The sequence below is a fragment of the Brachybacterium sp. AOP3-A1-3 genome, assembly GCF_052378285.1.
Taxonomy (GTDB): domain Bacteria; phylum Actinomycetota; class Actinomycetes; order Actinomycetales; family Dermabacteraceae; genus Brachybacterium.
On the sequence record NZ_JBQSXM010000018.1, the window covers coordinates 1 to 54,078 of the forward strand.

Genomic DNA, 54,078 nt, shown 5'->3' on the forward strand with positions numbered 1-54,078 from the left:
CGGCATCCGCCCTCCTGCGCAGCCACCCACGCACCGTCGATATCCCCCTCCCACAGCAGGGAGGAGACCAGCGCAGTGCAATCCCCTCCGCGAGAGCACGTGCCCAGCTCCTTGAGCACGGAAAGCGCTCGGTCACGCCAGCGCGTGAAGTCTGCGCCGGTGCCGCTCTTGAGGCTTCTGTACGTGAAGGTCCCGGGTGCATCGGTGAAGTTCTTCCACAGCAGCTCGCCCGCGAGATCCACACGGCCCGCCTCTCGATGGATGCTGGCAGCAAGCTCCAGCAGGCTCACGTCGGAGCCACACGTCCCAAGACCACGGTCGATCCATTCCAGCGCCTCGTCCGCACGACCTTCCCGGTGCAGAAGTCCGGCGATGCGCAGGTAGTCATGGGACACCTCAGCGTGTTCCGTGAGCACCTCGATCAGCTGGTCCGTCCCGCCGAGCACCTCGGCGACCTGCTCCCGCAGGTACCGCACCGCGAACCGCCCGCCGTCCTCCTGCTCACCGCGAGCGGGCAGCCCTCTCCATCGCTCCGCCAGCAGGTCTCGATAGGTGTGCAGGCCACCTTCACCCAGGATCTCGGCGTACTCCGAAGCGGCATCGAAGAAGACTTCCGTCCAGCTGTCCACCGCCTGCTCGACGAGAGTGGCGGCGAGAGCGTCGGGATCAGGGGCCACCGACTTGCTCGCCCGCAGATGGATCTCCTCGATCTGCTGCAGAACCATCACGAGCCCGCCGTCGGAGTCATCAGCACACTGGCCGAACTCGCCGACCAGATCGAGAGCGAACAGCGTCAACCGGGCGGCTGAGGCTGCGAACCCTTCCTCGATGAGTTCCCCGACCTCGTCGAGCACCTCGCCGATGCCCCAGAAATAGTCTCCGGCGTCCCGGTAGTGCACGAAACCCTCGACAGAGAAGGCTTCGACCAGCGCCGATCTCAGCGGCGCCTCATCGAACGCCGTGGCCGCCGGTGCCCCGGCCTCGACGAGCAGTCGCGCGCGGAGCATCGCATCCACTCGAGTTGCCGCCAGCAGCTCGCCCACCAGCCTGCCCACCGGCAGCTGCGCGAGATGGGCACGAAGCAGCTCGTCCTCCTCGTCACCTGCTCGTGGCTCAACGTCTCGTGTGCCCTCCCCGGATGCGGAGCCGACGACGGTCACCTCGGGCTCCGGGGAACTGGATCCGGACACATCTGGGGTGTCCTCGGAGTCCACCTCCAGCCAGCGCAGCAGCACGGCGACCATGTGCTTGCAGACGTCCCAGTCCTCCGCGAAGGGACAGGTGCAGCTACCGAGGAATCCACGCTCCGCCAGTTCGATCTCCACCTCGTAGTCCTCGGATCCGGTGACGACCGCAGCGACATGCCTCGTGGTATGCCCGAGCAGGCGCACTCGCCCGTCGGCCGCGTAGCGACGGCCGCGTTCGAAGAGGACGTCACCCACCCGGTCGCTGAGCACATCCACAGAGATCTCCGACTTCCGCATACGGCAAGTCTGACGCACCCCTCTGCCCAGGGAGCCCCCCCGACCAGGACGTGGGCGATCAGCGGTGCACATCGCGTTCTACCAGCCCGACACCGCGCACCACCCCCGCTCGAGCATCAGTTCCAGACCGAACCGCTGCGAGGAGAGCGGAACCGCTGCGGAAGAGCTCCTCGACACCCTCAACACCTGGCTCGCACCTGCTGGTTCTCGGACAGGGCGTGGTGGACGAGTTCTCGGACAGAGCGTGGTGCACGGCGCGCTCAGGCCTTCGCCCAGCCTCCCCGCCTACGCTGACCGGAGTCGTCCAGCCCGCGGCCGCCTGCGCGCCGCCGCGCTGACCACCCAGAGCATCAGGAGGCATCCATGACGGGCAACGGGGCATTCGTCGAGGTCGACGTGGCAGCCGGCCGCGTGCGTGGCGCATGGCGAGGGGAGCCCGGCGCGGCGGGCGCGTCCGCCGCGTTCCTCGGCATCCCGTTCGCCGAGGCGCCCGTCGGCGAGCTGCGGTTCGCCGCCCCGGTGCCGAAGGCTCCATGGGCCGGGGTGCTCGACGCGCTCGAGCACGGGCCCACTCCGCAGCGCGGCGATCCCGGCATCACGCTGATCCCCGAGCCGAGCATCCCGGGCGACGCGACCCTGAACCTCAACGTGTTCACGCCCTCCCCCGACGCCGGGGAGGAGAGCCCCGCGCTGCCGGTGCTGGTGTGGATCCATGGCGGCGGCTTCGTCTCCGGGTCCGCGGCGAGCCCCTGGTACGACGGCCGCGCCTTCACCCGCGACGGGGTGGTCGTCGTGACCGTCTCGTACCGGCTCGGGTTCGACGGCTTCGGCTGGATCGAGGATGCGCCCTCGAACCGCGGGGTGCGCGACTGGCTGCTGGCGCTGGAGTGGGTGCGCGAGAACATCATCGCGTTCGGCGGCGATCCGGACCGCGTCACCCTCGCCGGGCAGTCCGCCGGGGGCGGCGCCGTGCAGACGCTGCTCGGCATGGGCGCGGCCCAGCATCTCTTCCACGGTGCCGTCTCGATCTCGGGCGCGACCGCGGATGTCACGCTCGAGCGCGGCGAGACGTTCGGGCGGGCGCTCGCCGCGGCCCTCGGCGTCGAGCCGACCCGCGTCGGGTTCAGCACGCTCAGCGAGGAGCGGATCCATGAGGCGGAGAAGGAGGCGACCGCGATGACCCCGGCGACGCTCCCGAGCCTGCTCGAGCACGGCCTGCCGCTCGGCCCGACCATCGACGGCGAGCTCATCCTCCGGCCGACGGACGAGTCGCTCGCCGCTGGCGTCGGCGCCGACAAACCGCTGGTGCTCGGCACGACCGACGACGAGTTCTCGATGGTCTTCGCCCAGAACGCGAGAAAGATGCGCATGATCCCGAAGTCGTTCCTGCTGCGCAAGCTGGGGATGCCGAAGCAGACGATGAAGCCCTACCTCGCCGCGAGCGCCGAGGTCGCCTCCCGCGGCACCGCCCGTATCGGCGGACGCTTCCTCACCGACCGCATGTTCCGCACGGCGCTGCTGCGCACGGTCTCTGCCCGCCAGGACGGCCAGCGCGTCGCGGCCGACGCTGCGCAGGCCGCCATGGACCGCGGGGTCTCAGCTGCAGCACGCAGCGAGGCTCCGACCTGGGTGTACCGGTTCTCGTGGCCGTCGGGGGTGTTCGGCTTCGCCCAGCACTGCCTCGACGTGCCGTTCTTCTTCGACTGCCTGGGCTCGCCCATCGGCATGGATGCGCTCACCGGCCCGAATCCTCCGCAGGAGCTCGCCGACGACGTCCACGCCGCAGCCGTCGCCTTCATCGCCGGCGGCGATCCGGGATGGGAGCAGTACACCGAGCCCGGACGCTCGACGCAGATCTTCGACACCCCGACCTCGCAGGTCGCCTACGGGTATCGGAGCGTGCGACCGTTGCTGTGACGGGACCTGCGGCCAACGCACGGGAGGGAGCTCACCACCCATGAGCATCAGACTGCTGCGCTTCCAGGCCGAATAGTTCCGACTCGCACCCGGCGGCGACGTCAGGGAGCTCTCAGCGCTCCCACCCCGTGACCAGGACCGGTCTGGCCGCGTAGGTGGCGACCGGATTCGCCAGCGGGCTGGGTTCGTGCTGCCCGGTCGAGACCAGCTGCAGGCCCGGAAGGCGCGTGACGAGGGCCCGGAAGGCTTCGTCGAGCTCGACCCGGGCGACCTGCTGCCCGATGCAGCCGTGCGGGCCGTGCCCGAAGGCGACGTGCCCCCGAGCATCGCGACGCACGTCGAAGGCGTCCGGGTCCTCGAACCGTCGCTCGTCGCGGTTCGCGGAGACCGTCGAGACCGAGACGGTCGTTCCGGCCGCGATGGTGCGATCCGCGATCTCCACGTCCTCGGTGGCGGTGCGGGGGAACACGGTGAGGAACATCGTGCAGAAGCGCACGATCTCCTCGACGGCCCCTGGCACGAGATCGGGGTCCGCGACGAGGGTCCGGTACTGCTCGGCACTGTCCAGGAGCGCGACCGTGCCGGTCGAGATCATGAAGGCGACCGTGTCCCGACCGGACATGCTCAGCATGTGCAGCAGCCCCTCGACCTCGGCGGCGGAGAGGTCGTCGTTCGCGAGCAGGTCGCTGATCACGTCCTCCCCCGGATCCGCTCGCCGCACCTCGATCGCCTCCCGCAGCAGGTCGTGCCGGTCCTGGGGCGGGGCGCCGTGGACGAAGCACTGCGCGTAGCGGTCCACCAGATCGTCGCTCACCCCGAGCACGAGCGCGTGGACCCGGATCGAGATCGGCTCGGCGAAATGCTCGAGCAGATCCGCGACGGGGCCGGCGGCGATCAGGTTCTCCAGCTCCTCGGCCACGATCTCCGCGATGCGCGGCCGGTGCGTCCGCCCTGCCCGCACGGAGAAGCGTCCCGTGACAGCCTTACGCAGCCGCCGGTGCTCCTCACCGTCGAGTCCGAGGATGTTCGTGCTGGCCACGGCGAGCGCGCCGGCATCGTCCAGCGGGCCGCCGGGGAACCCGTCGTCGAGCTGGGCGTCGCTGCGGGGCATGCGCTGGGGCTGCTGGCTGAAGCGCCGATCGGACAGCACCTCCTTCGCCTCGTCGTACCGGGTGACGAGCAGGCCCTCATGCCCGTCCCGGAAGTCCAGCGGCACGAGCGCGTCGGCGTCGCGCCACCGCGCGAACTGCGCCGACGGCTGCGTCGGCATCGAGTCCGCGGGGAGCACGCGCGCCCCGTGGCCCAGGGGGCATGCGGTCATCGTGGGGTCTCCTGGCTCGCTCCGTGTCTCCGGGACACGGGTCAGCCCGTGACCCTGATGGCGCGGGACGGACACAGGGCCTCGGCATCGCGCACCGCGGTGCCGCCCTCGGACTCCGGATCCTCTGCCGCGTTCGGATCCAGGAGCACGACGAGGCCGTCGTCATCCTGGTCGAAGACGTTTGGTGCGGTGAGCGCGCACTGCCCCGCCCCGACACACACTGCTCGGTCGACATCGATCTGCATCATGGCCTGCCTCCCCGTCCGGGTATCTCGGAGGAACCACGATATGCCGCCAACGGTCGCAGAACACGGAGTATCTTGGGCATCTCGCTGAGGATGTTGCTCCATCGATCCCCACGTCGCCACCACCGCTGCCATCGCCCCGCCGCCAGCACCAGCACCAGCACCAACACCAGCACCACTGTCATCGCCACCGTCACCGCGAATCGAGGCACCAGCCGACATGCCGAGCCCCGACCCCGCCGTGCGACTCCGTGACCGCTTCCCGACGCTGCGGCTCGCCGGCGTCGCCGCGGAGAGGTATCCGCGGTTCATCAACCCCGTCGTCGACCCCCATCACCTCGACGTCCTGCTCCTGACCTTCGTGCTCTCCGGGCAGGGGCACCACCTCATGGGGGCCACGACGCAGAAGATCGTCTCCCCGTCGGTCTCGGTCACGGCACCCGGGCAGACCCACAGCCTCGTCACCGACGACAACGGGCTCGAGGTTGTGAACGTCTTCCTCGACCCCGATCTCCACCCGCTGCCGAACCTGCAGCCCCCGCACGACGAGGCCCTGGCGGCCTTCCTCCCCCTGCCCTCGGCCCCGCAGGTGGTCACCACCGACCTCGCACAGGTCGAACTGGCACCGTCGGACACGATCGCACCGCTGCTCGATCTGCTCGTGCAGGAGACGGAGCATCCGCGGAGCCTCGACCTGCTGTCCTCGCTGCGCACCGCGCTGCTCGCCACCTGCGCACACGCCGTGATCGCCCGCGGGCTCATCAAGGCGACCACGTGGACCCACCCGTCGGACGACCGTGTGCTCGCCGTGCGCGACTGGCTCGACCGGCATTACCGCGAGCCGCACACCCTGGCCTCGCTCGCGCAGCGCGCCCAGCTCGAGCGCACCTACTTCTCCTCCCGCTTCACGAAGGTCGTCGGACTCCCCTCGAGCGAATACATCGCGCGTCTGCGCATCCGCTACGCCCTCAGCCTGCTCCAGGCGACCGACGAGCCGATCGCCGCCATCGCCCGGAGCAGCGGCTTCCACGACCTGTCGAACTTCGGCCGCACGTTCAGCCGGCTCATGGGGAGGCCGCCGCGGCAGTTCCGCGCGGAGACCCGGAGCGTCCGCCACGACGCGTCGGACGGCGGCGAGGGCGCCAGCTGACCGCCCACCGGCCATCCAGGCTCGCCGTGGCAGGATGCCCGCACTGCATGATGTGAGCATGGATGAGGGAGGTGGATCATGGCCTGGATCGTCGACGTGGTGATCGCGCTGATCCTGCTGGGCACCACGGCCTCCGGCCTGAGGTCGGGTTTCGCCGCAACCCTGGGAGCGCTGGCAGGTCTCGCCGCCGGGGCGTGCGCGGCCGTATGGGCCATGCCCTTCGTCTCCGACGCCATCGATCCTCCGTGGCGCCTCGTGGCGGTGATCGGCACGCTCATCGCGCTGCTCGTCGTGGGCAGCGGCATCGGCGGCCGGATCGGTCACGCGGTGCGGCGCGGAGCCGATCGCCTGCACCTGGGGGTCATCGACCGCCTCCTCGGCGGCGCTCTCGGGCTCGTGATCGGGCTGGTCGTGGTCTTCCTGGCCGGGAGCGTCGTCGCCGGATCCGACGTCTCCGGCTCCGACCTCCCCGCCCTCACGACCGCTGTGGACTCCTCCCGCGTGCTGCAGTTCGTGGACCAGGTGACGCCCTCGCTGTTCGACGGCGTGCTCGCTCGGCTCCGCTGACACCTGCGGGGTGACTCGCAGCGGTGCATGGTCCGTCGTGCGGCGCTGATTTCCCGCTGCCGGACATCCCATGGTGGTGCGTCACGAGGTGCTCGTACACCGCCGAGTGTCGCTGCCGCCTCCCGGGATGTGAAGTAGTGCAGCAGTGCCCCGTGTACCCCCGATACCCAGCTCGAAATGCTCAGGAGGAGCGCAGCACTGCGTTTGCGATCAGCAGGTCGAGGCGACGCACATCGATGTGCTTGCCGACATTGATCTTGATATGGCCGGCTCGCGTCCAGAGCTCGATCTCCGCATTCAGGTCCAGGGGGCCGGCGTTCTCCGAGGACCACATGTTGATCGCCGAGTACGGCAGGGAGTAGATCTCCACCTTCTTTCCCCGGAGCCCCTGGGCGTCCCTGACGATCAGCCTCTTCGTCGTGAAGACGGCAGAATCGCGGAACGTCTTGTACGCCGCGATCGCGCGCTCCTCCGGGACGAGCAGCGGCGTGACATCTCCTGGGACCGGGCACTCCTCAAGGAAGGTCCACGAGGTGATCGCAGCAACCGACGTGTCCATAACTGACTCCTTGACTTCGATGAACGACCTGTTCAGCAGGGATCGCTGGGTCTGTGACCTGCACTCAGCGAAGAGTAGCGGCGGGCACTGACACCCGGATAGTGCCTCACGCCCCTGTGTCGAGCACCGTTCTCGTCGCGAGATGGTCGCTGCTCCCGGCCCGGAACGAGGTCGAGGAGGCGACGTCGAGACCTCGGGTGAAGACGTGGTCGATCCGGGCGACGGGAGCGCTCGCGGGCCAGGTGAATCCCGGCGAGATCCCGGTGGGACGCACCCAGTCCGCAGCAGCGCGCAGCGGTCGCAGCGCGGGATCCGTGGAGGCGGCGTTGAAGTCGCCGACCACCAGGACCCGCTCCGAGCGATCTGCGGCGATCACGTCGGCGACCTGGGAGAGCATCTCGTCGCGCCCCTCCTGCTTGCCGAGACGCACGGAGGCCGCGTGCACCAGGTACAGGGAGACGTCCCCGGCAGGAGCCTGGACGGTCACGCGCGCCGCGCGCTTCCACCCCAGCCCCAGCGAGAGCGGTTCGCCCGCGCCGAGCGGGTACCGGCTCCAGATCCCCTCCGTCCCGACCTCGTACCGGTAGGGGTAGTCGGCATCGAGGACCGACTGCGCCGCCGCCCGGCTGTCGGCATCGAGCTCCGTGAGAGCGATGACGCCCGCGCCCTCATCGACCGCGGCCCGGGCGGAGTCCGCGGCGGTCCCGGATTCGGCCCTGACGTTCTGGGCGACGACGACCATCGGGTCGCCCTGTGCATCGGAGCCGACACCCGGCATCGCGGGGACCATCGCTGCGGCCCAGAGGAGTGTCGGCACCAGGAGCACGACGATGCTGCGGCGAGCCGACCACACCGCGAGGATCAGGCAGAGCACGAGCGGGATCGCCAGCCACGGAAGCAGGACAGCACCGATCGTTCCCGCCACTCCGGGGATCCAGCCGCAGACGATCAGCGCGACGAGCACCACCGCGAGGACGACCCCGATCCGTCCGCGCCGTACGAGGTGGCGGGCCGGCTCCGGCGTGGGCAGGGCATCCGACGAAGGCGCGTCCGACGGCGGGGCAGAAGACATGGCGAGCTCCTCACGAACGGACGGATCGTCGGCAACCGAGCGGCACCTGGGGCGCGGCGCGACGAACGCGAAGACGCTCCCCGCTGCCGGGCACCCCCGTGCCGAAGCCATACTGTATGGCGTCCTCACCTGGGAAGGCCGGATGGAACGTCCTCTCGCACCGACCCTCCACATCATTGCCACAGAACCCTGGTCGTGAGCTCGGATGTTCCCCACCCGCGACGTCCTGGACGCCACGGACCGCGTCCGCATGGAGCCACTCGAGAAGCGGTGGCTCTCCGCCGTCGAACGGTGCATTCCGACGGAGCAGCACCGCTAGACGTTTCGGTTATTTCGAATAAAATGGGGGTCAGAGCTCCAGGAGGACCGATGACTGCCGCCGCCCACCGCCGTACCCCCGAGACCTACGTACCCCGAGACGAAGAGCATGGCCAGCTTGTCGATCTCGTCGCGGCGCTCCGTGCACGAGGGACCGACGTGGCAGCGCAGCCTGCACTCGTCACTGCTGCCGGCGATCGCCTCGACCTGCCGTCGGACGTCGCAGACGCCTTCGAGCAGATCGTTCGCCACCTCGCCGAAGGCCACGGGGTCACAGTGGTCCCCCACCAGCGACTGCTCACCACTCAGGAAGCCGCTGACCTGCTCAACATCTCGCGCCCCACCTTCGTGAAGCTTCTCGAGCAGGGTGAGCTCCCGTTCGAGATGCGTGGCCGCCACCGTCGGGTGCGCCTCGAGGACGTCATCGAGTTCCAGGAATCGCTACGACAGGACCGTGCTGACACCTTGGACACGATGCAGCACGATGGCCAAGCCGACGGTCTCTATGACCTGCTGGACGGCCCGACACCCTCGACACGTTGAGCTGAGCGTTGTTCACCGTCACCCTCGATGCGTGCGTTCTCGTGCCGATCACGCTCTGCGACACGATCCTGCGTATCGCCGAGACGGGTGCCTTCGGAGTTCGATGGTCGGCTTCGATCCTCGGTGAGACCGAACGGACACTGGTGAACAAGCTCCATGTCCCACCAGCGTCTGCGGCGAAACGCGTCGGCATGATGCGTAGAGCATTCCGCTTCGCCGAGGTTGACGACTACTCAGCCATCGAGCCCTTGCTCACGAACGATCCGAAGAATCGACATGTCCTCGCGTGCGCGATCAGGGCACAGGTGCACACCATCGTCACCTTCAATCTCAAGGACTTCCCTGCTCCAGCGCTCGCACCGTGGGAGGTTGAGGTCGTCCATCCCGACACATTCCCCCTGAACCAGCTCGATCTCGCCCCGGCACACGTCACCACGGCCATCGAACACATGCTGTCCTCCTTCAAGAGCCCTCCGCGAACGATCGACGAGCTCCTCGGGTCGCTAGCGAGGTCCGGAGTGCCGGGCTTCGCCGACGAGCTACATCAGCACGTCACGGAGGGCTGACAGCAAAACGTCGCCCACCGCGAGCGTGCGCCCTCACCCCTTGAGCCCCGAGAACGCGAGCCCCTCGATCACCCGGCGCTGCATGAGGATGAACAGGATCAGGAGGGGGGCCATCGCCATGAGCGAGGCGGCCATCATCACGGGGTAGTCGATGACGTACTGCCCGTTCAGTGACGCGATGCCGACGGAGAGCGTGCGGCGCTCCGCGCGGCTGGTCACCACCAGCGGCCACAGCAGGTTATTCCAGGCGGCGAGCACGGTGACGATCGCCAGTGCGCTGATCGACGGGCGGGCCAGCGGGAGCATCACCTTCCAGAAGATCTGGAAGGGGTTCGCGCCGTCCAGCCGCGCCGCCTCCTCCAGCTCATCGGGAAGGTTCACGAAGAACTGCCGCATGAGGAACGTGCCGAAGGCGCTGAAGATCGTCGGCGCCACGATGCCCGGCACGGTATCGAGCCAGCCCAGGTTCTGGACGATCTGGTACGGCGGGATCAGGTACGCCTGGTTGGGGATCATGAGGATCATGAGGATCGAAGGGGATGGGCGGTTGCTCCTCGACACGCTGGCGGAGTCCTTGCACGTCACGGTCGTGACGGCCGCGGGCTCCTGACGCAGCGCGGTCTCGCACGCAGGGCCATCGACCGCCCGGTGGAGACTTGGCAACGCTCTCCACACCCTCCCGACCTGCGCCCCTACACTCGCGCCATGACTACGACGTCCCTGATCACCGGCGCCAGCTCCGGCCTCGGCACCGAATACGCCCGCCAGCTCGCTCGCCGCGGCGACCACCTCGTGCTCGTGGCCCGTGACAGCGGCCGGCTCGAGGCTCTGGTCGCTTTGCTCCAGCGCGCGGGGGCCGAGGATGTCGAGGTCCTGAGCGCGGACCTGTCCTCGATGGACGGCATCACCACCGTCACCGACCGCCTCATGGATACTGCGCGACCGGTGGACACGCTGATCAACAGCGCAGGCTTCGGCCTCCCGCTCGCTTTCGAGAAGAACGACATCGAGGACGAGGTGCGCCACCTCCGGCTCCACGACGAGGTGCCCATGCGGCTCATGCATGCCGTGCTGCCCGGCATGCTGGCACGGCGCTCCGGCGCGATCCTCACCATCTCCTCGGTCTCGGCTGTCACCCCACGGTCCACCTACGCCGCCTCCAAGGCCTGGCTGGTGATGTTCTCCCGCTGGGCGAACAGCTACTACGGCCCCCGCGGAGTCACCGTCACGGCCGTGTGCCCCGGATACACCCACACCGAGTTCCATGAGCGGCTGGGCCTCGCGAAGGGCGAGGAAGGCATCCCCGACTGGCTGTGGCTCGATGCCCCGCGGGTCGTCGAAGAGTCGCTGCGGGACGTGAGCCGAGGCAGGGCCGTCTCCGTGCCGAGCAAGCGCTACAAGGCGATCTACAACGCCGCGCGCTTCGCCCCCACCGGGCTCATGGCCAAGCTGGCTGCGCGGGGGCGCTGAGCGAGCCTCAGGAGGCGGTCGCCTCCGGGAGCCTCTTCGCGGTCCGTGCCCGCGCCGTCTCCCGCTCCACCTCGCGGTCCTTCGGCGGAGCCGAGGTCACCAGATCCGCCAGCAGATGCTCGGTGACGTGGGCGATTTCGGCGACGGCGCCCTCGAACACCACCGCGTTCGTCTGGGACGGCTTCGGCATCCCGCTGACTGTCAGCACGTACTACAGCGCGGCGTCATGCACCTCCTGGGAAGTCGCTTTCGGGGCGACATTGTGGAGCGGACTGATGTTCCGGCACCTGCCACAAGGCTGGCACGGGCCGACGGGAGCGGCACGGGCTGCCACGCAGGAGTCGTTCCGTCGGCCCCGTACTGGAGGGCCGAGGCCCCACGGGGACCGGCTCCGCAGCGCTCCCCTGCAGTCCACTGAGGACGCTCAGCGAGAGTCGGGCACGCTCGGCGCGCTGACGGCGACCGGGGCTGCGTCCTCCCCCGCGAGCTCCACCGTGACGCCCTCGCCGGGCCAGTCGTAGCCCGCCGGGAGGTCGGCGGCGCTGATCGTCAGCGGGCCCTGCGAGCCGCTGAGGAACACGAAGCACTGCCCGTCCTTCTCCACGGCTCGGGCCCAGGTCGTTCCCGGGATCTCCTGCTCGCCGAGCCCGCGCGAGCCGGCCAGGTGCGCCTTGTGCTCGGCCATGAACCCCCCGACTGCTTCGAGGGTCCTCACCTGGAGCTCGGGCAGCGTGCCGTCGGCCCGCGGGCCCACGTTCAGCATCACCCGGCCGTCCTTGGAGACCGCGTCGACTACGTGACGGATCGCCCGCGGACCGGACATGTACTGGGTCTCGTCCTCGACCTGGTTGTAGCCGAAGGACAGCCCGATCCCGCGGTTGTTCTCCCACGGCTGGTCCTCAGGGATCTCCCCGGCCTGGTACTCCGTGGTCACGAAGTCCTGGTGCGCGCCGGAGAAGCGGTCATTGATCAGACCCTCAGGACGCTGGTCGTAGAAGTGCTCGAGCAGCTCGCCGAGCCCGCCCCGGTCGAAGTGGAAGTTCTCGTCGGGCCAGCCGATGTCGTTCCAGAACACGTCGGGCTGGTACCGGTCGATGAGGTCGCGCATGTGCGCGCTGCAGTATTTCCCGTACTCATCGTCGCGTGGCCGCTTCCGATCTCCGACGTCCTGGCCGCTCACAAGCGGTTCCGTCGGCCGGACATGCCAGTCCAGCCCGCCGGAGTAGTAGACCCCGAACCGCAGTCCGGCATCCTTCGTGGCCTGCGCGATCGCCCCGACGAGGTCCTGGCGGGGCCCGCGCCGCACGGTGTTGCGCTCGCCGGTGCCCGGGGCGTCCCACAGCGTGATCCCGTCATGGTGCTTGGTGGTGGGGATGACGTAGTCCGCGCCGGCCCGGCGGAACAGATCAGCCCAGGCCGACGGATCGAAGTTCGTCGGCTCCCACTGGTCCAGGAAGTCGTCGTACGGGGCGTCGCCGTGAACCTCCCGATGATGCTCCGCGGCGGGCGAGCCCTCGATGCGGATGGTGTTGAAGTACCACTCCGCGTAGGGGTTGTGGGCGAACCAGCCGAGGTCATCGGCGATCGCTCCGAGCTCGGCGGTGGGCTCCGCCCAGGCGGGGACCGAGTACGCGCCCCAGTGGATGAAGATGCCCAGCGGGGCGTCACGGAACCAGTCGGGCAGTCGCTGCGGGAGGGCGTCCCAGGTCGAGGAGTCGGTCATGAAGGGCTCTCTTTCCAGAGGGTCGTGATGGTCATCGTGGCAACCTCCGGAGGGCGGTCGCCCTGCTCCTGCGCTGCAGGTGACGTTCCTGCGCTGCCGGTGACGTTCCTGAGCTGTGGTCGACGTCGTCGGCCCGACACCGCAACGGGGCGGGCGCCCCGCCCGGGACTCAGCCCCCGACGGGCCCGCCTCGCTGCGCGAGCTTGTCCTTGATCCCGCGCACCGCACGCCCGAGGCCGGTGGCCTCGGGCTCCTCCTCGGCAGGGGTCTCCACGAAGTCGACGATCGCGCGCATGGTCGCCACGTCGATGCTGGGCATGCCGCCCGCCAGCAGGGTCCCGATCCGCTGCCCCACTAATGTCTCGAGGTTGTCGGCCGCCTCGTCGCCACGCTTCTCACGGGCGGTCCGGAGCCTGTCGGCCAGCATGCGCGCCGCCACTGGGGATGCGGGGATGGGCTCGGGGTGGCCGGCGACGGTGATCTGTTCCAAGGGGCGTCCCAACGTGTCGTGGATCAGCGCGCCGTGCGATCCGGCGCGGGGCAGGTCGACTGCGACCTGCTTCACAGCACAGTACCGGGATCGGCAGGCAGGATGCTGGGCCTTCCACCCAGCGTCCAGGCTGCGCAGCCTCTCCTGCCGAGCCGATCCGGACGGACCGTGATTGTCAGCGCCGGCCGTTCTCCCGGCGTGCGCGCAGCAGCTGGGCCTTGCGGATTTCCGCGTCCTCTCGCCCACGCTTCCTCTCGACCATGGCCTTGTTGCTGAAGTACCCGGGATGACTCGCGGCGTGCTCCGCGGCACGCTGCTCCCTCACGGTGGCACGCCTCCGGTGCGCTCTCCACGCGGCAGCGCCGCCGGCCATCGCGGCGCGCGCTCCGGTGGCCGCGGCCTGCCCGGCCCGGCGAAGGTCCTCCGGCGCCGCAGACTCCCTCACGCCGCTCTTCCTCGGAGCTGCCTGCGAGCCATCACCAGGAGCCGTCGGCGCCCCATCTGCGACCGCGCCGTGGCCGGGCACGCCCACGCCTCCTCCCGGGACTCCACTGGGACGAGGTCGCACGACCATCAGCGCGACGGAGCCTGCGCCTCCCAGCAGGGCGCACACAACCATGAGGACCGCGCGGAGCAGCCCGGCCATGGTGGTTCCCGCGGTCGGCTGCGCAAAGGCCACGGCCACCGCGATCAGGGCGACGAACATCGCGATCCCGGCACTGGCGAAGCCCAGAGCGGGTGCCCACCGCACTCCGCGATATCCGAGAATGGCTGCCGCGCAGTAGGCGGGGACCAGCAGGAGCCCCGAAAAGAACGGAGAGGGGAGGCTGAGGGCTGCGGCGAGGCCCAGAACGGCCACAGCCACCAAGACGAGTGGGGCTGTCGGCTGCTCGTCGGATCCCGGGAAATGCGACATGTGCGCTCCTGCTGACGGGGGTTCTGGAAGGGCGTGCTGTACTGACATCGGTTCCGAAACACCAGACCTTCGTCCGCACCGACCCCATGTCACCGTACATGAACATAGGGGCACGCTGGTGCTCGACAGGAAGCCCGGACCGTCCGGCATGACGCACTTCGTTCCCCTCGCGCACCAAGGAGCTCACCGTGAGATCGACGTTCTCTCCCGACCTGACATCCTTCGCGGGGCGCCTACTCGCAGCCCCTCTTGTGAACGACTGGGTCTCGACGCGAGCGGTCACGGAACAGCTGGGCCTCACCCAGTCCCTGGCAGCCCAACTCATGGTCTCCGAGCTCGCCGGCGATCTGGCCGACGGACCCACGAAGAGCTCGGGCGACGGTCCGGCCCACGGCCCTGCTGCGCGTGGCGACGAACCTGAGCCGGCCTGGGTGATCCGGTCAAGGTCCAAGCTCCTCATGCCACAGTCCGGCCTGGACCTGCTGTCGAGCGTCTCGTGGGCGGATGCGGACCCCGGGCCATACATCAACGTGCGCCTCGGTCCGGGAACGCTGCCGGACCGTCCCGAGGATTCCCGCAGGTACCTCGGCTTCCACCGGATCCTCACGGCGCAGGAGCGGTACGACGCCGCGACGCGATGGTGGTTCTTCACGCGGCTGGAGAAGTGGGTCGGCCTTCCCTTCGTGGCATCGATCGCCGGGTTCGTGACCCTCGCAGGGCGGATCGAACGGGTGACCACCCATCCGTCCCGGGACGTCGTGGCGTTCGAGGTGGACGAGTCCGACGAGCACGTCCAGCAGGTGTTCGCGCGACGACGGATACCCGTGCATCCCGGAGGGCCCGCGCTGAAGATCCAGCACAGAGGCGCTTAGCCTGCGGGACCCGACTCCCTGTGCGAGGCCCGGCTGTCGGCGCTCCCGCCGCGCCGAGACCGCCTGCGCCAAGAGCCGGTTTCGTCGGGGCCCCGTTGGCGGAGCGATCACGTCCCCTGTCCCCGCTCCCACCGCCGCTTATAGGATCGAGGCGTACTCACCGCTTCCAGCGTCGGCAGCGATGCCTTGCCGACCTTCGCTGGAGCCCTCGTGACCTCGCTGTCCCCCTCGCCGACCGCCCCGCTGTCCCCAGGACGCCTGCGGCTGGTCATCCTTGCCATGTCGCTGGGCGCCTTCGCGATCGGCACCACCGAGTTCGCCAGCATGGGCCTGCTGCCGCAGATCGCCGAGTCGCTCGATGTGGGCATCCCCCAGGCCGGCATGCTCATCACCCTGTACGCCCTGGGCGTGGTGATCGGGGCACCGCTGGTGACGATCGCCGCGGTGAAGCTGCCCCGCGCGAAGCTCCTCGTGCTGCTGATCGCCCTGATCGGGGTGGGGAACCTGCTCTCGGCGCTGGCCACGGACTTCACGGTGCTGGCGTCGGCCCGATTCGTCGCCGGCCTCCCCCACGGCGCGTTCTTCGGCGTCGCCTCGCTGGTCGCCGCGCGCCTCTCCCCCGCCGGTCGTCGGGCCCGCTCCGTGTCGCTCGTGATGCTGGGCCTGACGATCGCCACGATGCTCGGGGTTCCGGCTTCCACCGCGCTCGGCCAGAGCATCGGCTGGCGCTGGGCGTACGTGATCGTCGTGGTGATCGCCGCGGCGAGCACCCTGGCGATCTGGCGCCTGGTCCCCGAACCGCCCAGCACCGGGGCCGACGGCGTCTCCGGCTCGATCCGCGGAGAGCTGCGCGCCCTGCGTCGCGTGCAGGTGTGGTTCGCGCTCGGCATCGGCTCCATCGGCTTCGGCGGCATGTTCGCCGTGTACAGCTACATCGGCGAGATCGTGCCCGGCGTGATGGGCCTCGGCGAGAGCGCCGTGCCGATCGCCCTGTTCGTGTTCGGTGTGGGCATGACAGCAGGCAACATCCTGGCCGGTCGGCTCGCGGACCGCAGCGTCTACGGCACCATCTTCCTCGGTCTGCTCGGCATGGCGCTCAGCCTCACGGTGTTCGCGCTCGTCGCCCATCAGGCGATCGCCGCGATGGTCCTGCTGCTCGCGATCGCCGTGACCTCCCAGCTGATGGGCCCCTCGCTGCAGCTGTTCCTGCTCGACGCCTCCCCCGACGCCCCCTCGCTCGCCGCCGCCCTGCACCACTCGGCGCTGAACATCGGCAACTCCCTCGGCGCGGCGCTCGGCGCGGGCGTGCTCGCCGCCGGCTGGGGCCTGCTGGCCCCCGCGTGGACCGGGGTGGTGCTGGCCGTGCTCGGCCTCGGCATCGCGAGCTGGTCCTACCTCGTGCACCGTCGCCAGCAGGTGCGGGCCGACGTGCTCGCGGCCGAGGCGGCCGAGGTGCCGGCCGCCTGCTGACGCCCGCGCGGCATCGTGCCCGATCTGCTCGATCCGCCCCGATTGCGCCGCCCCGCTGTCCACGCCGCTCACCCGTCCCACCCCTCCGCCCACCGTCGCGTTCGTCGGGTCCCTGGTGCAGGATGTGCAGATGAGAATCGCACTGACAGGTGGCTCGGGAAAGCTCGGACGAACGGTGCTCCGCCACCTTCGCGACCAGGGACACCTGGTGATCAACCTCGACCAGGCCGGCGAACGGGGCACGGGCTTCGTGCGGATCGATCTGCGCGACGCCGGGCAGGTGCTCGATGCGCTCACCGGCATCGACGAGCAGGCGCCCGACGGGTTCGACGCGGTGGTGCATCTCAGTGCGATCCCGGCCCCTGGGCTGTCCACGAACACAGCCACCTTCCAGAACAACATGATCAGCACGTACAACGTGTTCAACGCGGCGATCAAGGCGGGCATCACGAACATCGTGACCGCGTCGAGCGAGACGGTGCTCGGCCTGCCGTTCGACACCCCGCCCCCGTACATCCCGGTCGACGAGGACTACCCGGCGCGCCCGGAATCCACCTACTCCCTCTCCAAGCACCTCGAGGAGCAGATGGCGATCGAGCTGACCCGGTGGCATCCGGAGCTGAAGATCATCGCGCTGCGCTTCTCGAACGTCATGGACGAGGCGGACTACGCCGAGTTCGAGACCTTCGACGCTGACGCGAGCGCGCGCAAGTGGAACCTCTGGGGCTACATCGACGGGCGCGACGGCGCCGAGGCCGTGCGTCTCGCTCTCGAGCACCAGGCCACCGGCTTCGACCGCTTCATCATCGCTGCCGCGGACACGGTGATGTCCCGCGACAACGCCGAGCTCGTCGCCGAGGTGTTCCCGGACGTCCCGGTGCACGGCGACATCGCCGGTCACGGCACGCTGCTCTCGATCGACAAGGCGCGCAGAGTCCTCGGCTTCGATCCGAAGCACACCTGGCGCCGCTAGAGGCGTTCGAGGTCGGCGGCCAGTTCGGCACGCTGCACGGCACGGCGTTCTCGCAGCACAGCTACCGCGCCGCGCATCATCACGGGGGCTCGGAAGGTCATCAGCGATCGGTGATCCCGGTAGTCCCCGGGGTTTCCGTAGTTCCCGTCGTCCCAGCGGTCCCTGTAGTCCTCGTCGGGTGCGCGTCCGCTGTGCGACGGGGCGACCAGCAATCCCTTGCTGTCCAGCGCGCTCATGGCTCTGGAGACGTGGCCGAGCTCCCGCAGCTTCCCCTCGGCGACATGCCCCGTGGCACGGTCGATCGGCACGTGGTGGATGTGCGGTTGGCGGATCAGAGCCGCCAGGAAATCCACGGTCTCGGAGCAGTGGATGAGCCGGTCGTCCGGAGGGATCACCGGCAGCGTCAGGCCGTCTGTCCCGCTCGCCACCAGGAGAGCGTCGAAGCCGTCGTCGGGCGGGCTGCTCCCCCACCAGGAGGTCGCTCCCCCGACGTCGACCGTGTCGAGGACGGCGGCGAGCAGTTGACGAGCGTCGTCGAGGGCCTCCTCCGTGGCATCGTCGCGCTCGTCGCCGACCAGCACCTTGCCTGATGGGCGCACCCGCCCTTCCTCGCGCAGGAGCCACCCAAGGCGGGTCAGGACGTCCCACGCCAGTTCGACACCCGTGCCTCCTCCGTACGGACCCCATCGCCTTCCCGTCGGCTCTTCGGCGCACCGCTCCTCGACTCGTCGACGATCGACGGCGTACAGCTTCCCCTGCCTGGTGAGCCGCATCCCGTCCCCGATGGCGTCCAGCAGGTGACGCACCGTGCGGGTGAAGGGCAGGTGGGAGAAGTCCGCCCTCATCGCTGCCCGACCAGCCCGGTCCGTGGGTTCGTCGGCCGGAACACACGCATCGCCGAGATACCAGGGAGCCGACCGGGTACCCGGGTCAGCACGGTCGTCGGTGAGATCGCCGTCGTCGAAGAGGTCGGCGCTGGGCAGGTACGAGTCATCGGTGGTCATGCCTCGACAGTGGAGGAGACGCAATCCGTGCGCCACGGCAGGGCATCGGCTGTGGACGACGGGCCCCTGTGGAGGAGACGTCGTCCGCGACCGCGGTGTGAAGGCCCCGACCGGAAGAGGACTACCGTGGCAGGGCATGCGATCCCGCTCTCCCGGGATCGCCCAGATGTCACACGGCCGAGGAGGTCACAGGTGGGTTGCACGACGCTGCTGGTGGGCAGGAGGGCGAGCGCCGACGGGTCGCCTCTCGTCGCCCGCACCGAGGATTCCTCGAACGGCTCCTTCGATCCCAAGCGGGTCGTGGTGGTCCCTCCGGAGGATCAGCCCCGCGTCTACACGAGCGTCCTCGGCCGCCTGCAGATCGAGCTGCCGGAGAACCCGCTGCGCTACACCTCGGTGCCCAATGCCCTGCCCGACGAAGGACTCTGGGGCTCGGCCGGGATCAATGCGGTGAACGTCGGGATGAGCGCGACGGAGACCCTGACCAGCAATCCACGGGTGCTCGGCGCGGATCCGCTCGTCGAGCTCGTCCCCGAGTCGGGCACTCCCGGCACGCCGGACCATCGGCCTGAGCGGCCCGGCGGGATCGGCGAGGAGGACATGCTGACCCTGGTCCTGCCCTACATCCGCAGCGCACGGGAGGGCGTGGAGCGTCTGGGGGCGCTGCTCGCCGAGCACGGCACCTACGAGATGAACGGGATCGCGTTCTCCGACGTGGCGGACATCTGGTGGCTGGAGACCGTGGGCGGGCACCACTGGATCGCGAAGCGGATCCCGGAGGACCACTACGTGACGATGCCCAACCAGCTGGGCATCGACTCCTTCGATCTCGATGATGCGGAAGGAGAGGGCAGGGATCACCTCGCGAGCCCGGATCTGCGGGCGTTCCTCGAGGAGCATGATCTGGACCTCACGCTGCGCCCCGCCTCGAGCACCGGTTTCGGTGCGGCCCCGTCGAGCGCCGGCGGGAGCGTCATCAACCCGCGCGAGGCCTTCGGCTCCCACACGGATTCCGACCACGTCTACAACACGCCCCGCGCCTGGTACATGCAGCGCACCCTGAACCCCACGAGCGAGGACTGGGACGGCCCCGGACCGGGGAACCGGCCGGACTCCGATGACCTGGCGTGGAGCCGCAGGCCGGAGCGGAAGCTGACGATCGAGGACGTCAAGGACGTGCTCAGCTCGCATTACCAGGGCACGCCGTTCGATCCGTACTCCCCGCACGGCACCGACGCCCAGCGACGCGCGTTCCGCCCGATCGGCATCAACCGCCACAACGCCCTGGCGATCCTCCAGATCCGTCCCGACCGTCCGGAGTCCTCCCGGGCGCTGCAGTGGATCGCCTACGCGTCGAACCCGTTCACCACGCTGATCCCGATGTTCACGAACGTCGAGACGGCTCCGGAGTACCTGGCGACCACCACCGCCCAGGTCACCACCGACAGCTTCTACTGTACCTCGCGCCTGCTGGCGACGCTGGCCGACGCGCACTTCGCCGACGTCATCCCGCTCATCGAGCGCTACCAGCAGACGACTCTCGCGCTCGGGCATGCCGCGGTGCATGCGGCCGATGAGGCGGTCTCCCAGCCCTCGCACCCCTCAGTGCCCGACGGGTCCTCAGCGGCCGGCGGAGGCTCTGCAGGTGACGGGGCCGCGGGGCAGGCCGTCCCGGCGCTGCTCGCCGAGGCCAACACAGCCGTCGCCGAGCAGATCCGCGCAGAGACCGATCAGGTCCTCGCCGCGGTGCTGCACACGACGAGCAACCTCATGACGAACCGGTTCTCCCGCTCGGACGGCTGATCCGGCGCCCACCTGCGCACGGTGAAAGGGCACTGATCCGCCATGGCACTGTCAGTGAACGAGTTCCTCGCCCAGCACCCGGTCGACCGGGCACGCGTGGAAGAGCACAAGGAACGCATGCTCGGTGAGGTGCATGCCGACAAGCTGCGCGAACTACGGGAGGCGGCGATCCGCAGTACGGCCGATGCCGCGAGGTCTCCTCAAACAGGCCCGGCGCATCGGCCCGGTAGCGGTCGTCCGGGTCTGTCAGACCAGGAACCGCAGTAGCAGCAGCGGAAGGCGCACCACGAACTTCAGCACGACCCAGAACACGTCACCCAGCTCCAGTACCCACAGCGCGACGGTGCCGCTGCTGTTCCCATCCCCTCGTCGGCGTCGGCGGCTCATGGGGCCTCCCTTCCTCGTGACGGAGCAGCACCACCCTCAGCAGCAGCGCCTTATGACCGTCGACTCTACGCAGAGCGACCGCACCGTGCAGGGCTTCCCGCATCCCTGACCGAGAGCGGCCGGACCGTCACGCCGTCGTCACCAGGGGCTGGGCTTGTAGTCCTTCACGAAGCAGCCGTAGAGATCCTCGCCGGCCTCGCCGCGCACGATCGGGTCGTACACGCGCGCGGCGCCGTCCACGAGGTCCAGCGGCGCATGCCAGCCCTCCGCGGCGATGCGCAGCTTGTCCTGGTGGGGGCGCTCGTCGGTGATCCAGCCGGTGTCCACGGCGGTCATGAGGATCTGGTCGGTCTCGAAGGCCTCGCCGGCGCTGGTGCGGGTGAGCATGTTCAGCGCAGCCTTGGCCATGTTCGTGTGCGGGTGGCCGGCGCCCTTGTAGCGCCGCGAGAACTGGCCCTCCATCGCCGAGACGTTCACGATGTACGCGCGGCGGGCCCCGGCCTGCACGGCGGCTCGCATAGAGGCGCGCAGGCGGCTGATCAGCAGGAACGGAGCGGTTTCGTTGCACAGCTGGACCTCGAGCATCTCGAGGGCCTCGACCTGGTCCACCGTCTGCGTCCACGAGTTGGTGGTCTGCAGGTCCGGCAGCAGCCCGCCGGCGTCGACCGCGGTACCCGCGAGGTGCTGGTCCAGGCTCGCATTCCCGGCGCGCAGCGCGAGAGCCGTCATCGAGGCGGCCGACTGCGCCTTCCGGGCGTGCTCGAGGGATTCCCCGTCGTGCTGCGGGACCGACTGAGTGTCCAGAACCCCGGCGATCGATGCGGGGTGGGCCTGGGAGATCCGGTCGAAGGCCGTCATCTCCGGCAGCGCGAGGTCGGTGGGCAGCGGTGCCTCCTCGAGCTCCACCAGGGACGAGTAGGCGCTCGGCGAGCGGCGCACCGTCTGGGCGGCGTTGTTGATGAGGATGTCCAGCGGGCCGGCCGCGGCGACGTCGTCGGCCAGTGCGATCACCTGGGTGGGGTCGCGCAGGTCGATGCCGACGATCTTCAGGCGGTGGATCCAGTCCGCCGCGTCCTCCATCTGGGCGAAGCGGCGGGCCGCGTCCTTGGGGAAGCGGGTGGTGATCGTGGTGTGCGCGCCGTCGCGCAGCAGGCGCAGCGCGATGTACATGCCGATCTTGGCGCGGCCGCCAGTGAGCAGGGCGCGCTTGCCGGTGAGGTCGGTGCGCTGGTCGCGCTTGGCGTGGGACATCGCGGCGCACTCAGGGCACAGCCAGTGGTAGAAGGCATCCACCAGGGTGTAGTCGCGTTTGCAGATGTAGCAGCCGCGGGCCTTGTTCAGCTCCCCGGCGTAGGCGCCCTTCGTGGCCGAGACCAGCGGGATCCCCTTGGTCTCGTCGTCGATGCGCAGCGGGGAACCGGTCGCGGTGGCCGCGACCACGGCGCGGTCCGCCTTGCGCTGCTCCCATGTCTTGGCACCGCGCCGGGACTTCGCCAGGCGCTTCTCGAAGGTGCGCGAGGCGCGCTTGAGGGCCACGAGATCCTCGTCGTCATCCGCGAGCTTCGGCCCGGCCGCCAGCACGCGCAGGGCGGTGGCGAGCTCGTCGGCGGTGAAGTCGGAGGGCTTGCCGGCACCGACCGACGGGTCGGCGGCGGAGGCGGAGGGACAGTCATCAGGCACCGGTCGAGTCTACGACCGCAGGGGGCACAACCCCGCGCTGTAGCATCCCGCAGATGGCCAGGATCATGCAGGTGCACGACAGCATCGTCATCGCCGCGCAGCCGCTCGAGCTGTACGAGCAGATCGCCGACCCCTCGCAGATGGGCCGCTGGAGCCCGGAGAACACCGGCGCCGAGGTGCCCCACCCCGGAAGCCCGGCGACCGTCGGCATGACGTTCACCGGCTCGAACCGGCGCGGCAGGGCTCGCTGGGTGACCTCCTGCACCGTCACGGAGGCCGTTCCCGGCGAGCGGTTCACGTTCGAGGTCACGGCGATCGGGCCGACGAAGCCGCTCCTCAAGGGTCGCATCGCGAGGTGGAGCTACACCTTCGAGCCGGCCGACGGCGGCACCCTCGTCACCGAGACCTGGACCGACGGCCGCACCCGCTGGCCCGATGCCGTCGCCAGCCGCTTCGACAGGTTCGTCACCGGAGGTCGGCTGTTCTCCGACTTCCAGCGCGGCAACATCGCCCGTACCCTCGCCGCGCTCCGCGCCGATGTCGAGGGCACCCCACGCCCAGGGGACGAGCGGGCCCCGCGCGACTGATCGCGGTGCCGGGCTCGCCATGGCCTGCCGCCGCGCACCTCATCTTGCATGATCCCGGTAAACCCCAGAGACTCGCAGTTCAGACGCATCGAGTGGAGCGAGGTCGCCCATGCCCCAGCAGGCACAGCAGGTTCAGCAGGTCCAGCACGTCGAGCAGGTCCAGCGCACCGTCCAGGCGCAGGACAAGTCCTTCCCCGTCGGCCTCGTCGGCCGCGAGATCACCGCGCTGGAGACGCCGCTCGCGGAGTTCTCCACACCACTGCTGGTGCTCGACGAGCAGGCGATGGCGCACAACCTGCAGGTGATGGCGGCGTGGACCGGCGAACGCGGGCTCGAGCTGATGCCGCACGGGAAGACGACCATGGCGCCGGTGCTGTGGCGCCGTCAGCTCGAGGTGGGCTGCACCGGGATCACGGTCGCGACCGGCTGGCAGGCGGACGTCGCCCTGCGCGCCGGCATCCCCACCGTGCAGATCGCCAACACGTGCACCGACCCGGCGCTGCTGCGTCGGCTCGCCGCGCACCTGGCAGAGCATCCCGAGCAGGAGCTCGTGTGCTGGGCCGATTCTCTCGCCACCATCGATCTGCTCGAGCGCGAGCTGCCGGGCGGTTCCGGGTTCGGCATGCTGGTGGAGCTCGGGGCCGACGGGGGCCGCACGGGCGCCCGCACCGAGGACGAAGCCGTGGCGATCGCGGAGCGCGTGGCCGCCTCGAGCACGCTCACGCTGTACGGGGCGTCCGGCTACGAGGGCGCGCTGGCTCACGACCGCTCCGAGGAGTCACTGGAAGTGGTCAGCGACTACTGCGAGCGGCTGGCCGCGCTGGTCGAGCGTCTGCGCCCGCTGATCGACGGCACCCCGTGGGTGACCGCCGGCGGCAGCGCCTACTTCGATCTGGTGGCCGATGCCTTCGCGCCGCTGAGCGACGTGCGGGCGATCCTCCGCTCCGGTGCGTACATCGTGCATGACTCCGGCTTCTACCGGGGCATCTCCCCGTTGGACACGATCCGGGACGTCGCCGAGGAGCAGGCTCTGCTGCCGGGGATGTTCGCCTACGCCCGCGTCGTCTCCCACCCCGAGCCCGGCCTCGCCCTGCTCGACGCCGGCAAACGCGACGTGCCCTTCGACGAGGGCCTGCCCACGGCGCTCTCCTGCTCCCCGACGCTGGGCGGCGAGCAGCAGCCGCTCGAGGCCGAGGTGACGGCCCTGAACGACCAGCACACCTTCCTGCGCTTCACCGGCGACTCCCCCCTCGCTGTCGGCGACGTGGTGCGGCTGGGGCTCTCCCACCCGTGCACGGCCTTCGACAAGTGGCGCCTCATCCCGCTCCTCGACAGCAGCACCGGCATCGTCCACGAAGCCGTCGAGACCTTCTTCTGAGCCGGGCGCGCCCGACCTGCTGAGCAGGGGGCGCCTGGCCTCCCGAACAGGGGGCGCCTGGCCTCCCGAACAGGGGGCGCCTGGCCTCTGAGTAGGGAAAGCCCAACCTCCTGAGCAGGGGGCGTCCAACAACTGGTTACCCGGAGGTATCCAGCAGCACGTGTCGTTGAGCGGCCTCTCAACGACACACCACGCATGCTGGACACGTCGGCCAGCCCCGCGTGACGGCGCTGCCGGTCCCGTGGACCTGCGCGGCCCTGCACGTGGCCCTGTACTCGCCCCGGCACGGGGTCCGGCACAGGGCCCGGCGCGCCGCCCAAGCTCGTGGCACGGCGCGCGCTGCCCGGGCATGAGGTCTGACGCGTCGAATACGGGCGGCGATACCGACGCGTGGGACCACATGGAAAGTCTGCAGGGAGTGTCCGACTGCGGGTTACCCGGAGGTACCCAGCAGTACGTGTCGTTGAGCGGCGCCTCAACGACACGCCACGCATGCTGGACAGATCAGGACAGGTCTGGACAGGACAGGACAGGACAGGACAGGACAGGACAGGACAGATCAGGACAGGTCTGGACAGGTCAGGACAGATCAGGACAGGTCTGGACAGGACAGGTCTGGACAGGACAGGACAGGACAGGACAGGACAGGACAAGTCTGGACAGGTCAGGCCAGGCGAGGCCAGGTCGCCGCGACTGCTCCCGGCGGGCGCCCCGCTCAGCCCCGCCGCACCTCGTCGAGGTAGCCGTAGATGGTCACGCGGGAGACGCCGAGGCGGGCGGAGACCTTGTCCGCCGCGCGCTTGATGCGGAAGGCGCCGCGGGCCTCGAGCAGGCGCAGGATCTCGATGCGCTCGGGTTTGGTCAGCGAGGGCACCGGCTTGCCGACGTGGCCGATGGCCTCCTCGACCATGTCGTCGAGAACGCTCGAGATATCCGGTCCCACCAGCTCCTTCGGATGCTCCCGGACCTCGTCGCGCACGGCAGGAAGCAGGGCGCTGAGCGCGGTCAGGGCGGTCTGTGCCGGGGTGAGGTCCACGTTGATGCAGAAGGAGGCGATGACGACGCCGTCATGGTCGCGGTAGTAGGTGGAGGAGCTGATCAGCTCCCGTCCATCCGCCGTGCGGCCCCGGTAGCCGTGGGCGTCGTGGTCCGTCGACGGGTCGCGCAGCACCTCGAGGCCGAGGTTCGTGGAGGGGCCGCCGACGGTGCGTCCGCTGAGCTGGCCGTTCACGATCGCTGCCACGGAGTGGTCGAGATCGCCGCCGGTGAGATCGTGCAGCACCACCTCGCAGTGCGGGCCCACGACCGCGGCGATCGCGCCCATCAGGGGGGTCAGCACCCGGTAGGCCTCGTCGAAGCTCGCGAACCGGGCGCCCTGCTCGGGGACCGCGGGATACGCGGGCCCCGCGGGGGCCGAAGACTCCGAACGATCTGAAGGCTCCAGAGGGGTCAGAGACTCCGAATGATCCGAAGGCCCCGAGGGGGTCGGAGACTTCGGACGATCCGAAGGCTCCAGAGGGGTCCGGAACTCCGCGGGGCCGGGGGCACTGTGCGCTGCGCTCATGGGACACATCATGGCACTTGCGGCTCCGCGGTAGACGTAACCTCTGTCAAGGCTGTATAAATTCAGTCAAGCACGGTTCGTCGAGGAGGACTCCATGCATCCGACCACCCCACCGGCAGCCCAGCCTGCCCCGCTGCCGGGATCCCAGCCGGACCCGCAGAACACGCGGGACCCGCAGAGCGCGCAGCTGAACGCCAGGCAGCGACGCACCATCGCCGGCGGCGCCATCGGCACGCTGATGGAGTACTTCGACTACTACCTCTACGGTCTGGCCTCGGCCGCGGTGTTCCCCGCGGTGTTCTTCTCGTCGGACTCCGTCTTCGTCGCCCAGCTCTCCAGCTTCGCGACGTTCGCCGTGGGCTTCCTGCTGCGCCCCGTGGGCGGGCTCGTGTTCGGCTACATCGGCGACCGCTACGGCCGCAAGCTCACCCTGCTCATCACCGTGATCGGCATGGGTCTGACCACCGCCGCGATCGGCCTCATCCCCTCGGACGCCACCATCGGCCTGGCCGCCCCGGTCCTGCTCATCATCGCCCGCATGTTCCAGGGCCTGTTCGTCGGCGGCGAGATGGGCGGCGCGGCGACGATGGTCGTCGAGCACGCCCCCGTCGGCCGCCGCGGCCTGTACGGCGCGCTCCTGATCAGCGGCGCCGGCATCGCCAACGTGGCCTCCGCCGGCATGATGGCGGGCCTGGGCCTGGGCCCGGAGTCGTTCTTCATGACCTGGGGCTGGCGCATTCCGTTCCTGTTCGCCCTGGTGCTCGCGATCATCGCGGTGTTCCTGCGCCGCCACCTCGAGGAGTCCGAGGAGTTCACCCAGCACACACGCGACGTCGCGGACAAGAAGGTCGCCGCGACCTCGCCGCTGCGCGAGGTGGTGCGCCACCCCAAGAATGCGATCCTCGGGATCCTCATCGGCCTGCCGCAGTCGATCGCCGGGTACGTGGTGCTCACCTTCGGCCTCGCGTTCATGGTGGCCGACGGGGTCCCCGCGCAGGTCGGCTTCATCGGCACGATGATCGTGGGCGCCCTGCAGATCGTGATGGCGCCGCTGTACGGCGCGCTCTCGGACAAGGTGGGGCGCCGGCGGGTCTACATCGCCGGCTGCGTCGGCTTCGCGGTCCTGGTGTGGCCCGCCTTCGCGCTGTACGGCACCCACCAGCCGGGCATGATCTGGCTGGGCATGATCATCGGCTTCGTGATCCCGGGCATCGCCATGCAGGGCACCTTGCAGACGATGCTCACCGAGATGTTCGACGTCGAGCAGCGCACCACCGGCGTGAACATCGGCTACCAGCTCTCCAACACCCTCGGCGGCGGCCTCGCCCCGCTCATCGCGACCGCGCTCGTGGGATGGGCGAGCGGCTCGATCTGGCCCGTGGTCGTCTACGTTGTGGTGATCTGCGCGATCGGCGCGATCGCCACCGCGACCGCCTCGATGCGCCCCGATACGGCCGACGCCGGCCGCCTGAACGCCCTGGAGGGAACCCGATCGTGATGAGACTGCTGATCCGCGGAGGGCGCGTCGTCGAGGGCGGCACCGTCACGGCCGCCGACGTGCTCGTCGAGGGCGAGCGCATCGTCGCCGTGGGCCGCCTCGATCCGGCCGACGCCGCGGGCGCGCAGATCCTCGAGGCCGACGGCCGCCTCGTGGTGCCGGGCTTCGTGGACGCGCACTCCCACGCCGAGGGCGTCGTCGTCGATCCGGAGGTGCAGCTGGCCCTGCTGCGCCAGGGGGTGACGACCGTGATCGGCGGGCAGGACGGCGTCTCCTACGCGCCGGGCGACGGTGCCTACGGCGCGCAGTACTTCGCCGCGATCAACGGCCCGCACCCCACGTACCGCGGGCCCCGCGTCGAGGATCTGCTGGCGACCTACGACGGCGCGGCCCCGCTGAACGTCGCCTACCTCGTCCCCGCCGGCACCGTGCGCCACCAGGTGCTCGGGAGCGCGGACCGCCCCGCGAGCACCGAGGAGATTGCTCGCATGGTCGAGCTGGTCGCGCAGGGCGTGGCCGACGGGGCGGTGGGGCTCTCCACCGGACTCGACTACACGCCGGGCCTCTACGCGGGGGCCGACGAGATCGCGGCGCTGTGCGGTCCGCTCGCCGCCGACGGCCTGCCGTACGTGACACACATGCGCGGCGGCTACGAGGACAACTCGCAGGTGGGGGTCGAGGAGGTGGCACGGATCGGCCTCGACGCGGGTGTGCCCGTGCACGTCTCCCACTTCCACACCCGAGCCGACGAGGCTGCGCGGCTGATGGACTGGTTCGACCAGCAGGGGGTCGACGCGAGCTTCGACGCCTACCCGTACACGCGCGGCTGCTCGATCCTGGGGATGACCCTGCTGCCTCCGGCCGTGAACGCGATGGACCCCGACGAGGCCGCGGCCCTGCTGCGCGATCCGGCCGAGCGCGAGCGCCTGCGCCGTGACTGGTTCCCGGGGGTCGACGCCTACCCGAGCCTGGGACCGGAGTGGCCCGAGCTCATCACGATCGCCCACACCGTCGCCCCCGAGTTCGCCTCGGCGCACGGCCTCACCCTCGCCGAGCTCGCGCGGCGTCGCGGCACCGACCCCATCGATGCCGCGCTGGATCTGCTGGCGGCCTCCCGCCTCGAGGTGAACGTGGTGATGGCGGTGCGCGACCAGCGGCCGGTCGAGGACCTCGGCCGCCTGATCGCCCATCCGGGACACCTGGGCGGCTCCGACGGAATCTTCATCGGCGCCCATCCGCATCCGCGTTCCCGCGGCACCTTCGCCACCTACCTCGCGACCTATGTGCGCGAGCACGGCTTCCTCACCTGGCCCGAGGCGATCGAGCACCTCTCGACCCGCGCCGTTCAGCGGTTCCACCTCGGCGAGCGCGGCCGCATCCTGCCCGGGCACATCGCCGACATCGCCCTGGTCGACGAGGACGCGGTGCGTGCGACCGCCACCTATGACGACCCGACAGCGCTGGCCGTGGGGGTCGACGACGTGCTGGTCGCGGGCCGTCCGGTCCTCTCCGGGGGCCAGCTCACCGGCGACCTCCCCGGCAGCGGCCTGCGCGCCGCACCGGGCCCGCGCTCCCCCGGCGCCCGTCCCGCGGCCGGCTTCCGCGCCGAGCCCGACCCCCTCCGCTCCGGCGGCCATGACTCCGACGGCGGATGAACGACCGCCCGTCGGCCCCGCGGGGCCCGTGCCCCGCACCTGACCGTGATCACCCACGACCTCGAGGAGAACGATGACCAAGCAAGCCCTCCACACCGACAACGCCCCGCAGCCCGCGGGCCCGTACAGCCAGGCGATCGTCAGCGGCGACCTGATCTTCACCGCCGGTTTCGGCCCGCAGGATCCGGCCACCGGCGAGGTCTCGTCCGACGTCGGCGAGCAGACCCGCCAGGTACTGCGCAACATCCAGGCGGTGCTCGCCGAGCGCGGCGCCACCCTGGACGACGCCCTGAAGACCACCGTGCACCTGGCGGACCTCGCCGACTTCCAGGAGTTCAACGCCGCCTACCGCGAGTTCTTCTCCGAGCCGTTCCCGGTGCGCACCACGGTCGGCTCGCAGCTCGCGAACATCCTGGTCGAGATCGACCTCGTAGCCCGCATCAGCGCCTGATCCGGCCACCCGGCGCCTCTCATGGCGCGAGCGGGGCAAAGGTGGGGGTATCCGGCATGGATGCCCCCAACTTTGCCCCGCTCGCGTCGATGATGGGCACTGCGCCACCCGTGCCGGACGCCGCCTCCCCACCGGCCGCCCTGCTCCACGTCGCCCGGTCCCCGCTCACCCCTGGTGGGCCCGGCACCATCACCGTCCGCGCCCGCTCCCGGAGGCGCGTTTGGCGCGATGATCTATGGTCAGGATCTAGGGGTGCCACCGGGCGCCCAGGATCGGACGCACGTGCTGCCACGCCAGAACGACCAGATCACCCAGGACATCGAGAGCGACCGGAGCGGACCGACGACGGACCCCGCGCTCACCCTCGGAGTCTTCGGATTCTCCCGCAAGACGGACGAGTGGCGGGTGCCGATCCACCCCGCACACGTCGATCGGATCCCTGCCGAGCTGCGCAGCAGGATCCTCCTCGAGGAGGGCTACGGCGAGCGCTTCGGCATTCCCGACTCTGAGCTCGCCCAGCACGTGGCCAGGGTGGTCACCCGCGCCGAGCTGTTCGAGCAGGCCGACATCCTCGCGCTGCCGAAGCCGCAGCATGAGGACATCCGTGCCATGCGCGAGGGCCAGACGCTCTGGGGATGGCCGCACTGCGTGCAGGACCGCACCCTGACCCAGCTGGCCATCGACAAGCGCCTCACGCTCATCGCGTTCGAGGCGATGAACCACTGGAACCAGGACGGCTCCTTCAACCTGCACGTGTTCCACACCAACAACGAGCTCGCGGGCTACAGCTCGGTGCTGCATTCGCTGCAGCTGCTGGGCTCGACGGGGAACTACGGCCGTCGCCTCACCGCCACGGTCATCGGGTTCGGAGCCACCGCCCGTGGGGCGATCACCGCGCTGGGCGCCCTGGGCATCACCCAGATCCGAGTGCTCACCAACCGTGCCGTCGCCGCGGTCGCCTCCCCGATCCACTCGGTGGACATCGTGCAGTTCGCTCATGCCGACGAGCCCTATATGAGCGCGGCCATCACGGACGAGGGCCGGGTCCCGCTGGGGCCGTTCCTCGCCGAGAGCGACATCGTGGTCAACTGCACCCTGCAAGACCCCAACGCCCCGCTGCTGTACCTGCACGAGGGTGACCTGCAGCAGTTCACGCCGGGCAGCCTGATCATCGACGTCTCCTGCGACGAGGGCATGGGCTTCTCCTTCGCCCGGCCCACGTCGTTCGACGAGCCGATGCTGCGCCTGGACAACGGGGTGAACTACTACGCGGTGGACCACAGCCCGTCGTACCTCTGGAACTCGGCGAGCTGGGAGAACAGCTCAGCGCTCCTCCCGTTCCTGGAGACCGTCATGTCCGGACCCTCCGCCTGGGCGGGCGTGGAGACCATCGACAGCGCGATCGAGATCCAGGACGGCGTGATCCGGAACCCCGCCATCCTCGAGTTCCAGGACCGCGAGGCGGAGTACCCGCACCGCTGAGCCGAGCGGGTCACGATCGATGCTCAGCCCGCGACCGGTCTCCTGGGCCGGACTCCCGGGCCGAGCATCGATCCCTCCGCGGCCGCGGATCTCGACAGCTGGTGGCTCGTCGCTGCCCGCGAGGGATCCGCACTACAGTTCTCGTGGGGACAGTGCGACGGGGGCCGCCAGCAGATCAGGGCCGTTCTTCGCGCGTGGACCGAGGTGCGTGGACGCGCATCAGCCATCGACGTATGAAGGACGTGAATCGCGCTATGTCGCACCCATCCGACGGGGACCGCTTCGACTCGCCGTATCCGGAGCAGAACCTCTCCGCCGACCAGCCCTGGGCCGATTCCGAGCAGCAGGCCTCGCCGTACGGGGACCAGCAGGCCTCCGGTGCCGCATCGGGCTCCGAGGTTCCCAGCCAGTCGGCCTCGGCGTACGGCCAGGGCTCGCCGGCGTATGGACAGGGCTCGCCCGCGTACGGGCAGGGCTCCCCGGCGTACGGACAGGGATCACCTGCCTACGGCCAGGGCTCCCCGGCCGCCGGCGCGCAGATCCCTCAGGATCCGTCCTGGGTCCCCGTACCGAAGCAGGACGGCGAGGCAGGCTTCTTCCGCGCCCTGTTCGACTTCACGTTCACCCACTTCATCACGGTGAAGTTCTCGGCCTTCCTGTACATCGTGGCGTTCGTGGTCGCGCTCCTGGTGTGGCTGGGGCAGATCCTCTGCGGCATCATGTTCGGCTCGGTGCTGGGCAGCTTCAACAGCTTCTACGGGGAGTCGAGCTTCAACGCCGTGCCCCTGATCCTCGCGATCGTGTTCGGCTGGATCCCCTCAGTGATCGCGCTGATCGCGATGCGTCTTGGTCTCGAGTTCAGCGTCGCGACGGTTCGCACCGCGCAGAACACGAAGAAGATCGCCGAGCGGGCGCAGGCCGCCTGAGGTCAGAGCGGGCAGACCAGGCATACAGGCAGGTCAGCGGCGCAGCCCTGCCCCGATCTCGGCGAAAGTCTCTCGCATCGTCTCGTCGTTCCAGGACCACACATCATCGCCGCGCAGCACCGCGTCGGCGCCGCCGTCGCAGTAGATGGTCTGCCCGGCGCAATGGCTGTTCTCGACCGAGGTCAGCCAGATCAGCAGGTTCGCGACGGACTCCGGGCCCTGATGGCCGTTCAGCGGCATGGGCACATACGCATCGGTCATCGCCCTGCCCTTCTCGCTGGCCAGGAGATCCGCCGTCATGGGCGTGACGACAGTGCCGGGGGCGACGGCATTGAGCGGGATGCCGGCGCCGGCCCAGCGAGCGGTGGGCGCCTCGCGCCGCACCCAGCGGGAGATGGCGCGCTTGGACGAGGGGTAGATGACGTTCGCGAGGCCGGCGTCCTCGGCCATGCGGGTCGCGATCTCGTCGGCCTCCTTCTCGTCATCCGCGAGCAGCGCGTCCACGAGGGCCGGGACCACGGGCTGCATCGAAGCCATGGAGGACACCAGGGAGACGCGGGGGGCCTCGGAGCGGGCGAGAGCCGGCTGCATGGCCTCGAGGAACTCCGTCATGCCGAAGTAATTCACCGTCGCCGTGATCGGCTTCGGGATCGACAGGCCGGCGCAGGCGATGACGGCGTCGACGGTGCCCCCGGCGAGGCGGGTGGCCTCCTCGGCGGCGGCGACGCGGCCTTCAGATGTGGAGAGGTCGCCGGGGACCTCGACGTCGCGCAGGTCGACGCCGATCACGGTGTCGCCGCGCGCGGTGAGGATCTGGGCGGTGGTGCGGCCGATGCCGGAGGCGGCGCCGGTGACGACGTAGGTACGGGACATGGTGGGGTCCTTCCGGGAGTGGGAGTACGTGCAGCTGGGGGTCAGTGCATCCGCGGGACAGGGCGGCGAGCCTGAGGGCCAGCAGGTCAGTGGGTGGAATCCGGCCTCGCGGCCGCCGGCCGACCCGAGGACGGAGCATCCTCCGCAGCCCCCGGGGTCAGCAGCCCGTCGGTGAAGCGGACGAGCAGGGTGGACAGGGTGCGCACGTCGGCCGCATCCCAGCCGGCCGTGGCCTCGGCGAGCATCGCGACGCCCGCGGAGACGAGCTGCTCGTAGGTGCGGCGCCCGTCGGCGGTCAGGGCGATGCGCGCGGAGCGGCCGTCGGACGAATCCGGGGTGCGCTCCACGAGACCGGCGGTGGTCAGGCGCGTGAGGAGCTTCGAGGTGGAGGGGCGGGTGAGGTGCAGATCATCGGCGATGGCGCTGGGGCGCTCGGCACCTCCGGCGATGCCGAGCACGTACAGCGCGCGCACGCCGACGGGATCCAGCGAGACCCCGCACTCGGCGGTGATCCGCCGCTGGAACTCGAGCGAGGACCACTGCGACATCAGCGCGGTGAGCGCCGTGAGCGTGGCGCGATGCAGAGCGGGGTTCGTCGCGTCCATGGCGGACACCGTACGCCCATGTGATTGCCTCCAGCAACTACCTGATCGTCTCGAGAGCCGCATCGCCTCGCCCCAGCAAGCCACCGCGACTCCCGTCCACACCAGTCACACCCCGGTGGAGTCGGAGCAGTCACCCTGATACACTTGCGGCAATAGTTCAGCCCGCCCAGCTACGTCTGGTGTGGGCTGGATCTATCTTCGGGGGAATTATGGCGACAACGAAGCCGTTCACAGACATCCCAGGTCAGCTGGCGATCTTGCGTGGCCGCGGCATGTCTGCAGACACGACATTCGCTTCGCAGTGGCTATCGAACGTCGGGTACTACCGCCTCAGCGGCTATTGGTACACATACCGCGGACACCACGCTGATGGCACTCCAACCGACCAATTCCTACCCAACACCTCGTTGGCCGACGTCACCATGCTCTACGAATTCGATCGCAAACTGCGCACCCTGATCCACGACGCCATCGAGCGCGTCGAAATCGGCGTCCGGAGCCATGTGAGCTACCACCTTGGCTCTTCTGACCCCCTCGCGCACGAGAACAGCATGCTCTTCCGCCCTTCCTTCGATCACTCTCGCTGGCTCGACGTGGCGCGGCGGCGGATAGCACGCGCCAGATCCCATAGTGAACCCATCCGACACCACCTCTCCCGCTATAGCGGGAGCGTGCCGATCTGGGTCCTTACCGAAGTTCTCGACTTCGCAGACATCTCAAAACTCTACGAAGGCATGCACTCTCGCGACCAGTGGGCTGTCGCCAGCAGACTCGGCGTCACCATCGATCTGTCCACTCTGTCGAAGAACCAGCAGCAGAAAGCCAAGAAGGAACACCCGCTCACGAGGTGGCTCGAGCATCTCTCTATCTTGCGCAACTCCATCGCTCACCACGCACGGGTGTGGAACCGTTCGTTCACGCCAGCCCCAACTGCCGCTCTCCGCACGATCCCGACGCTGTCATCGTTGCCTCGCGGCCAAAGCGAACGCCTCTATGGGTCACTTGCCCTTCTCGCCCATCTCTTGGGCGGCCTTTCCCCAGGCTCCACCTGGAATCTGAAAGTGCACTCCCTGGTTGAGGACGAGTTTGAGCACATCGAGGGTCGGACGCCGTCAGAGATGGGATTTCCTAGCGACTGGAAGCGCTATGACCTGTGGTCAATCCGTTGCGGAGACTGGTGACAGGTCCCTGTGGGCTGCGCTGCTGCGAGAGAATGAACCATGGCCCCGCAGCTCACGATCACCGAGGACTTCCAGCGCGCCCTGGACCTGCTGGACGCCGGCAGCCACCTGTTCCTCACCGGCCGGGCCGGCACCGGCAAGTCGTCGCTGATCAGGCGCTTCCTGGAGACCACCGACCGCAACGCCCTCACCGTCGCGCCCACCGGGATCGCGGCGCTGAACGTGGAGGGGTACACGATCCATCGCCTCTTCTCCTTCCCGCTCGGTGTGAGCGAGGAGCTGGTGCGGGGACCGCGCTACTACCCGGGCCGCTTCGCGCAGGCCCTCTCCACGCTGGACACCCTGATCGTCGATGAGGCCTCGATGGTGCGGGCGGACCTCTTCGACGCGCTGGCCGCCGCCCTCGAGCGCTTCGGGCCGCGGCCGGGCGAGCCCTTCGGCGGGGTGCAGCTGGTGCTGGTCGGCGACCTCTTCCAGCTTCCACCCATCGTCACCGACGCGGAGGCCGCGCACATCGAGGAGCGGTACGGCACCCCGTTCTTCTTCTCCGCGCACTCCTTCGATCGGGACCGCTTCCCGGCGGTGGAGCTGACCACCGTCTTCCGCCAGCTCGGCGACGATCGTCTGGTGGACCTGCTCAACGCCGTGCGCGAGGGCGCCCTGATGGAGGAGGCCCGGGCGGAGCTCAACTCCCGCACCGACCCGGACTTTGAGCCGCCGCTCGAGGAGTTCTGGCTGACACTGGCCACCACCAACCGCATCGTGACCTCCCGCAACCGCCAGATGCTCGAGCGCCTCCCCGACGCCCCGCAGACCTTCACCGCAGCGGTCACCGGGGAGACCGACGGCTTCGAGCGACCCACCGAGGAGGCACTGCGACTGGCCGTCGGCGCCCAGGTGATGCTGCTGAACAACGACCCGCTCGACCGCTGGGTCAACGGCACCCTGGGCCAGGTCACCGCGATCGGCGCCGACGCCGACGGGCCGGTCGTCGAGGTGCGGCTGCGCGACGGCCGACGCCACCAGGTGGGTCCCCACACCTGGGACATCACCCGCCCCTCTGTCGACGGCGGCCACCTGGTCCATCAGGTGATCGGCACCTTCACCCAGCTGCCGATGAAGCTCGCCTGGGCCATCACGATCCATAAGTCCCAGGGTCAGACCCTGGACCGCGTGGTGGTGGACCTGACCGGCGGCACCTTCGCCAACGGCCAGCTGTATGTGGCGCTGTCGCGGTGCACCAGCCTCGCGGGGCTCGTCCTGAAACGCGATGTGCTCCCCCGCGACCTGAAGTCCGATGTCCGGGTGCGGCGGTTCCTCGCCTCCTCCACAGCTCCTGCCGAGACGCTCGGCGACGCCTACATCTCGGCGCTCATGGTCGGCAACGTCGGCGATCGGTACCGGCCCCGGCCGGTGGAGATCGCTGTGGTCACCGACGACGGCGACGAGGCGACCACCATCGTGAACCCCACGAGCGACCTGTTCGCCGCCCGCACCGAGTACGGCATCACCACGCGCGACGTGCAGCTCGCCCCGGTGCTCACCGAGGCCTGGGCCGCGCTGTCCCCGCTGCTTGCGGGCCGCATCCCCGTAGGCCCTCGGATCGATGAGCAGCTGGGCTGGATCGACTTCGAGCTCAAGCGCAACGGCGTCGTCGAGCGCATGCCGCTGGGCGCCGATGTGCCGACCACCGACCTCCTGGCCGACGAGCGCGCGGGCCTGCGCTCCCCCACCGCGCTCGGACGGGCACGGGCGATCCGGGACGTCGTCGAGCGTCGGCGCGCGGGAGTCACCGGACCAGGGGCAGGCGCCGGCGGCAGCACGACCACCCGCACCGCCGCTGCCGACGCGGGCACCCCGTTCCCGCAGCTCGCACGGGGACGGGGCTATCTGCTCTCCCGCACGAGCGGCGAGCTCGGGAACCCCGGGCCGGAGGGCTTCGTCGTCGGCGGCAACCTCTCCGCGCACGACGACGCCGCGCAGGTGCTGGCCGAGGTGCTCGAGGCGGCCTGGGGCCGGGTCATCTCCCACGACCAGGAGGTCGTGGACCGTCTGCGCGGCGTCGAGACCCATTTCGGCGTGCAGGTCCTGCCCGAGGGACTGGAGATCACGGGGGCGATCGACCTCGCGGAGATCCTCGTGCCCGGCGCCCGGGTGTGCTTCACCGGCGAGGTCGTCTCCGCAATGCACGGGTCCGTGGATCGCTCCGAGATGGAGCATCTGGCGCAGCAGCGCGGGCTGATCCCGGTCCCGAACCTCACCAAGACGCGCACGGACGTCCTGGTGGTCGCCGAGCGCGGCACCCAGTCGAACAAGTCGAAGAACGCCGCCCGCTGGGACAAGCCCGTGCTCGACGCCGAGGAGTTCCTGGCGTGGGTGCACGGCGCGGTGTGACGCCCATCGTCCCGAGCCGCACAGCCGGGATTCCTCGGCCGACGACGGACCGAACAACCTACCGATAAGTGGCTCTTCGCAGTTGAGGGGGTAGCGGGGGGCATGGGTCGGGCGCGTCGGTGCCGGGATAGACGTCGAGGTCTCCCGAAGATGGAAGTTCTCACGCTCGCCATCAGGAAGACCTCGACGTGCGCAACGCTACCTTCGACAGCCCCGACCTGACGACCTTCACTCGCCTCGAGGAGCTTGGTCTGGTCGTGGTCGGCCAAGAACTCACGGCCCACCGGGCGGTGCTGGAGTGCAGGGTCGCCGAGGAGGATCCATGGTGCCGTGCCTGCGGAGCACTCTCGACCTCGCGGGGCTCCATCTCGCGGTCCCTGGCGCATGAGCCGTTCGGCCACCGCCCCACCACGTTGCTGGTGCGGATCCGGCGCTACCGGTGTGATCACTGCGGAACCCACTGGCGCGAAGACACCACCGCTGCAGCAGCTGCGCGGGCGAAGCTCTCCCGGGGCGGGATTCGATGGGCGCTGGAGGCCCTGGTCATCGATCACCTCTCGATCGCCCGGGTCGCTTCTGGGCTGGGCGTGGCCTGGCACACCGCCAGCGATGCCGTCCTGGCCGAGGGGAAACGGCTGCTGATCGATGACCCGGCCCGCTTCGACGGAGTCCGCGTGATCGGCGTCGACGAGCACGTCTGGTGCCACACCCGCCGCGGCGACAAATACGTCACCGTGATCATCGACCTCACCCCCACCAGGGACAAGACCGGGCCGGCAAGGCTGCTGGACATGGTCGAGGGCCGCTCCAAGGCAGCGTTCAAGGCCTGGCTGGAGGCCCGCCCCGAGGCGTGGAAGGACCGCATCGAGGTCGTCGCGATGGACGGGTTCACGGGGTTCAAGACAGCCACGAGCGAGGTCCTCCCCGGAGCGGTCGCGGTGATGGATCCCTTCCACGTCGTCCGTCTGGCTGGGGACGCTCTGGATGACTGCCGGCGGCGGATCCAGCAGAAGCTCCACAAGCGCCGGGGCCGTAAGGACGACCCTCTCTACAAGGCCCGCCGCACCCTCCACACCGGGACCAAGCTGCTGACCCAGCGGCAGCGCGAACGCCTCAACGCCCTGTTCGCCCACCACCCGCACGCTGCGATCGAGGCGACCTGGGAGATCTACCAGGCCATGATCGCCGCCTATCGAGAACCCGACCGGACCAGAGCCAGAACGATGATGGAGAAGGTCATCGCCGCGCTCAGGGCGAAGGTCCCAGACACCCTCGTCGAGCTGGGAAAGCTGGGCAAGACGCTGACCAAGCGCGCCGACGACGTCCTGGCGTTCTTCGATCGTCCCGGCACCAGTAACGGTCCCACCGAGGCGATCAACGGCCGCCTCGAGCATCTCCGCGGTTCAGCTCTCGGCTTCCGGAATCTCACCAACTACATCGCCCGCAGCCTCCTCGAATCAGGAGGATTCAGAAACCAGCTACACCCTCAGATGCGATGAGCCAGAAATCATCGCCCATAGGGGTATTGCCCATTGTTTCCTCTCGGAGTCCGCATGGAGCGGCGTCAAGCAGCATTGTTCGAATTCGTGGCTGCGGCGGGTCCGCAGGGTGCACCGGGAATTCCCGAATGCATCCCGGGACAGCTGCGTTCGCGGGGTTGCCGCAGCATGCGCTGCTCACCTGCTCACTGAAACCAGTTGCCGTCAGTTGCAGCAACCGGTGCGAATCGTGACCTGAAGCGGTGAGCGCATTCCCGCGTGGCAGATTCGGCGGATGCCCTGATCATCACGAGAAGGGGCGAAGCGTACTTATCGGGCTCTTCGCAGATGAGGGTGTTTCTGCGGAAGGTGAATCGGCCCGGGTTCTCTGCCGCTACTTTGTGGGTGCGGGCTCTCGGGTGAGGGCCTCGTAGTGGAGCGTCTCGAACTCTATCGGGGTGAGCATCCCGAGGGAGCCGTAGAGACGTCGGTTGTTGTACCAGTTGACCCAGCCGGCGGTCGCGAACTCGACGTCTGCCAGCGTCCTGAACGGCCCGGAGTGGAAGACCGTGGTGCGGATGCACTCGGTCTTGTACAGGCCGTTCACGCTCTCCATGAGGGCGTTATCGAACGCGTCGCCGACGGACCCGATCGACGGGGCAATGCCCTCGAGGTCGAGGTGCTCGGTGTATCGGATCGAGGTGTACTGGGACCCGGCGTCGCTGTGCGCCACCAAAGACCCTGGTGAGACCGGGTTTCCGTCGCGGTCACGCTGCCACAGTGCGATCCTCAGCGGGGTCATGACCAGGTCGGTGAGCATGCTGGAGCTGGCGTGCCAGCCCACGATTCGCTGGGCGAACACGTCCACGACGAACGCGACGTAGACGAACCCCGCCCAGGTCCGGACGTACGTGAAATCGGCGACCCAAACTCGGTCAGGAGCCCGGGGCCGTGAAGTCACGATTGAGCAGGTCACCGGCACGTCTCCCATCTGGATTCGGGATAGTGGTGCGCAACTTCTTCGCCCGCCGGACGCCCTCAAGGCCGAGCGTCCGCATCGCCCGGTCAACCGCACCCCGAGAGGTGCCGGCCAGTCCCGGTCGACGGCGGAGGAGGGCGACCCACTTCCGTCGCCCGTACAGGCCCTCCGGCGTCATCTGGACCTGCCCGGTGACCTGATTGACGGTCCAGGCGAGCCCGCGGATCTTGTCCTCCACGAGGGCGTCTGTGACGGTGCGGGCAGCGATGCGGGTGGGCCTCTTCCACGCTCGGTAGGTCCGCGCAGCGATCCTCAAGCCCTGCTGGCGCAGGACGCGAAGGATCGGCTCGACTGCGTAGCCCCCGGCTCTCATCTCGTCGATGAAGGCCAGGATCAGCGGTTGCGGGGGTCGAGCTCCCCCGCGAAGAAAATCGATGCTTTACGGAGGATCTCGTTATCCTCCCGCAGCCGCTTGTTCTCCGCCTTCAGTCGCTTGACCTCGGCAGACTCTTCGCTCGTGACACCCGGACGCGTCCCGTCGTCGACGTCGGCCTGCGCCAGCCAGCGCCGCACGGACTCCTTCGAGACGCCTTCTTGTCGGGCGACCGCGACCACTACGGCGAACTGGGAGGGGTACTCCTGCTGGTGCTCCCGCACGAGCCGCACGCACCTCGCGCGCAACTGGGGATCGATCTTCTTCGGCATGCTGTCCATCCTTCCGGACTCAAACAGCAGCGGCATCAAACCTGGGCCGATTCACATCCACCACCGCCACCGACCCGCACCAACGAGATTGACACGCAGAACCGTGTCACGCGCAGCATCGGGAGAGACGTCCCGAACTGGGGCACCTCAGCAGGACAGTTACCAGCAGGTTTTCTACGGTTCCCAATAGGGTCCAAGAATGCACTTTTGCGACATATCTGTCGCACTGGGTATACCCCAATGGAGCGCCGGCACTGTGCCGCAAACGATGGGACTCACGAGCAACATCTCGTCCGCCCTGCATGGACTACGGTCGCGCGTTCCGCCTTGCCACGCCGCGATCGTCCCTGAGGCTCGTCCACCGCGCCTAGCGAGGAAGGTTCAGAGCCAGGTCCCAGACCTTCCCTTCACAGGGTGCGGTGGACGCTGTTCAACGGATGGCGGCGCGGATGGCGGCTGCCGCGGCGGCAACGTCGGGAGCGCTGTAAATCGCGCTTCCGGCGACGGCCACGTCTGCTCCCGCCCGCTGGACGGCCTCGACGGAGTCCGCGCTGACGCCGCCGGCGACGGAGAACGAAACTCCGGCGGCCGCGCCGGCGGCGAGCAGGGCGTCGAGGCTGTAGCCGTCTTCCGCCTGCTCATCGAGTCCGGCGTGCATCTCCACGAACACGGCGCCGAGGGCGACGACCTCTCGGGCCCGCGCGGCCTTGTCGGACACGCCAATCAGATCTACGACGACTCCCTTACCGTGCTTGTGCGCCGCGGCGACCGCTCCGACGACGGTGCTGTCACCGGCGACGCCGAGCACGGTGACCAGATCCGCTCCGGCAGTGAAGGCGATGTCAGCTTCCAGCTCGCCGGCATCCATGGTCTTGAGATCGGCGAAGACGGTCTTGTCGGGGTGGGCGGCCTTGACCGCCGTGATCGCCGCGAGGCCCTCGCTCTTGATCAGAGGGGTGCCGAGCTCGAGGATGTCGACGTAGGGAGCAGCCTTCGCGGCAAGCTCGAGGGCGGACTCGGTGGTCAGGGTGTCCATGGCGAACTGCAGTCGCATGTCAGGGTGTCTCTTTCTCTTGGTCGTGCGGTTGGTCGTCGGGGGGTGAGGGGGTTATTCGAGGTTGGCGTGACGGGGCCAGAGCGCATCCGCACTCTGACCGCTCTTCTGCCACAGGACGTCGAAGAGAGCGTCGCCGACGAGGACGAGAACCTGCTCGAAGAGGCTGCCGGCGTACTGGGCCGACTGCTGCTCGGACCGGTCCGTCTTCGTCGCCGCGGGGATGACCAGGGTGGCGTGGGCCAGCAGCGCAAGCCGTGACTCGGGGTCGGCCGTGATCCCGACTACGCGGGCACCGACGGATCTCGCGGTCTCCGCCGCGCTCACCACCCCCGGGGTGGTGCCGGAGCCGCTGGCGGTCAGGAGCAGGTCGTCCTCTCCGATCGCCGGGGTCGTCGTCTCGCCGACGACGTGGACCTCCAACCCCGCGTGCATGAGGCGCATGGCCGTCATCCGTAGCGCGAGCCCGGACCGTCCAGCACCGTGGACAAAGACCCGCCGGGCTTTCGCGGTCAGCTCGACGGCGGCCTCGAGTGCGGGCAGGTCGGGGAGGGTGACGGTCCCCTCGATCTCGCCGACGATCCGTGTCAGCGATTCCTGGATGGTTGGTTTCTCCATGCCGACCATGTTGGGACGGATCGAGAGGCGCCACAGCTGCCCGATGGGCGAGGCGCCCCCTCCGATCGGGTAGGCCTGCCAGGTCGAGGTAGGGTGGTGAGATGGACGAGCTGCCGACACCGGCCGAACGGGCCGACACTCTGGCCCGCGACCGCGCCCTGACCGAGCAGGGCGATCGGCATGCGGTCGCCCTCGGGTCGATCCTCGCCGTGCTCCGCTCGGGCCGGTTCTCGGATGTGGCCGCGCGCAGGGAGGCCACGGAAATCGCTTCCTCGGCGCTCATCCGTGCTCGCTTGACCCATGAGCAGCACGAGAGCGTGCTCGAGCCGGTCGTTGAGGCGTTCTCGCGCCTGCGCACCGAGCTGCGTCCTCTCATTCGCTCCGGGCCGCTGCACGTCCAGTTTGCCGAGCCTCCTGCGCAGGGGCGGGCGCTCCCAGGCCCGGTCGCTCGCGAAGCCCGCGCCATCTCCCGCACCGCAGTGCTCTCGCTCGTGGACCGCGCGGATGCCGCACGGGCCCGGGTCGGCTGGGACTGCGACGGCCGCAACCTGCTCATGGAAATCCGCGACGACGGAGGCGGTGCGGTGTCCGCCCACGACGACGTGCTGCGCCCGATCGCGGAGCGTGTGGTGGCGCTCGACGGCACCATGGACGTGGAGGCAACCCCGGGATGGGGGACGACGCTGCGAATCGAGATCCCCCTGGACCCGCCGAGCGCGGCACTGACGGTGGAGAGCGCCGAGGAGCTCACCGCCCGCGAGAAGCAGGTGCTGCGCCTGGTCGTGACCGGTATCTCGAACCAGCGTATCGGTGACCAGCTCGGGATCACGGCGAACACTGTGAAGTACCACGTGGCTAACCTGCTACGGAAGTACGGCGCCCGCACCCGCGCCGAGCTAGCGTCCATCACCCACTGACGGGAGGGCCTGCCGCACCGATGGGTGAGGTCAGACTGACACCTATCGACGCAGCAGTCCCGTAGGTCAGGTCGCTATGACAACCGGACAGAGCCTGACGTTGCGTGCCATCCTCCCGCCTGGCTGTACCGCTAGCCAGCATGTTCAGGCAGAATCGAGCTGTGTCCCACTCAACCTCGCCCCCGCGCGGCATAGCCGGAAGACTCCGCACGGAGTCGGGCTCGGCCGTGCTGCTCATCATTGTCACGGCCTTCGCCCTCCTCTGGGCGAACTCGCCGCTGTCCTCTTCCTACTTCGAGCTGTGGCACCAGAGCGTAGGGATCGACGTCGGCCCGTTCGGGTTGCACCTGGATCTGCACCACTGGATCAACGACGGGCTCATGGTCGTGTTCTTCTTCGTCGTGGGTCTCGAGGTGCGCCAGGAGTTCGCACACGGGGCTCTGCGGGACAGCAGCCGCGCCCGTCTGGCGGCGATCGCGGGCGTCGCGGGTGTGGCGGTGCCCGCGCTGGTGTATGTCCTGGTCGTCGGCGCGTCCGGTGGCGAGGGACTACGCGGGTGGGGGGCGGTCGTCGGAACGGACACGGCGTTCATGCTCGGTGCTCTCGCGATCGTCGGCCCCCGGCTTTCCGGGCAGCTGCGCGTCTTCCTCCTGACCCTCACGGTGGTCGACGACTTCCTTGCGGTGTCGATCATCGGGGTGTTCTACAGCGACGAGATCCGGCCCATCCCGCTGCTGGTCGCTCTGGGCTGCCTCGTCGCTCTGTGGTTGCTGAGCCGTTCCCGGCAGTGGAGTGCCGCTCCGTATGTGGGGATCGTCATCGTGCTGTGGCTGGCGACTCTGTCCTCCGGCATCCACGCCTCGCTGACGGGCATGATCGCCGGGCTTCTGATCCCGGCCTACCCGACGCAACGGCACAAGGTGGTCGCCGCCCGGCAGCTGTTCCGCGACTTCTGGCAATCCCCGAGCGCTTCTTCGGCGCGTGCCGTCGGACGGGGGTTGTCCAAGGGCGTGTCAGTCAACGAGCGGCTGCACGAGTACCTCCGTCTCCCCACGGCGTTGCTGGTCGTGCCGATCTTCGCCCTGGCCAACGCCGGGGTCGACCTGGGCGGTGGGGTGGTGGCCGACTCGCTGGGCTCGCCGGTGACGTGGGGCGTCATCGCGGGGCTCGTGCTCGGCAAGCTCCTCGGGATCGGGATCGCGACGCTCCTCGCCGTTCGGATGGGCGCAGGCCGACTGCCGGAGGGGGTCGGTATGGGCAGCGTGTTCGGCGGGGCAGCACTTTCCGGCATCGGTTTCACCGTGTCGCTGCTGGTCATCAGCCTCGCTTTCGACTCCTCCTCGGATCTGGGGCGCCAGGCGACGCTGGGCGTGCTCGTGGCGATGGTGCTCGCCACCGTTCTGGGCTGGTCGATCTTCAAGGTCGCGGCCCGTCGGTGGGGAGAGGAGACGGCGGATCTCCCGATGACGCTCGACTCTCCGGTGGACCCCGAGGTGGATCACATCCGCGGACCGGAGGACGCCCGGCTCACCCTCGTGGAGTTCGTGGACTTCGAGTGCCCGTACTGCGCGCACGCCACGGGCTCATGGGAAGACCTGCACGGGCGCTTCGGTGACGATCTGCGCTACGTCGTGCGGCATCTGCCTCACCATCCTCACGGCCCCCTCGCCGCACGGGCCGCCGAGGCGGCCGCGAAGCAGGAGATGTTCTGGCCGTGGCTCGACTTCGTCTTCACTCGGCAGCACGCGCTGGAGAGGGAGAATCTCATCGGCTACGCGGCCGAGCTGGGCCTCGATGTCCAGGCGTTCATCGAGGATCTCGACAGCGACGAGGTTGCTGCGAGGGTGCAGCGGGACATCGCGAGCGCGGAGGCGAGCGGCGCCAAGATGACCCCGACGTTCTTCATCGATGGTTGCCGGATGGTGGGCAGCTATGACGCGCGCTCACTGACCGAGATGCTGGAATCCAGCCGTCGCGGGAGCCGCACCCAGGCGGCGAAGGCCTGAGGCCGATCCGCGAACCCAGAACACGGTGGGACGCGGGCGGTGCCAGCGCGTATCAGTCACAGCTGCGCGTTCACCGCTTTCGCGTCGGGCTGGTCATGGACACCGTGCGGCATCGCCTTCACCGCCGGCCGCCAGCTCTTCGAGGCCACGGCCATGAGGCTCGCAGCGCAGTGGGTGCGACACCGCTGCCGACGTCCGGACCGAGGCCCGCTATCGAGTCTGGGCGCTCGGAGAGTGCGCATCATGGGAGTGAGCGATGCTTGCGAGCTCGGCGCGCGTGCGGGCGCCGTATTTCCGCAGCAAGTTGGCCACGTGGTACTTCACGGTGTTGGCCGTGATCCCGAGCTGGTCGCCGATGCGCTGGTTCGAGATCCCGGTCGCGACCAGGCGCAGCACCTGCTTCTCGCGGTCGGTGAGTTCCTCGGCGCCCTCCACGGTGAGCGCTGCGCTGGGTGGGTCCAGGGGGATCTCGATCCGCAGCGTCGTCCCCCAGCCCGGGGTCGTCTCCACGTCCATGGTTCCGTCGAGCGCCGCGACTCGCTCCACGATCGGACGCAGTGTGTCGTCGTGCGCCGTCACCGCGATTCCCCCGTCGTCACGGACCTCCATCAGCAGGTTGCGGCCATCGCAGTCCCAGCCGATCCGGGCGCGTGCAGCGTCCGCGCGGTCCATGAGCGAGAGCACTACTGTGCGGGAGATGGCGCGGGCTTCCCGAGCGACCGGGCCCGGCAGCGCCCGTCCTCGCGCAGGAGGCTCTGCGAACTGGACCTGCAGCGGCCCGGAGCGGATCAGAGGACGCAGTTCGGTGCGCAGGCGCGAGAATGCCTCGGCTACCGGCTCGAGCACGCTCTCCTGCTGCTCATGTACCGAACGAGCACGGATGAGTGCGGAGGAGGCGATCTCCGTGGCCTCCCTGCGCGCGGCCGCATCCGCGAGTCGGCCGGAGCGGAGCACGGCAAGGATCGATTCGAGGGTGATCGCATGTTGATCAGCCTGCTCGGTCAGGGCACGGTCCCTCGACAGGGAGCGGGCACGTTCCAGCGGGGTCGGGAGGTCGCTCACTCCGCTACTCTAGCCCGACCTGGGAGGCCCACCCGATCGAACGGGGCACCCAGCTCATCGGGCAGCAGTGGACCACCGCAGACCGGCCCAAGATGGTCGGCATGGAAGAACGAAGCATCCAGGATTCGCTGACGCGGATCGTCAACGAGATCGAGGGGACAGCCTCCCTGCCCGACGCGCCCGCGCTCGCGGCCGCCGTCGAACTGACAGCGAACGCCCGGCGGGTCTTCGTCCACGGCGCCGGACGCTCCGGGCTCGCGCTGCGGATGACGGCCATGCGCCTCATGCACCTCGGGCTGCAGGTCCACGTCGTCGGTGAGACGACGACCCCGGCGATCGGAGAGGGCGATCTGCTCCTGACTGCCAGCGGTTCCGGCACGACCTCGGGAGTGGTGAGCGCGGCTGAGACGGCGCGATCCGTCGGTGCCCGCGTCATCGGGATCACGACCGACCCCGAGTCACCGCTTGCTCAGCTGTCCCACGCCGTCCTGGTCGTCCGTGCGGCGACGAAGACGGACCGGTCCGAGCAGCAGTCGGCCCAGTACGCCGGCAGCCTCTTCGAGCAGCTCCTCGTCCTCGTCGGCGACGCTCTCTTCGACGTCCTGTGGCAGAGGAGCGGACAGAGTGCGGACGCGCTCTGGCCCCGTCATGCCAACCTCGAATGACCTTTCTTCCCCGTTCCATCATCGACACCACCACGAGAAAGAGACACCCTGACATGCGACTGCAGTTCGCCATGGACACCCTGACCACCGAGTCCGCCCTCGACCTGGCCGCGAAGGCCGCCCCCTACGTCGACATCCTCGAGCTCGGCACACCTCTGATCAAGAGCGAGGGCCTCGCGGCGATCACGGCGGTCAAGGCCGCCCACCCCGACAAGACCGTCTTCGCCGATCTCAAGACCATGGATGCCGGCGAGCTGGAAGCTGACATCGCCTTCTCTGCCGGAGCCGATCTGGTCACCGTGCTCGGCGTCGCCGGTGACAGCACGATCGCCGGAGCGGTCGCCGCGGCGACCAAGCACGGCAAGGGCGTCGTCGTCGATCTGATCGGCGTGTCCGACAAGGCCGCACGGGCCCGAGAGGTCGTCGCCCTCGGCGCCGTCTTCGTCGAGATGCACGCCGGCCTCGACGAGCAGGCGGAGGACGGCTACAGCCTCGACGCCCTGCTCGCCGCTGGCAAGGCCGCCGAGGTCCCGTTCTCCGTCGCCGGCGGCGTCAGTGCGGACTCTGTCGAGGCGGTCCAGCAGGCGGGAGCAGACGTGGCCGTCGCGGGCAGCGCCATCTACAGCGCATCGGACGTCGCCGCCGCGGCCGCCGCCATCCGCTCCGCCATCCGGTGACCACCGCCCACCGCATCCCGTGGAGAGAGGGCAGGTGACGGCACGCCCGGCCCCTGCCCCCTCCCACCGGGTGCGGTGGACTGATGCCGCAGTCGATCCCCGCGTGGCGCAGAGCGCCACGTGGTCCTCCTCCCCGCAGGGCGTGCCCGGCATCGGGGTCGGCCGGAGGCCCGCTCGATCCAGGCGATGGTTACTTTCATGGAGCGCATACGCCGGACCTCCGCAACGGCTCGATCGACAGCAGCGGACTCCGGCTCATCGACCGCCGTCCGGAGGTCCCCGCCAGGACCGGCGCCGGTGACATGAAACCGGTCCCTCCGCGACGTGCGCGTGTTGGCGGCCCTGGCGCCGGTGATCGTCCTCCTCGCCCCGCGATGCGTTCCGGATCGTGAGGGGCGCCAGGAGCGTCGCAGCGAGCTGCCCGGTCTCCCAGGATCACGCCCCTCCTCGCTCCCCCACGCCGCTGAGCTCCGGCATGCCGGCCCCACCGGCGCCAGGCCCGCCCCGGGCATCGTCCAGGACGGGATCGGCGAAGGATCCGTGCACAGAGCCGGCCCGCGACCGCCGCTGGAGCGACGATCGCGGGCCGGGTGCATGACGGCCCGGGATCAGGCGGGGATCATGCCGTGGGGATCGATGATGAACTTCTCCGAGACACCGGCATCGAACTTCGCGTAGGCGTCGGGGGCTTCGTCGAGGCTGATGACCTTGGTGTTGAGCATGTCGCTGAGGTAGGGCATGCGGTCCCACAGGATCGACATCATCAGTTCGCGGTTGTAGTGCATGATCGGGGCCTGGCCGCCGGAGATCCGAGGGGACTTGATCCACGCCTTGCCGAAGTCGAGCGGGAAGGTTCCCTCCTGCTCGGCCTTGGAGGAGGCCAGCGGGTCGGGGCCGTAGACGCCGACGATGCCGGTGGCGCCGCCTGCGCGGGTGGCGTCCATGACCTGGTTGATGGCGTGTGCCGGGTTCATGTCCTCGGCCTCGCGGCCGATGCCGTGGGCTTCGTTGCCGACGTAGTCGACGGCGCAGTCCACCATGGGCTCGCCGAGGATGGCCTCGATCTGATCGGTCAGCGGCACGTCCTGGTTGAGGTCGATGGTCTCGCAGCCGTTGTTCTTCATCAGGTCCAGCCGGTCCTGGTGGTAGTCACCGACGATGATGCAGGAAGCGCCCAGGAGCCGGGCTGCTGCGGCGCCGCAGCGACCGACGGGACCGGCGCCGGCGATGTAGACGGTCGAGCCGGGCTTCGCCCCGGCCTCCATGAGGCCGTGGAACGCGGTGGGCAGGATGTCCGAGAGCAGGGCGAGGTCACGGATCTTCTCCATGGCCTGGTCCTTGTCCGGGAAGCGGAGCAGCTGGAAGTCGGCGTAGGGGACGAACATGTATTCCGCCTGCCCACCCTGGAAGTCGCCCAGGTTGAACCCGTAGGCGCCGCAGGACACGTCGGGGTTCACGGTCTCGCACACCTCGGTGTGGCGGGCACGACAGTTGCGGCATCGGCCGCAGGCGACGTTGAAGGGAACCGAGACCAGGTCGCCCTCGGAGAGGAACTCGACGTCGGAGCCGATCTCAACGACCTCGCCGGTCATCTCGTGCCCCATCACCATGCCCTGGGGGACGGGGAAGGAACCGCGGTAGATGTGCAGGTCGGAGCCGCAGATGTTGGTGGCGACGATCTTGAGGATGACGCCGTGCGGGGCGCTCCTGCCGTTCGGCATCTCGAGCTTCGGGAAGTCGAGGGACTCGACGCGCATGTCCTTGACGTTCTGGAACACGACGGCGCGGTTGCTGCTTGCCATGACGATCTCCTCCAGTTGGGGATGGCCCGGTCGCGGAAGTGCCACGGTCATTTGGATGCCCGTCGCCCGCGACCTCGGCTCTCTTCGAGCATAGGACAGAAGGAACCTCGCCCTCCACCGAGTTGCCCGCCGCGGCTGCGGCGATAGGCGCCACGGGCAGGTGGACCGTGGAGGACTGGGGCATGCACCGACCGATCGGTGGAACGCGTTGCTAGTCTCGCTGGCATGGTCGAAGCACGCAGGTCCGCGCCGTCGGACTCCACACCCGTTCAGCCCGACGTGCAGGTTCTCGGCGCGCGCGAGCACAACCTCCAGGACATCGACCTGACGGTCCCCCGCGACGCTCTGGTGGTGTTCACCGGCGTCTCCGGCTCGGGAAAGTCCTCCCTGGCCTTCGGAACCCTGTTCGCGGAGTCCCAGCGCCGTTACCTCGAGTCCGTCGCTCCCTACGCCCGTCGCCTCATCGACCAGGCAGGCGTCCCGGACGTCGACTCCATCACGGGCATGCCGCCGGCCGTCGCTCTTCAGCAGCAGCGTGGAGGTCGCAGCGCACGGTCCTCGGTGGGCAGCATCACCACGCTCTCCTCGCTGGTGCGCATGCTCTACTCCCGGGCCGGCCACTACCCCGAAGATCAGCCGATGCTCTACGCCGAGGACTTCTCCGCCAACACGGTGCAGGGCGCATGCCCGGAATGCCACGGCATCGGCCGCGTGTACGAGGTCACCGAGGACATGATGGTTCCGGACCCTTCATTGACGATCCGCGAACGGGCCATCGCCTCCTGGCCGACGGCCTGGCACGGTCATCAGCTGCGCGATGTCCTCGTCGCGCTCGGCTACGACGTCGATGTGCCCTGGAAGGATCTGCCGAAGGAGGATCGGGACTGGATCCTCTACACGGACGAGACGCCGTATGTCCCGGTCCACTCGCGGCTCACACTCTCCGAGGCCCGGGCCGCGACCGCGGCGGGCGTCGAACCGAGCTACTCGGGCACCTTCGTCGGCGCGCGTCGGTACGTGCTCGACACGTTCGCGAACACCAAGAGCGAGTCGATGAAGCGACGCGTGGCGGAGTTCCTCTCGGTCGCTCCCTGCCCTGCCTGCCATGGGAAGCGGCTGAAGCCGGAGTCCCTGTCCGTGACGTTCGAGGGTCTCGACGTCGCAGATCTCTCCGCACTGCCGCTCGCGGAGCTCTCCACGCTGATCGACCAGGCGGTCGTACGGGCCACCGGCGCTCTCGACGGGGCTGAGTCGGCGGGCCGCACAGGTGGCCAGGCTGACCGACGCGACGCCGGGCAGCGGATCGACGCCGGAGGATCCGCCCCCGCGGCCGTCGAGGACGCGCGCATGTCCCCTGACCGCTCGGTCGAGAAGCTGGCCGCGACAGCGCGATTGGGCGCGGAGCTCGTCAACAGACTGCGTCCGATCATCGATCTGGGTCTGGGGTACCTCTCCCTGGGCCGCACCACCCCCACCCTCTCCGGCGGGGAGCTGCAGCGACTGCGACTCGCGACCCAGCTGACCTCTGAGCTGTTCGGTGTGGTCTATGTGCTCGATGAGCCGTCCGCGGGTCTTCATCCGCAGGACGTCAGCGCTCTGCTCGGCATCCTCGACGGGCTCAAGCGCCGGGGCAACAGCCTGTTCGTGGTGGAGCATTCGGTGGATGTGATGCGGCACGCCGACTGGCTGGTCGACATCGGGCCCGGCGCGGGTGAGCGCGGCGGCCGCGTCGTCTACAGCGGGCCCTACGAAGGGCTCGCCGAGGTGGAGGACTCCGTCACCCGCGGCTATGTCTTCGGGGGCAGCGGCCTGCCCCGCCGGACGCCTCGCGAGCCGCAGGGATGGCTGAGGCTCGAGCACGTCACGCGCAACAACCTGCGCGACGTGACGATCTCCTTCCCGCTCGGGGTGTTCACCGCCGTCACCGGAGTGTCGGGATCAGGCAAGTCCAGCCTGGTCAGCCAGGCACTGCCTGCGCTGCTCGGCGAACGGCAGGGACGAGCAGACCAGGCGGAGGACGCCGCCCCCGCCGAAGGGGACGAGCTCCTGCTGTCGGACGAGCCCGACGAGCTCGAGGGAGAGATCCGCGGCGACGTCGCCGGGGTGCGGCGCGTCGTGAGCATCGACCAGAAGCCCATCGGTCGCACCCCACGCTCGAACGTCGCCACCTATACGGGCCTGTTCGACCACGTGAGGAGAAGGTTCGCGGAGACGCCCGAGGCTCGCGCTCGCGGGTACAAGGCGGGCAGATTCTCCTTCAACGTCACCGGCGGTCGCTGCCCTACCTGCAAGGGCGAAGGATCCGTCATGGTGGAGCTGCTCTTCCTCCCCTCGGTCTACACCGAGTGCCCCGACTGCCACGGCACCCGCTACCAGTCCAGCACGTTGGAGATCGCCTGGCGCGGCCGCAACGTCGCGGAGATCCTCGCCATGAGCGTCGAGGAGGCCCACGACTTCTTCCACGGCGAGTTCGACATCATGCGCTCGCTCACGGCACTGGTCGACGTCGGCCTCGGATATCTCCGTCTCGGACAGCCGGCCACCGAGTTGTCCGGAGGTGAGGCGCAGCGGGTGAAGCTCGCCTCCGAGCTCCAACGATCCCAGCGCGGGGACACCCTCTACGTCCTGGACGAGCCGACGTCCGGGCTGCACAGCGCCGATTCCGACCGACTCGTGACGCATCTCCAGACCCTCGTGGACGCAGGCAACACCGTCGTCGCGGTCGAGCTCGACATGCGCATCGTCGCCGTGGCCGACCACGTCATCGACCTCGGGCCCGGCGCGGGAGACGATGGCGGCACGGTGGTCGCCTCAGGAACGCCCGCGCAGGTCGCCTCGTCCGGAGTCGGTGCATCGGCACCGTACCTCGAGGCTGCGCTGCAGGAGACCGCCTCCCTGGGGTGAGAGTCGGAAGGCTTCGATGAGGGCAATGACCCCACGCAACGGGCGCATCGGACGAGCAACCTGCGTCGCCCGATCGAGAATCCACGCCGCGTGCATGCGGAACTCGGTCAGCAGGCGCTCCGCGCCGTCTGCGATGAGGTCGTGAACCGGCGACCCTCGAACGACGCTGACCGGACGTTTCGCCCCATGGTCGGCGCCGTGCCGGGGCGCGGGATAGCGGGGTCATGACGCGCGAGTCCGACGGGAACCCGCAGGGTCGTGCCGTTCACCATCTTCCGCGGGTTCCGCATGACCCACGGGCGCAGTCCGATGAACGACTGCCCGACCGCAGCCGGACCGGGCAGAGGCCTGCGGCGTCGCGGTGACGGGGCTCGGGAGCGGACTCGGCAGCGGGCAGGCCGAGACGCTACGAGCCCCCGCCGGCCACCAGGACTGCCTGCGCCTCGGCGAGGACTGGGTCGAGATGGAGAACGATGACGCCGAGCTCGCCGACATGTGGCCTGCCGGCCATCGCCGTCGACGACTCCACGACCGATCCCGTGCAGTTCGTGCTCGACCGGAGATCCGGCGACGGGCTCGAATCGCCGGATGCGATCGGTGCGGTACCCCGGCGGCATCGGAGTCGTCGACGTCTTCGTGCTCCGGCGTCCCGGCGTCCCGGCGTCCCGGCGTCCCGGACGAGATGGCGACGTGCGGCCCGTCCCTGACCAACGAGGTCTACACTGGAATTCGGGCGCGGCGCTCACATCCGGCAAGGCCCCGGTGAAGAACGACAACCGTCGATGGCGGCAGGTCATCGTCGACCACAGGGCCGAAGCTTCTCCATCGTCTCCCAGGATCCGGCCGGAGAGTCGGCAGCCAACACCTGCCAGCACTCCGATGAGCGCAACGGCGACTGCACGCGAGTCGTCCTGCACCTGAACCACGCTGCCCGGTACGGACAGCGTGCGGCTCGCCCGCACGGGCAGGCCGTCACCTCCCACAGAACGGAGCAGAACATGGCAGACGAATTGCACGGCAAGCGGATCGCGATCCTGGCCGCGGACGGCGTCGAGCGCGTGGAGCTCGAACAGCCCAGACAGGCTCTGCTGGACGCGGGGGCCACCACCGAGCTGCTGTCGCTGCACGAGGGCGAGATCAAGGCCCGAGAGAACGACCTGGATGAGGCCGGAACGTTCCCGGTCGATGCCCTGGTGAAGTCCGCCTCGGCCGACGACTACGACGCCCTGCTGCTTCCGGGCGGGACGGTCAACCCCGACCAGTTGCGGATGGACACCGACGCAGTCGGATTCGTGCGCGACGTCATGGTCGCCGGCAAGCCGGTTGCCGCGATCTGCCACGGACCGTGGACGCTGATCGAGGCCGGTGTCGTGGAGGGTCGGACGCTGACCTCGTACCCGAGCATCCGCACCGACCTGCGCAATGCCGGAGCGAACGTCGTCGACGAAGAGGTGGCACGCGACGGGAACCTGATCACCAGCCGCTCGCCCGAGGATCTCCCGGCCTTCTGCGCCGCGATCATCGAGCTGTTCAGCCAGGACAAGTGAGGAAACCATGATCAACTCTGCATTGTCGGTCATCGTGCACGCCAAGCCCGGGAAGGAGGAGGACGTCGCGGACTTTCTCCGCAGCGCCCGTCCCATCGTCGAGCAGGAGGAGGGTACGCGGGCCTGGTTCGCTCTGCAGTTCGACGAATCGACCTTCGGGATCTTCGACGTGTTCCCCGATGACGAGGCCCGCCAGACCCACCTCTCCGGTGGCGTCGGTCAGGCACTCGCTGCACAGGGAGCAGATCTGTTCAGCACAGAACCGAGCATCCAGAACGTCGACGTGATCGCGTACAAGCTGCCCGGCGAGACCTCCTAGAGAAACAGCGTCGATTGACCTCGGGGTGCGGCCCCGATCGGCTCCACAGCCGTGGCCACGGCTGTGGAGCCGATTCACCGCACGTGCCAATCCAGGACGGAGCTGCTGATCCCGTCCTGAACGAGGCTCGGCGTCGTCCTCTAGGACATGTCTCTTGAGTCGCTTTCATCGACAAGCACAAGGATCGGCACGGCGTCAAGCCGATCTGCACGGTGCTGAAG

The 54,078-nt window shown here is 69.2% G+C and carries 46 protein-coding genes and 3 pseudogenes; 27 read left to right on the top strand and 22 right to left on the bottom strand.

The window, feature by feature from the left end; genetic code table 11:
• A partial coding sequence (locus ACT3T5_RS16340; protein WP_444594922.1) for an SWIM zinc finger family protein occupies nucleotides 1–1,484 on the bottom strand: 1,484 nt, incomplete at its 3' end.
• Nucleotides 1,485–1,847: 363 nt separating this feature from the next.
• On the opposite strand from ACT3T5_RS16340, the gene ACT3T5_RS16345 reads away from it, so the two are divergent.
• Nucleotides 1,848–3,401: a carboxylesterase/lipase family protein gene (locus ACT3T5_RS16345; protein WP_444594923.1), complete on the top strand. Its 1,554-nt coding sequence runs from the start codon at nucleotides 1,848–1,850 to the stop codon at nucleotides 3,399–3,401.
• A gap of 112 nt (nucleotides 3,402–3,513) precedes the next feature.
• Here the strand turns inward: ACT3T5_RS16345 and ACT3T5_RS16350 are convergent, their stop codons facing one another.
• Nucleotides 3,514–4,722, bottom strand: coding sequence for a cytochrome P450 (locus tag ACT3T5_RS16350; RefSeq protein ID WP_444594924.1), 1,209 nt, complete (start codon nucleotides 4,720–4,722; stop codon nucleotides 3,514–3,516).
• Between the two features lie 41 nt (nucleotides 4,723–4,763).
• Nucleotides 4,764–4,970: a ferredoxin gene (locus ACT3T5_RS16355; RefSeq protein WP_444594925.1), complete on the bottom strand. Its 207-nt coding sequence runs from the start codon at nucleotides 4,968–4,970 to the stop codon at nucleotides 4,764–4,766.
• Nucleotides 4,971–5,187: 217 nt separating this feature from the next.
• Between ACT3T5_RS16355 and ACT3T5_RS16360 the strand changes: the two genes are divergently transcribed.
• Together ACT3T5_RS16360 and ACT3T5_RS16365 are read left to right on the top strand one after the other, a co-directional pair.
• Entirely contained in the window at nucleotides 5,188–6,117 is a 930-nt protein-coding gene (locus tag ACT3T5_RS16360) for a helix-turn-helix domain-containing protein (RefSeq protein WP_444594926.1), read from the top strand.
• 78 nt (nucleotides 6,118–6,195) lie between these two features.
• The gene (locus ACT3T5_RS16365; protein ID WP_193119189.1) at nucleotides 6,196–6,684 is read left to right on the top strand and encodes a CvpA family protein; all 489 of its coding nucleotides are present in this window, start codon (nucleotides 6,196–6,198) and stop codon (nucleotides 6,682–6,684) included.
• A gap of 181 nt (nucleotides 6,685–6,865) precedes the next feature.
• Here ACT3T5_RS16365 and ACT3T5_RS16370 read toward each other — a convergent pair whose 3' ends face one another.
• Nucleotides 6,866–7,243, bottom strand: coding sequence for a PH domain-containing protein (locus tag ACT3T5_RS16370; RefSeq protein ID WP_444594927.1), 378 nt, complete (start codon nucleotides 7,241–7,243; stop codon nucleotides 6,866–6,868).
• A gap of 106 nt (nucleotides 7,244–7,349) precedes the next feature.
• A complete protein-coding gene (locus tag ACT3T5_RS16375) occupies nucleotides 7,350–8,315 on the bottom strand; it encodes an endonuclease/exonuclease/phosphatase family protein (RefSeq protein ID WP_444594928.1) in 966 nt (321 codons plus the stop codon).
• A gap of 369 nt (nucleotides 8,316–8,684) precedes the next feature.
• Here ACT3T5_RS16375 and ACT3T5_RS16380 point away from each other — a divergent pair, with 369 nt between their 5' ends.
• On the top strand, nucleotides 8,685–9,176 hold the full coding sequence (locus ACT3T5_RS16380) for a helix-turn-helix domain-containing protein (protein WP_444579486.1): 492 nt from the start codon (nucleotides 8,685–8,687) through the stop codon (nucleotides 9,174–9,176).
• Nucleotides 9,177–9,184: 8 nt separating this feature from the next.
• On the top strand, nucleotides 9,185–9,742 hold the full coding sequence (locus ACT3T5_RS16385) for a PIN domain-containing protein (protein WP_444579485.1): 558 nt from the start codon (nucleotides 9,185–9,187) through the stop codon (nucleotides 9,740–9,742).
• A 33-nt stretch (nucleotides 9,743–9,775) separates the two neighbouring features.
• On the opposite strand, the gene ACT3T5_RS16390 is transcribed toward ACT3T5_RS16385, so the two are convergent.
• On the bottom strand, nucleotides 9,776–10,303 hold the full coding sequence (locus ACT3T5_RS16390) for a carbohydrate ABC transporter permease (protein ID WP_444579484.1): 528 nt from the start codon (nucleotides 10,301–10,303) through the stop codon (nucleotides 9,776–9,778).
• Nucleotides 10,304–10,447: 144 nt separating this feature from the next.
• Between ACT3T5_RS16390 and ACT3T5_RS16395 the strand changes: the two genes are divergently transcribed.
• Nucleotides 10,448–11,212 (top strand): SDR family NAD(P)-dependent oxidoreductase, encoded by a 765-nt coding sequence (locus ACT3T5_RS16395; RefSeq protein ID WP_444594929.1) that lies wholly within the window; start codon nucleotides 10,448–10,450, stop codon nucleotides 11,210–11,212.
• 7 nt (nucleotides 11,213–11,219) lie between these two features.
• Here the strand turns inward: ACT3T5_RS16395 and ACT3T5_RS16400 are convergent.
• The 4 genes and pseudogenes from ACT3T5_RS16400 to ACT3T5_RS16415 form a co-directional block, all read right to left on the bottom strand.
• Nucleotides 11,220–11,546 (bottom strand): annotated as a pseudogene (locus ACT3T5_RS16400) (DUF2277 domain-containing protein).
• Nucleotides 11,547–11,636: 90 nt separating this feature from the next.
• Nucleotides 11,637–12,935 (bottom strand): alpha-L-fucosidase, encoded by a 1,299-nt coding sequence (locus ACT3T5_RS16405; RefSeq protein ID WP_444594930.1) that lies wholly within the window; start codon nucleotides 12,933–12,935, stop codon nucleotides 11,637–11,639.
• Between the two features lie 169 nt (nucleotides 12,936–13,104).
• Nucleotides 13,105–13,500: a hypothetical protein gene (locus ACT3T5_RS16410; RefSeq protein ID WP_444579480.1), complete on the bottom strand. Its 396-nt coding sequence runs from the start codon at nucleotides 13,498–13,500 to the stop codon at nucleotides 13,105–13,107.
• A 100-nt stretch (nucleotides 13,501–13,600) separates the two neighbouring features.
• Nucleotides 13,601–14,341: a hypothetical protein gene (locus ACT3T5_RS16415; protein WP_444594931.1), complete on the bottom strand. Its 741-nt coding sequence runs from the start codon at nucleotides 14,339–14,341 to the stop codon at nucleotides 13,601–13,603.
• A gap of 188 nt (nucleotides 14,342–14,529) precedes the next feature.
• Between ACT3T5_RS16415 and ACT3T5_RS16420 the strand changes: the two genes are divergently transcribed.
• The 3 genes from ACT3T5_RS16420 (at nucleotide 14,530) to ACT3T5_RS16430 (ending at nucleotide 17,656) form a co-directional block, all read left to right on the top strand.
• Nucleotides 14,530–15,213, top strand: coding sequence for a hypothetical protein (locus ACT3T5_RS16420; RefSeq protein WP_444594932.1), 684 nt, complete (start codon nucleotides 14,530–14,532; stop codon nucleotides 15,211–15,213).
• A gap of 210 nt (nucleotides 15,214–15,423) precedes the next feature.
• The gene (locus ACT3T5_RS16425) at nucleotides 15,424–16,683 is read left to right on the top strand and encodes an MFS transporter (RefSeq protein WP_444594933.1); all 1,260 of its coding nucleotides are present in this window, start codon (nucleotides 15,424–15,426) and stop codon (nucleotides 16,681–16,683) included.
• 130 nt (nucleotides 16,684–16,813) lie between these two features.
• Entirely contained in the window at nucleotides 16,814–17,656 is an 843-nt protein-coding gene (locus tag ACT3T5_RS16430) for an NAD-dependent epimerase/dehydratase family protein (protein ID WP_193119204.1), read from the top strand.
• Here the strand turns inward: ACT3T5_RS16430 and ACT3T5_RS16435 are convergent.
• Complete coding sequence (locus ACT3T5_RS16435) at nucleotides 17,653–18,660, bottom strand: hypothetical protein (protein WP_444594934.1); 1,008 nt, start codon at nucleotides 18,658–18,660, stop codon at nucleotides 17,653–17,655. The genes ACT3T5_RS16430 and ACT3T5_RS16435 overlap by 4 nt on opposite strands.
• A gap of 192 nt (nucleotides 18,661–18,852) precedes the next feature.
• On the opposite strand from ACT3T5_RS16435, the gene ACT3T5_RS16440 reads away from it, so the two are divergent.
• Nucleotides 18,853–20,463, top strand: coding sequence for a C69 family dipeptidase (locus tag ACT3T5_RS16440; protein WP_444594935.1), 1,611 nt, complete (start codon nucleotides 18,853–18,855; stop codon nucleotides 20,461–20,463).
• A 246-nt stretch (nucleotides 20,464–20,709) separates the two neighbouring features.
• Here the strand turns inward: ACT3T5_RS16440 and ACT3T5_RS16445 are convergent, their stop codons facing one another.
• Together ACT3T5_RS16445 and ACT3T5_RS16450 are read right to left on the bottom strand one after the other, a co-directional pair.
• Complete coding sequence (locus tag ACT3T5_RS16445) at nucleotides 20,710–20,850, bottom strand: hypothetical protein (RefSeq protein WP_444579474.1); 141 nt, start codon at nucleotides 20,848–20,850, stop codon at nucleotides 20,710–20,712.
• Between the two features lie 138 nt (nucleotides 20,851–20,988).
• Nucleotides 20,989–22,530 carry an SDR family NAD(P)-dependent oxidoreductase gene (locus tag ACT3T5_RS16450; RefSeq protein ID WP_444594936.1) on the bottom strand — a complete coding sequence of 514 codons (1,542 nt, stop codon included), beginning with the start codon at nucleotides 22,528–22,530 and terminating at the stop codon, nucleotides 20,989–20,991.
• A 53-nt stretch (nucleotides 22,531–22,583) separates the two neighbouring features.
• Here ACT3T5_RS16450 and ACT3T5_RS16455 point away from each other — a divergent pair, with 53 nt between their 5' ends.
• Complete coding sequence (locus ACT3T5_RS16455) at nucleotides 22,584–23,117, top strand: SRPBCC family protein (protein ID WP_444594937.1); 534 nt, start codon at nucleotides 22,584–22,586, stop codon at nucleotides 23,115–23,117.
• A 109-nt stretch (nucleotides 23,118–23,226) separates the two neighbouring features.
• Entirely contained in the window at nucleotides 23,227–24,495 is a 1,269-nt protein-coding gene (locus tag ACT3T5_RS16460) for an alanine racemase (RefSeq protein WP_444594938.1), read from the top strand.
• Between the two features lie 715 nt (nucleotides 24,496–25,210).
• On the opposite strand, the gene ACT3T5_RS16465 is transcribed toward ACT3T5_RS16460, so the two are convergent.
• Entirely contained in the window at nucleotides 25,211–25,834 is a 624-nt protein-coding gene (locus ACT3T5_RS16465) for a helix-turn-helix transcriptional regulator (RefSeq protein ID WP_444594939.1), read from the bottom strand.
• Nucleotides 25,835–26,153: 319 nt separating this feature from the next.
• On the opposite strand from ACT3T5_RS16465, the gene ACT3T5_RS16470 reads away from it, so the two are divergent.
• The 5 genes from ACT3T5_RS16470 to ACT3T5_RS16490 all read left to right on the top strand — a co-directional run bounded on the left by ACT3T5_RS16470 (nucleotide 26,154) and on the right by ACT3T5_RS16490 (nucleotide 32,071).
• Nucleotides 26,154–27,557: an MFS transporter gene (locus ACT3T5_RS16470; protein WP_444579469.1), complete on the top strand. Its 1,404-nt coding sequence runs from the start codon at nucleotides 26,154–26,156 to the stop codon at nucleotides 27,555–27,557.
• A complete protein-coding gene (locus ACT3T5_RS16475) occupies nucleotides 27,557–29,212 on the top strand; it encodes an N-acyl-D-amino-acid deacylase family protein (RefSeq protein ID WP_444579468.1) in 1,656 nt (551 codons plus the stop codon). Before ACT3T5_RS16470 ends, ACT3T5_RS16475 begins: the two co-directional genes overlap by 1 nt.
• A 73-nt stretch (nucleotides 29,213–29,285) precedes the next feature.
• Nucleotides 29,286–29,663, top strand: coding sequence for a RidA family protein (locus ACT3T5_RS16480; RefSeq protein ID WP_444579467.1), 378 nt, complete (start codon nucleotides 29,286–29,288; stop codon nucleotides 29,661–29,663).
• 318 nt (nucleotides 29,664–29,981) lie between these two features.
• Entirely contained in the window at nucleotides 29,982–31,145 is a 1,164-nt protein-coding gene (locus ACT3T5_RS16485; RefSeq protein ID WP_443398360.1) for a N(5)-(carboxyethyl)ornithine synthase, read from the top strand.
• Between the two features lie 254 nt (nucleotides 31,146–31,399).
• Nucleotides 31,400–32,071 (top strand): DUF4282 domain-containing protein, encoded by a 672-nt coding sequence (locus tag ACT3T5_RS16490; RefSeq protein ID WP_444579466.1) that lies wholly within the window; start codon nucleotides 31,400–31,402, stop codon nucleotides 32,069–32,071.
• A gap of 33 nt (nucleotides 32,072–32,104) precedes the next feature.
• Here ACT3T5_RS16490 and ACT3T5_RS16495 read toward each other — a convergent pair whose 3' ends face one another.
• On the bottom strand, nucleotides 32,105–32,944 hold the full coding sequence (locus ACT3T5_RS16495; RefSeq protein ID WP_444579465.1) for an SDR family oxidoreductase: 840 nt from the start codon (nucleotides 32,942–32,944) through the stop codon (nucleotides 32,105–32,107).
• A gap of 86 nt (nucleotides 32,945–33,030) precedes the next feature.
• Nucleotides 33,031–33,549, bottom strand: a complete 519-nt coding sequence (locus ACT3T5_RS16500; protein WP_443404477.1) for a MarR family winged helix-turn-helix transcriptional regulator — start codon at nucleotides 33,547–33,549, stop codon at nucleotides 33,031–33,033.
• 209 nt (nucleotides 33,550–33,758) lie between these two features.
• Here ACT3T5_RS16500 and ACT3T5_RS16505 point away from each other — a divergent pair, with 209 nt between their 5' ends.
• From ACT3T5_RS16505 to ACT3T5_RS16515, 3 genes are all read left to right on the top strand, one after another.
• Nucleotides 33,759–34,730: an Abi family protein gene (locus tag ACT3T5_RS16505; protein WP_444594940.1), complete on the top strand. Its 972-nt coding sequence runs from the start codon at nucleotides 33,759–33,761 to the stop codon at nucleotides 34,728–34,730.
• 39 nt (nucleotides 34,731–34,769) lie between these two features.
• Nucleotides 34,770–37,124: an AAA family ATPase gene (locus tag ACT3T5_RS16510; RefSeq protein ID WP_443404489.1), complete on the top strand. Its 2,355-nt coding sequence runs from the start codon at nucleotides 34,770–34,772 to the stop codon at nucleotides 37,122–37,124.
• A 188-nt stretch (nucleotides 37,125–37,312) separates the two neighbouring features.
• Complete coding sequence (locus ACT3T5_RS16515; RefSeq protein ID WP_444594941.1) at nucleotides 37,313–38,623, top strand: ISL3 family transposase; 1,311 nt, start codon at nucleotides 37,313–37,315, stop codon at nucleotides 38,621–38,623.
• 373 nt (nucleotides 38,624–38,996) lie between these two features.
• Here ACT3T5_RS16515 and ACT3T5_RS16520 read toward each other — a convergent pair.
• The 3 genes and pseudogenes from ACT3T5_RS16520 to hxlB (ACT3T5_RS16530) all read right to left on the bottom strand — a co-directional run bounded on the left by ACT3T5_RS16520 (nucleotide 38,997) and on the right by hxlB (ACT3T5_RS16530) (nucleotide 41,967).
• Nucleotides 38,997–40,286: pseudogene (locus ACT3T5_RS16520) on the bottom strand (IS3 family transposase).
• Between the two features lie 430 nt (nucleotides 40,287–40,716).
• Nucleotides 40,717–41,340 carry a 3-hexulose-6-phosphate synthase gene (hxlA, locus tag ACT3T5_RS16525; protein WP_444594942.1) on the bottom strand — a complete coding sequence of 208 codons (624 nt, stop codon included), beginning with the start codon at nucleotides 41,338–41,340 and terminating at the stop codon, nucleotides 40,717–40,719.
• Between the two features lie 54 nt (nucleotides 41,341–41,394).
• Nucleotides 41,395–41,967, bottom strand: a complete 573-nt coding sequence (gene hxlB / locus ACT3T5_RS16530; protein WP_444594943.1) for a 6-phospho-3-hexuloisomerase — start codon at nucleotides 41,965–41,967, stop codon at nucleotides 41,395–41,397.
• 92 nt (nucleotides 41,968–42,059) lie between these two features.
• Between hxlB (ACT3T5_RS16530) and ACT3T5_RS16535 the strand changes: the two genes are divergently transcribed.
• Complete coding sequence (locus ACT3T5_RS16535; RefSeq protein WP_444594944.1) at nucleotides 42,060–42,875, top strand: LuxR C-terminal-related transcriptional regulator; 816 nt, start codon at nucleotides 42,060–42,062, stop codon at nucleotides 42,873–42,875.
• 140 nt (nucleotides 42,876–43,015) lie between these two features.
• Complete coding sequence (nhaA, locus tag ACT3T5_RS16540) at nucleotides 43,016–44,881, top strand: Na+/H+ antiporter NhaA (protein WP_444594945.1); 1,866 nt, start codon at nucleotides 43,016–43,018, stop codon at nucleotides 44,879–44,881.
• 62 nt (nucleotides 44,882–44,943) lie between these two features.
• Here nhaA and ACT3T5_RS16545 read toward each other — a convergent pair.
• Both ACT3T5_RS16545 and ACT3T5_RS16550 read right to left on the bottom strand, forming a co-directional pair.
• Nucleotides 44,944–45,069 (bottom strand): annotated as a pseudogene (locus ACT3T5_RS16545) (IS256 family transposase); the annotation flags it as partial.
• Between the two features lie 22 nt (nucleotides 45,070–45,091).
• Nucleotides 45,092–45,943 carry a LuxR C-terminal-related transcriptional regulator gene (locus ACT3T5_RS16550; protein ID WP_444594946.1) on the bottom strand — a complete coding sequence of 284 codons (852 nt, stop codon included), beginning with the start codon at nucleotides 45,941–45,943 and terminating at the stop codon, nucleotides 45,092–45,094.
• 92 nt (nucleotides 45,944–46,035) lie between these two features.
• Between ACT3T5_RS16550 and hxlB (ACT3T5_RS16555) the strand changes: the two genes are divergently transcribed.
• Together hxlB (ACT3T5_RS16555) and hxlA (ACT3T5_RS16560) are read left to right on the top strand one after the other, a co-directional pair.
• Nucleotides 46,036–46,608 carry a 6-phospho-3-hexuloisomerase gene (hxlB, locus tag ACT3T5_RS16555; RefSeq protein ID WP_444594947.1) on the top strand — a complete coding sequence of 191 codons (573 nt, stop codon included), beginning with the start codon at nucleotides 46,036–46,038 and terminating at the stop codon, nucleotides 46,606–46,608.
• Between the two features lie 53 nt (nucleotides 46,609–46,661).
• Nucleotides 46,662–47,285, top strand: coding sequence for a 3-hexulose-6-phosphate synthase (gene hxlA / locus ACT3T5_RS16560; RefSeq protein WP_301472098.1), 624 nt, complete (start codon nucleotides 46,662–46,664; stop codon nucleotides 47,283–47,285).
• A 608-nt stretch (nucleotides 47,286–47,893) separates the two neighbouring features.
• Here hxlA (ACT3T5_RS16560) and ACT3T5_RS16565 read toward each other — a convergent pair.
• Nucleotides 47,894–49,087, bottom strand: coding sequence for an alcohol dehydrogenase catalytic domain-containing protein (locus tag ACT3T5_RS16565; protein WP_444579456.1), 1,194 nt, complete (start codon nucleotides 49,085–49,087; stop codon nucleotides 47,894–47,896).
• 225 nt (nucleotides 49,088–49,312) lie between these two features.
• Here ACT3T5_RS16565 and ACT3T5_RS16570 point away from each other — a divergent pair, with 225 nt between their 5' ends.
• From ACT3T5_RS16570 to ACT3T5_RS16580, 3 genes are all read left to right on the top strand, one after another.
• On the top strand, nucleotides 49,313–51,991 hold the full coding sequence (locus tag ACT3T5_RS16570; protein ID WP_444594948.1) for an excinuclease ABC subunit A: 2,679 nt from the start codon (nucleotides 49,313–49,315) through the stop codon (nucleotides 51,989–51,991).
• Nucleotides 51,992–52,989: 998 nt separating this feature from the next.
• Nucleotides 52,990–53,538, top strand: coding sequence for a type 1 glutamine amidotransferase domain-containing protein (locus ACT3T5_RS16575; RefSeq protein ID WP_443404511.1), 549 nt, complete (start codon nucleotides 52,990–52,992; stop codon nucleotides 53,536–53,538).
• Nucleotides 53,539–53,545: 7 nt separating this feature from the next.
• On the top strand, nucleotides 53,546–53,857 hold the full coding sequence (locus ACT3T5_RS16580; protein ID WP_087102950.1) for a putative quinol monooxygenase: 312 nt from the start codon (nucleotides 53,546–53,548) through the stop codon (nucleotides 53,855–53,857).
• Nucleotides 53,858–54,078: the final 221 nt, after the last annotated feature.

Bases quoted from the DNA above. Each gene is read 5' to 3' on its own strand.
- ACT3T5_RS16345 (WP_444594923.1), top strand. From the start codon at position 1,848: ATGACGGGCAACGGGGCATTCGTCGAGGTCGACGTGGCAGCCGGCCGC.
- ACT3T5_RS16350 (WP_444594924.1), bottom strand. From the start codon at position 4,722: ATGACCGCATGCCCCCTGGGCCACGGGGCGCGCGTGCTCCCCGCGGAC.
- ACT3T5_RS16355 (WP_444594925.1), bottom strand. From the start codon at position 4,970: ATGATGCAGATCGATGTCGACCGAGCAGTGTGTGTCGGGGCGGGGCAG.
- ACT3T5_RS16360 (WP_444594926.1), top strand. From the start codon at position 5,188: ATGCCGAGCCCCGACCCCGCCGTGCGACTCCGTGACCGCTTCCCGACG.
- ACT3T5_RS16365 (WP_193119189.1), top strand. From the start codon at position 6,196: ATGGCCTGGATCGTCGACGTGGTGATCGCGCTGATCCTGCTGGGCACC.
- ACT3T5_RS16370 (WP_444594927.1), bottom strand. From the start codon at position 7,243: ATGGACACGTCGGTTGCTGCGATCACCTCGTGGACCTTCCTTGAGGAG.
- ACT3T5_RS16375 (WP_444594928.1), bottom strand. From the start codon at position 8,315: ATGTCTTCTGCCCCGCCGTCGGACGCGCCTTCGTCGGATGCCCTGCCC.
- ACT3T5_RS16380 (WP_444579486.1), top strand. From the start codon at position 8,685: ATGACTGCCGCCGCCCACCGCCGTACCCCCGAGACCTACGTACCCCGA.
- ACT3T5_RS16395 (WP_444594929.1), top strand. From the start codon at position 10,448: ATGACTACGACGTCCCTGATCACCGGCGCCAGCTCCGGCCTCGGCACC.
- ACT3T5_RS16405 (WP_444594930.1), bottom strand. From the start codon at position 12,935: ATGACCGACTCCTCGACCTGGGACGCCCTCCCGCAGCGACTGCCCGAC.
- ACT3T5_RS16415 (WP_444594931.1), bottom strand. From the start codon at position 14,341: ATGTCGCATTTCCCGGGATCCGACGAGCAGCCGACAGCCCCACTCGTC.
- ACT3T5_RS16430 (WP_193119204.1), top strand. From the start codon at position 16,814: ATGAGAATCGCACTGACAGGTGGCTCGGGAAAGCTCGGACGAACGGTG.
- ACT3T5_RS16435 (WP_444594934.1), bottom strand. From the start codon at position 18,660: ATGACCACCGATGACTCGTACCTGCCCAGCGCCGACCTCTTCGACGAC.
- ACT3T5_RS16445 (WP_444579474.1), bottom strand. From the start codon at position 20,850: ATGAGCCGCCGACGCCGACGAGGGGATGGGAACAGCAGCGGCACCGTC.
- ACT3T5_RS16455 (WP_444594937.1), top strand. From the start codon at position 22,584: ATGGCCAGGATCATGCAGGTGCACGACAGCATCGTCATCGCCGCGCAG.
- ACT3T5_RS16460 (WP_444594938.1), top strand. From the start codon at position 23,227: ATGCCCCAGCAGGCACAGCAGGTTCAGCAGGTCCAGCACGTCGAGCAG.
- ACT3T5_RS16470 (WP_444579469.1), top strand. From the start codon at position 26,154: ATGCATCCGACCACCCCACCGGCAGCCCAGCCTGCCCCGCTGCCGGGA.
- ACT3T5_RS16475 (WP_444579468.1), top strand. From the start codon at position 27,557: ATGAGACTGCTGATCCGCGGAGGGCGCGTCGTCGAGGGCGGCACCGTC.
- ACT3T5_RS16480 (WP_444579467.1), top strand. From the start codon at position 29,286: ATGACCAAGCAAGCCCTCCACACCGACAACGCCCCGCAGCCCGCGGGC.
- ACT3T5_RS16490 (WP_444579466.1), top strand. From the start codon at position 31,400: ATGTCGCACCCATCCGACGGGGACCGCTTCGACTCGCCGTATCCGGAG.
- ACT3T5_RS16495 (WP_444579465.1), bottom strand. From the start codon at position 32,944: ATGTCCCGTACCTACGTCGTCACCGGCGCCGCCTCCGGCATCGGCCGC.
- ACT3T5_RS16500 (WP_443404477.1), bottom strand. From the start codon at position 33,549: ATGGACGCGACGAACCCCGCTCTGCATCGCGCCACGCTCACGGCGCTC.
- ACT3T5_RS16505 (WP_444594940.1), top strand. From the start codon at position 33,759: ATGGCGACAACGAAGCCGTTCACAGACATCCCAGGTCAGCTGGCGATC.
- ACT3T5_RS16510 (WP_443404489.1), top strand. From the start codon at position 34,770: ATGGCCCCGCAGCTCACGATCACCGAGGACTTCCAGCGCGCCCTGGAC.
- hxlA (WP_444594942.1), bottom strand. From the start codon at position 41,340: ATGCGACTGCAGTTCGCCATGGACACCCTGACCACCGAGTCCGCCCTC.
- hxlB (WP_444594943.1), bottom strand. From the start codon at position 41,967: ATGGTCGGCATGGAGAAACCAACCATCCAGGAATCGCTGACACGGATC.
- ACT3T5_RS16535 (WP_444594944.1), top strand. From the start codon at position 42,060: ATGGACGAGCTGCCGACACCGGCCGAACGGGCCGACACTCTGGCCCGC.
- nhaA (WP_444594945.1), top strand. From the start codon at position 43,016: ATGTTCAGGCAGAATCGAGCTGTGTCCCACTCAACCTCGCCCCCGCGC.
- hxlB (WP_444594947.1), top strand. From the start codon at position 46,036: ATGGTCGGCATGGAAGAACGAAGCATCCAGGATTCGCTGACGCGGATC.
- hxlA (WP_301472098.1), top strand. From the start codon at position 46,662: ATGCGACTGCAGTTCGCCATGGACACCCTGACCACCGAGTCCGCCCTC.
- ACT3T5_RS16565 (WP_444579456.1), bottom strand. From the start codon at position 49,087: ATGGCAAGCAGCAACCGCGCCGTCGTGTTCCAGAACGTCAAGGACATG.
- ACT3T5_RS16570 (WP_444594948.1), top strand. From the start codon at position 49,313: ATGGTCGAAGCACGCAGGTCCGCGCCGTCGGACTCCACACCCGTTCAG.
- ACT3T5_RS16575 (WP_443404511.1), top strand. From the start codon at position 52,990: ATGGCAGACGAATTGCACGGCAAGCGGATCGCGATCCTGGCCGCGGAC.
- ACT3T5_RS16580 (WP_087102950.1), top strand. From the start codon at position 53,546: ATGATCAACTCTGCATTGTCGGTCATCGTGCACGCCAAGCCCGGGAAG.